We start from the raw sequence: 52,591 nt of genomic DNA, 5'->3' as shown, positions 1-52,591 counted from the left end.
TTGGCGTGCTCGGACCACAGGATGTCGACGAGCGGCCGCCCGGCCAGCTCCGGGTGCGCGTGGGTCTGCGCGAAGTGCCCCGGCACCACCCGGGCACCGAGCTTCCACGACCCCGTGTGCGCGACGGACTCGTCGCCGGCGAGCAGCCGCAGGAAGTGCGACTTCCCGGATCCGTTCGAGCCGAGGACGGCCACCCGCTCCCCGTAGAAGATCTCCAGCGAGAACGGCTTCATCAGACCGGTCAGCTCAAGGTTCTCGCAGGTCACGGCCCGCACCCCGGTCCGCCCGCCGCGCAGCCGCATCCGGATGTCCTGCTCGCGCGGCGGCTCCGGCGGCGGCCCCGCCTCCTCGAACTTCCTCAGCCGGGTCTGCGCCGCCGCGTACCGGGACGCCATCTCGTGGCTGACCGCGGCCGCCTGCCGAAGGTTGAGCACCAGCTTCTTCAGCTGCGCGTGCTTCTCGTCCCAGCGCCGCTTGAGCTCCTCGAAGCGGGCGAACCGCTCGCGCCGGGCCTCGTGGAAGGTGTCGAAGCCGCCGCCGTGCACCCAGACGTCCGATCCGGCCGGGCCGGGCTCGACCGCGATGATCTTCTGGGCGCCCCGGGAGAGCAGCTCCCGGTCGTGGGAGATGAAGAGCACGGTCTTACGGGTCTCCCGCAGCCGCTCCTCGAGCCACCGCTTGCCGGGCACGTCGAGGTAGTTGTCCGGCTCGTCCAGGAGGAGCACCTCGTCGGGGCCGCGCAGCAGCGACTCCAGGACGAGCCGCTTCTGCTCGCCGCCGGAGAGCGTGCGGACCTCCCGGAACTGCGCCTTCTCGTACGGGACGCCGAGCGCCGCCATGGTGCAGATGTCCCAGAGGGTCTCGGCCTCGTACCCCTGCACCTCGGCCCAGTCGCTGAGGGCCTGCGCGTACTTCATCTGCGCGGCCTCGTCGTCGACGGTCATGATCAGGTGCTCGGCCTCGTCGACGGCCTTGGCGGCCTCCCGGATCCGGGGCTGGGCCACCGAGACCAGCAGGTCGCGGACGGTGGACGCGTCCCGTACGGAGCCGACGAACTGCGGCATGACACCGAGGCCGCCGCTGACCGTGACGGTGCCGCCGTGCGGCTGGAGCTCTCCGGAGATCATCCGGAGGAGTGTGGTCTTGCCGGCGCCGTTGGCCCCGACGAGGGCGACCACGGCGCCCTCTCCGACCCGGAAGGAGGCGTCCCCGAGGAGGACCCTCCCGTCGGGAAGGTAGTACTCCAGATGCGCGGCCTCGACATGTCCCATGGGATGCATTGTCACCGCCCGCGTCGGCCCCGCCCAACCGGTTTAGGATGCGCGGCATGAGCTTTGGGGGACCGCAGTGGCCGCAGGAGCCGCAGCAGCAGGGGCAGCAGGGGTACGGACAGCAGCCCGGGTACGGACAGCCGCAGGGCTACGGACAGCAGGGACAGGGGCCGGGGCAGGGGCAGCAGGGCCACGGGCAGCAGCAGGGGTACGGGTACCCCCAGCCGCAGCAGCCGGCGCAGCCGAACCCCTTCCCGGGCGCTCAGGGCAGCGGTGAGACGCCCGACTGGGGCGCCCTGGCCGACGCCTCGGCCTCGCGCGGCCGCCGCAAGCGCCTCTTCATGATCGTCGGCGGCGTCGTGGCCGCGGTGGCCGTGGGCGCGATCGTCGCGACCGCCGTCGTGAGCACCAACAAGAAGAACGACGAGGCCAAGAACGGCCCGGTCCCCACCGGCACGGTCTCCCCCACGGGCACGCCCACCCCCGAGCCGACCTTCTCGTCGGTGGCGCCGCCGCCCCCGCCGAACCCGAAGGACTACATCTCGGACCCGAAGAAGGACAAGGCCCCGCTCACCGCCGAGGGCCTCTTCCCGGGCAAGAAGATGACCATGAACAACCGCGCCTACAAGAAGGGCGCGACCTCCTCCACCACCAACTGCGCGGCCGTCACCCAGGGCGGCCTCGGCAGCGTCCTGAAGCGGAACGGCTGCCAGCGGGTGATCCGCGCCACCTATGTGAAGGACGGCGTGGCGGTCACCGTCGGCGTCGCCGTCTTCCCCTCGGAGGCGGCGGCCCAGAAGGCGAAGGACCAGGCCAGCGGCGGCATCGCGCCCCTGACGGGCGCGGGCGTGGGTGATTTCTGCCACGCCACTGTCTGCCTGCGCCGCTCGAACGCGATCGGCCGGTACGCGTACTTCACCCAGGCCGGGTTCGGCAACGGCAAGAAGGTCACCAAGGCCGACAAGCCCGTCTTCCAGGCCAGCGACGACCTCGGCACCTTCGCCTTCAACCAGATCTACGCCCGGGGCCGCGCCCAGGCCTCAGCAGCAGCCGGTGCTCCCGGGGAGTGACCGCTTGTTGCGGGCCTCCCTGCTGCGGGCGGCGAGCAGCTCGTCCGCCGGGTAGCCGACCTCTTCGAGGGTGAGTCCGTGCGGCCGCACGACGTGGACGGCCGAGTCCCGGACGCCGGCGGCGAGCACCTTGCCGGGCCAGTCGACCGGCCGGTGGCCGTCGCCGACGAAGAGCAGGGCGCCGACGAGCGAGCGGACCATGTTGTGGCAGAAGGCGTCCGCCTTGACGGTCGCCTCCATGACCCCGTCGTCCCGCCGCTCCCAGCGCAGCACCTGGAGCGTGCGGATGGTCGTGGCGCCCTCGCGCTTCTTGCAGTACGCGGCGAAGTCGTGCTCGCCGACGAGCGCGGTGGCGGCCTCGTTCATGGCGTCCATGTCGAGGGCCCAGTCGTGCCACAGCACGTGGCCGCGGAGCAGCGGGTCGACCCCGCCGGGGTTGTCGGTGACGCGGTAGGCGTAGCGGCGCCAGACGGCGGAGAACCGCGCGTTGAAGCCCGCGGGGGCCTCTTCCACCTTCCACACCCGGACGTCGTGGGAGAGCCGCCCGGCGAGCCGCCTCAGCAGCTTGTCCCGGTGCTCGCCCCACACCTCCACGGGCAGGTCGACATGGGCGACCTGGCCGCGCGCGTGGACCCCGGCGTCGGTCCGGCCGGCGACGGTCAGTTCGTACGTCTCCGTGGACCGGGTCACGGTCCGCAGGGCGTCCTCGATATCCCCCTGTACGGTCCGCCGCCCATGGGCCTGCTTCGCCCAGCCGGAGAAGTCCTTGCCGTCGTACGAAAGGTCGAGCCGAACTCGTACGAACCCGTCCTGCACGTCATCGCTCACGCGGAGATCCTCTCAAACACACGGGAACGGGCCCGCACCCCAGGGGGTACGGGCCCGCTCACGAGAAACGGAAGAACGCTTACGCGTCCTTCGACTCCTCGGCCGGAGCCTCGGCGGCCGCGTCGGCCTCCTTGACGGCGCGCACGGTGGCGGCCTCGGCCTCGGCGACGGTCGCCTTCTTGGCGATCTCGCCCTCGACCAGCTCGATCACGGCCATCGGGGCGTTGTCGCCACGACGGTTGCCGATCTTGGTGATGCGGGTGTAGCCACCGGGGCGCTCCGAGTAACGCGGGGCGATCTCGGTGAAGAGGGTGTGGACGATGCCCTTGTCGGTGATCGTCTGCAGCACCAGGCGACGGTTGTGGATGTCGCCCTTCTTCGCCTTGGTGATCAGGCGCTCGGCGACCGGACGCAGGCGACGGGCCTTGGCCTCGGTCGTGGTGATGCGGCCGTGCTCGAAGAGCGACTTCGCCAGGTTGGCGAGGAGCAGCTTCTCGTGCGCGGCGGAACCGCCGAGGCGGGCACCCTTCGCGGGACGCGGCATGGTGTTTCTCCTTGTGATCTGCACCGGCCGTATGAGGTACCGATGTCAGTGTCCGAGCGGGCGGTCACCCGTCGGAGATCCAGGCCCCCTAGGGGGCCTGGAAGGGGTGCGGGGAGGAGTCGATTTCCGGCTCCGCCGGGCGTGCGCGATCAAGCACAGCGCACCCGCACCCGGGTACGGACCGTGAGGCCCGAGCTCTTAGTACTGCTCGGTCTCGACGAAGCCGGCGTCCGCGTCGTCGTCGGCGCCGAAGGCGTCCGCGGCGGCGGTCGGGTCGAATCCGGGCGGCGAGTCCTTCAGCGCGAGGCCCATACCGGCCAGCTTCGCCTTGACCTCGTCGATCGACTTCGCACCGAAGTTGCGGATGTCGAGCAGGTCGGCCTCGGAGCGGGCGACGAGCTCACCCACGGAGTGGATGCCCTCACGCTTGAGGCAGTTGTACGAGCGAACGGTGAGCTCGAGCTCCTCGATCGGCAGCGCGAGGTCGGCGGCGAGGGCGGCGTCCGTCGGGGACGGGCCCATGTCGATGCCCTCGGCGTCGATGTTGAGCTCGCGCGCCAGACCGAACAGCTCGACCAGGGTCTTGCCGGCGGACGCCATGGCGTCACGCGGGCGCATGGCCTGCTTGGTCTCGACGTCGACGATGAGCTTGTCGAAGTCGGTGCGCTGCTCGACTCGGGTCGCCTCGACCTTGTAGGTGACCTTGAGGACCGGCGAGTAGATCGAGTCGACCGGGATGCGGCCGATCTCCTGACCCACCTGCTTGTTCTGGACGGCGGAGACGTAGCCGCGACCGCGCTCGACGGTCAGCTCCATCTCCAGCTTGCCCTTGCCGTTGAGCGTGGCGAGGACGAGGTCGGGGTTGTGCACCTCGACACCGGCCGGGGGCGCGATGTCGGCGGCGGTGACCAGACCCGGGCCCTGCTTGCGCAGGTACATCACGACCGGCTCGTCGTGCTCCGAGGAGACGACCAGCTGCTTGATGTTGAGGATGAGGTCGGTGACGTCCTCCTTGACGCCCGGCACGGTGGTGAACTCGTGCAGGACACCGTCGATGCGGATGCTGGTGACAGCGGCACCCGGGATCGAGGAGAGGAGGGTACGGCGGAGGGAGTTGCCGAGGGTGTAGCCGAAGCCCGGCTCCAGCGGCTCGATGACGAACCGGGAGCGGAACTCGTCGACGACCTCTTCGGTCAGCGACGGACGCTGAGCGATCAGCATGTCTGTGATTCCTTCAGTCGTGGACGCCCACTATTTGACGTCCTCGGAGTACTACAAGGGTACGGGCGGCACGTCCCGAAAGGGGACGCACCGCCCGAAAAGTCCTGCTCAAGCAGCCCGTGCGTCAGACGCGGCGGCGCTTGGGGGGACGGCAGCCGTTGTGCGGCGTGGGGGTGACGTCCTGGATCGAACCGACCTCGAGGCCCGTGGCCTGGAGGGAGCGGATCGCGGTCTCACGGCCGGAGCCGGGACCCTTGACGAAGACGTCGACCTTGCGCATGCCGTGCTCCTGCGCGCGGCGGGCGGCCGACTCGGCGGCCATCTGCGCGGCGAAGGGGGTGGACTTGCGCGAGCCCTTGAAGCCGACGTGGCCGGCGGAGGCCCAGGAGATCACGTTGCCCGAGGGGTCCGTGATCGAGACGATCGTGTTGTTGAACGTGCTCTTGATGTGCGCGTGGCCGTGAGCGACGTTCTTCTTTTCCTTGCGGCGCACCTTCTTGGCAGCGCCCTGACGACCCTTGGGGGGCATCTATATCTCCTACGGGAGGTGGTCGGTCCTACAGCGAAGACCGCTTGGTCAAGCGTCCGCTGAGGACTACTTCTTGCCCGGCTTCTTCTTGCCGGCGATGGCGCGACGCGGGCCCTTGCGGGTACGAGCGTTCGTGCTGGTGCGCTGGCCGCGGACGGGCAGGCCACGACGGTGGCGCAGGCCCTGGTAGCAGCCGATCTCGACCTTGCGGCGGATGTCGGCGGCGATCTCGCGACGGAGGTCACCCTCGGTCTGGAGGTTGGCGTCCACGTACTCGCGGATCTTGACGAGGTCTTCCTCGGCAAGCTCGCGGACACGGGTGGACGGGTTCACGCCGGTCGCGGCGAGAATCTCCTCGGACCGGGTACGCCCGATGCCGAAGACGTAGGTGAGTGCGACCACCACACGCTTTTCGCGCGGGATGTCAACACCGGAAACGCGTGCCATTCAATGGCTCCTGTGTTCTCGGGGGTCTGCTGCAGAACCGTTCCCGGCTGCCGTATGAGGTACAGGTCGGGTCCCCGGCCCCCGCCGGAGGTGCCGTCAGCCGTGGATCACGGCCCGACGGGCTCTGCGTATGTACGTATTGCTATGCGTCGCGCGAAGAACTGCGAAGTTGCAGGTCGGTCGGCGTGCGTCAGCCCTGGCGCTGCTTGTGGCGCAGGTTGTCGCAGATGACCATGACCCGGCCGTGACGGCGGATCACCTTGCACTTGTCGCAGATCTTCTTGACGCTCGGCTTGACCTTCATGGGATGTGAGGTTCTCCGGGTCAGTGCCACCACCCGCGCGCGAAGGCGGGGTGCGGGCAAGATCTACTTGTACCGGTAGACGATCCGGCCACGCGTCAGGTCGTACGGAGAGAGCTCCACGACGACCCGGTCGTCCGGGAGGATTCGGATGTAGTGCATCCGCATCTTGCCGGAGATGTGCGCGAGGACCTTGTGACCGTTCTGGAGTTCCACCTTGAACATGGCGTTCGGGAGGGACTCGATCACGGTGCCCTCGATTTCGATGGCACCTTGCTTCTTGGCCACGCTTCGCCTTTCGAATCGGCTACCTTGATCGACTCTCGCCGCCGCATGCAGGCACACGGGTACACGAGAGCCGACGCATCAGTCTACGTCAGGCCCCTGGAAAAGACGAATCGGGAAGTCTGCCCACGGTAGAAGATCCCCAATCCGCAGCGGGACGACGCTTGTGAGGCGCCCCCGGGCGGGCGGGGCCCCCACCGCGGTCACGCGCCCGGCCGGACCCGGGCCCCGGACCTACGCCAGCGGATCCGGCGCAGCCGTCACGCCCAGCTCCGCCGGCTTCGCCTTGCCGCCGACCCATCCCCGCCGCAACCCTCGCGGGCTCGGCGCCCGGGGGCACCTCACAAGCTTCGGCCCGCTGCAGCGGACTCCGTCCGCCGGGCGGGACCCCGCACCACCGTCACACGCCCGACCGGACCCCGGCCCCGGACCTACGCCAGAGGATCCGGCGCAGCCGTCACGCCCAGCTCCGCCAGCTTCGCCTTGCCGCCGTCGACCGCCGTGAGGACCAGGGGGCCCTCCTCGGTCAGGGCGATCGAGTGCTCCCAGTGGGAGGACCAGGTGCCGTCGGTCGTGATGACCGTCCAGTCGTCCTTCAGGACCTCCGTCTGCGGGGTGCCCAGGGAGACCATCGGCTCGATCGCCAGGCAGAAGCCGGGGACCAGCTTCGGGCCCTTGCCGCGCTTGCGGGAGACGTAGTTCAGCAGGTGCGGGTCCATGTGCATCTCGGTGCCGATGCCGTGGCCGCCGTAGTCCTCGATGATCCCGTACCGGCCGAGGCTGTGGTCGCCGACCGCCGGCCGCGGCTGCCGCTTGATGTACGTCTCGATCGCCTTCGAGATGTCCACCAGCCGGTTGCCGAGCTTCATGGCCGCGATGCCCGCCCACATCGACTCCTCGGTGACCCGGGAGAGCTCGACGAGCTCGGGCGCGTGACCGGTGCCGACGAAGGCCGTGTAGGCCGCGTCACCGTGCCAGCCGTCCACGATCGCGCCGCAGTCGATGGAGATGATGTCGCCGTCCTTGAGGACGGTCTTGTCGTCGGGGATGCCGTGGACGACGACCTCGTTCACCGAGGTGCAGATCGTCGCGGGGAACCCGCCGTACCCGAGGAAGTTCGACTTCGCCCCGTGGTCGGCGATGACCTTGCGCGCGACCTCGTCCAGGTCCTTCGTCGTGGCGCCCGGCACGGCCGCCTCGCGGGTCGCCGCGTGGATGGCGGCGACGACCAGCCCCGCCTCGCGCATCTTCGCGATCTGCTCGGGGGTCTTGATCTGGACCATCGTGGCCGCGGCCTTTCCTTCGAGTACGGGGAACAGAACAACGATACGGCCGCGGCGCCCCTGAGGGGCACCGCGGCCGTATCGGACGAACCGGGGTTACTTCTTGAGCGCGGCCATCGCCTTCGCGGTGACCTCGTCCACCTTGCCGAGCGCGGAGATCGTCACGACCAGGTTCTGCGCCCGGTAGTAGTCGATGATCGGCTCGGTCTGCGTGTGGTAGACCTCCAGGCGCCGGCGGACGGTCTCCTCGGAGTCGTCCGGACGCTGGTAGAGCTCGCCGCCGCAGACGTCGCAGACGCCGTCGGTCTTCGGCTTGTTGTACTCGGCGTGGAAGACGTGCGCACTGTCGTTGCGGCAGATGCGGCGACCCGCGATCCGCTTCACGACCTCGTCCTCGGGGACCTCGAGGTCCAGGACCGCGTCGAGCTGCATGTCCTCGGCCTTCAGGACGACGTCCAGGGCCTCGGCCTGCGCCACGTTGCGGGGGAACCCGTCGAGCAGGAAACCGTTGACGGCGTCCGGCTTCTCCATCCGGTCCTTGGCCATCCCGATGGTCACCTCGTCGGGTACAAGGTCGCCGGCGTCCATGAACGCCTTGGCCTTGAGACCCAGCTCCGTGCCCTGAGAGATGTTGGCACGGAACAGGTCACCCGTGGAGATGTGCGGAATGTCCAGGTTCTTGGCAAGGAACGCAGCCTGCGTGCCCTTACCCGCACCGGGCGGTCCGACGAGGACGATTCGCATCAGCGGAGGAACCCTTCGTAATTGCGCTGCTGGAGCTGGCTCTCGATCTGCTTCACGGTCTCCAGCCCCACACCCACGATGATGAGGATGCTCGTCCCACCGAAGGGGAAGTTGGCATTGGCGCCACCGAAGCCTGCCAACGCCATCGTCGGCACAAGAGCGATCAGACCCAAGTACAGCGAGCCCGGCCAAGTGATCCGGTTGAGCACGTAGCTCAGGTACTCGGCAGTAGGTCGACCAGCCCGGATACCCGGGATGAAGCCACCATACTTCTTCATGTTGTCCGCGACTTCCTCGGGGTTGAACGAGATCGCCACGTAGAAGAAGGCGAAGAACACGATCAGGAGGAAGTACGCGGCGATGTAGTAGGGGTGGTCACCCTTGACGAAGTGGGCTTCGATCCAGGTCTTCCACCCTGCGGTGGAGTTCGAGAACTGGGCGATCAAGGCCGGGATGTAGAGCAGCGACGACGCGAAGATGACAGGAATCACACCCGCCTGGTTCACCTTCAACGGGATGTAAGTGGACGTTCCGCCGTAGGAGCGCCGGCCGATCATCCGCTTCGCGTACTGCACCGGGATGCGTCGCTGGGCCTGCTCGACGAAGACCACGAGGGCCACCATCACGAAGCCGATGAGGATGACGACGCCGAACTCGATCCAGCCCTGGGCGAGCTTGCCGCTCTTCTTGATGGCCCACAGCGCGCCCGGGAAGCCGGCCGCGATCGAGATGAACATCAGGATCGACATGCCGTTGCCGATGCCGCGGTCGGTGATCAGCTCACCGAGCCACATGACGATGCAGGTGCCCGCGGTCATCGTGATGACCATGGTGGCGATGGTGAAGATCGACTGGTCCGGCACGACCTGGTCGGCGACGATGCAGCCGCTGAAGAGCGCACCGCTCTTGGCGGTCGCGACGAGACCGGTGCCCTGGAGGATGGCGAGCGCCACGGTCAGGTACCGGGTGTACTGCGTGATCTTGGCAGTGCCGGACTGACCCTCCTTCTTGAGGGCTTCGAGGCGGGGGATCACGACGGTCAGCAGCTGCAGGATGATGCTCGCCGTGATGTACGGCATGATGCCGAGCGCGAAGATGGTGATCTGCAGCAGCGCCCCGCCACTGAACATGTTGACCAGGCCGAACAGGCTGTTGTTGCCCTCGCTGGCCTGCTTGACACACTGCTGGACGGCCTCGTAGCTGACACCGGGGACCGGGATGTGGGCCCCGAGGCGGTACAGCACGATGATGGCGAGCGTGAAGAGCAGCTTCTTGCGCAGGTCGGGCGTCTTGAACGCCCGGGCGAACGCGGTGAGCACGGTGCCTCCTGCGACCCCCGCGCTATGCGTCAAGGGTGACGGTCTTGAGGTTCGACGATTGGGTATCGGTCATCAATTCCGTGCGGGCATACCGCACGGAGCCTAGACAGTGCACGCCACCTTACCGGCGACCGTGCCCCCCTAGGAACGACCAATCGGGGATGCCCCTTTTGAGAGGCATCCCCGATCGGATGTTCAAGCCATCGAGTCGTCTTAGACGAGCTCGGTGACGGTGCCGCCGGCAGCGGCGATCTTCTCCTTGGCGGAGCCGGAGACGGCGTCGACCGTCACCTGCAGCGCCACGGTGATCTCGCCAGTGCCGAGCACCTTGACGAGCTGGTTCTTGCGAACCGCACCCTTGGCGACCAGATCGGCCACCGTGACCTCGCCACCCTGCGGGTAGAGCGCGGTGAGCTTGTCCAGGTTCACGACCTGGTACTCGGTGCGGAACGGGTTCTTGAAGCCCTTGAGCTTCGGCAGACGCATGTGGAGGGGCATCTGCCCACCCTCGAAGCGCTGCGGAACCTGGTAACGGGCCTTGGTGCCCTTGGTACCACGACCGGCCGTCTTACCCTTCGACGCCTCACCACGACCGACACGGGTCTTCGCGGTCTTGGCGCCGGGGGCGGGACGGAGGTTGTGGGCCTTCAGCGGGTTGGTCTCCGCCATGTCAGTCAACCTCCTCGACCGTCACGAGGTGGCGGACGGTGTGAACCATTCCGCGGAACTCGGGGCGGTCCTCCTTGACAACCACGTCGTTGACCTTCTTGAGGCCGAGCGAACGCAGGGTGTCGCGGTGGTTCTGCTTGCTGCCGATGTACGACTTCGTCTGCGTGACCTTGAGGCGAGCCATTACGCACCCGCCCCAGCACGCGCACGGAGAAGAGCCGCGGGGGCGACGTCCTCGAGGGGCAGACCACGGCGAGCCGCGATCTCCTCGGGACGCTGCAGGCCCTTGAGGGCCGCCACGGTCGCGTGCACGATGTTGATCGCGTTGGACGAGCCAAGCGACTTCGACAGGATGTCGTGAACGCCGGCGCACTCCAGAACGGCACGCACCGGGCCACCGGCGATAACACCGGTACCGGGGGAAGCCGGCTTCAGGAGCACGACGCCGGCGGCACGCTCGCCCGTGATCGGGTGAGGGATGGTGCCCTGGATGCGGGGAACCTTGAAGAAGTTCTTCTTGGCTTCCTCGACGCCCTTGGCGATGGCCGCGGGAACTTCCTTGGCCTTGCCGTAACCGACACCTACGGTGCCGTCACCGTCACCCACCACGACGAGCGCGGTGAAGCTGAAGCGACGACCACCCTTGACAACCTTGGCGACGCGGTTGATCGCGACAACGCGCTCAACGTACGCGGTCTTCTCGGCGGCAGCGCCACCGTCGCGGCCCTTCCGGTCCCGCCGCTCGCCGCCACCGGCACCGCTTCCGCGGCGCTGGGGTCCAGCCATTGGATTACCTCTCTCTGTTACGTCCGTTAGTCCCGGAACCGGGGCTTAGAACTTCAGCCCGGCTTCGCGGGCGGCGTCAGCCAGAGCGGCAATGCGCCCGGCGTACCTGTTGCCACCACGGTCGAACACGACGGTCTCGACGCCGGCAGCCTTGGCGCGCTCGGCGACGAGAGCGCCGACCTGCTTGGCCTGCGCGGACTTGTCACCCTCGCCACCGCGGATCGACGCGTCCAGGTTCGACGCGGACGCAAGGGTGTGACCCTTGAGGTCGTCGATGACCTGAGCGGTGATACCGCGGTTCGAACGCGTCACGACGAGGCGCGGACGCTCCGCCGTACCCGACACGTTCTTGCGGATGCGGATGTGGCGGCGGGCCTTGGCGGCACGCTTGTAAGCGTCGCCCTTGGCGATCTTCACACCGTATGCCATGGCTTACTTACCAGCCTTTCCGACCTTGCGGCGGATGACCTCGCCGGCGTACTTGACGCCCTTGGCCTTGTACGGGTCGGGCTTCCGCAGCTTGCGGATGTTCGCCGCGACCTCGCCGACCTTCTGCTTGTCGATGCCCTCGACCGAGAACTTGGTCGGCGACTCGACCTTGAACGAGATGCCTTCCGGCGCCTCGATCAGGATCGGGTGGCTGTAGCCGAGCTGGAACTCCAGAGCGGAGCCCTTCGCGGCCACGCGGTAACCGACACCGCTGATCTCGAGCGCCTTCACGTAACCCTGGGTCACACCGGTGATCATGTTGGCCACCAGCGTGCGGGACAGGCCGTGAAGGGCCTTGTTCTGACGCTCGTCGTTCGGACGGTTGACGTTGAGCACGCCATCCTCGCCCTTAACGATCTCGATCGGAGCGGCGACGGTGTGGCTCAGGGTGCCCTTGGAACCCTTCACCGTGACCGTGCGGCCATCGATGGTGACGTCCACGCCGGCGGGAACCTGGATAGGCAGCTTGCCAATACGCGACATTAGCTATTCCTCCGTTCCCGACTACCAGACGTAGGCGAGGACTTCCCCACCTACGCCCTTCTTGCCTGCCTGCTGGCCGGTCAGGAGACCGTGGGACGTGGAGATGATCGCCACGCCCAGGCCGCCGAGGACCTTCGGCAGGTTGGTGGACTTCGCGTAAACCCGGAGACCGGGCTTCGAGATCCGCTTGATGCCCGCGATGGAGCGCTCACGGTTCGGACCGAACTTGAGCTCGAGGACGAGGTTCTTGCCGACCTCGGCGTCCTCGACCTTCCAGCCCGTGATGAAGCCCTCCTGCTGGAGGATTTCCGCGATGTGAGACTTGATCTTGCTGTGCGGCATCGTCACGGAGTCGTGGTATGCCGAGTTCGCGTTACGCAGACGAGTCAGCATGTCCGCGATCGGATCAGTCATGGTCATGAATTGGCCTTCGGCCTCTCTCGCCGTGGTTTCCGGTGCGCCATCCCTCTCCCCACACAGGGGCGGGACGGGTGCGGCGCGGGGACCTACGGCGTAGTAAGTCGTAAGGGCGGCGAACGCCCAACCCTCCTAGCCTAAGCCATGGAGGGGTGGGCATCCGCCATACCCAATGCTTACCGAGAGACTCCGGTCATCCCAACTAAGGGATTACCAGGAGCTCTTGGTCACGCCCGGCAGCTCGCCACGGTGAGCCATCTCACGGAGGCACACGCGGCACAGGCCGAACTTGCGGTACACGGAGTGGGGACGACCACAACGCTGGCAGCGCGTGTAGCCACGCACGCCGAACTTGGGCTTGCGGGCAGCCTTCGCGATGAGAGCCTTCTTCGCCATCTCGCTTACGCCTCCTTGAAGGGGAAGCCGAGGTGACGCAGAAGGGCACGGCCCTCGTCGTCGTTGGTCGCCGTGGTCACCACGGTGATGTCCATACCCCGGACACGGTCGATCTTGTCCTGGTCGATCTCGTGGAACATGACCTGCTCCGTGAGACCGAAGGTGTAGTTGCCACGCCCGTCGAACTGCTTGGGGGACAGACCACGGAAGTCGCGGATGCGCGGAAGCGCGAGCGACAGGGTGCGGTCCAGGAACTCCCACATGCGGTCGCCACGGAGGGTGACGTGCGCACCGATCGGCTGGCCCTCACGCAGCTTGAACTGCGCGATGGACTTGCGGGCCTTGGTGACGGCCGGCTTCTGACCGGTGATGGTGGTCAGGTCACGGACGGCACCGTCCATGAGCTTCGAGTCACGGGCGGCGTCGCCGACACCCATGTTGACCACGATCTTCACGAGGCCGGGAATCTGCATGACGTTCTCGTAGGAGAACTCCTCACGCAGCTTGCCCGCGATCTCCTCGCGGTACTTCGTCTTGAGACGCGGAGTGGTGGTAGCCATCAGATGTCCTCACCCGTCCGCTTGGCAACGCGGATCTTGTTGCCCTCGTCGTCGAAGCGGTAACCGACACGCGTGACGACCTTCTTGCCGTCCTTCTCCACGACCAGCTGGACGTTGGAGACGTGGACCGGAGCCTCGGTCGTGACGATGCCACCGGCCTGCGACGGGCCGGCCTTGGTGTGCTTCTTGACCCGGTTGACACCCTCGACGAGGACGCGGTTCTCGCGGGGGAAGGCCGTGATGACCTTGCCCTGCTTGCCCTTGTCCTTACCGGTGATGACCTGGACCAGGTCGCCCTTCTTGATCTTCATGCTTACAGCACCTCCGGCGCGAGCGAGATGATCTTCATGAACTTCTTCTCGCGCAGCTCACGGCCGACCGGGCCGAAGATACGGGTGCCACGAGGGTCGCCGTCGTTCTTGAGAATGACAGCGGCGTTCTCGTCGAAGCGGATGTACGAGCCGTCCTGGCGGCGGCGCTCCTTGACGGTGCGAACGATGACCGCCTTGACGACGTCACCCTTCTTCACGTTGCCACCGGGGATCGCGTCCTTGACGGTGGCGACGATGACGTCACCGATGCCCGCGTAGCGGCGACCCGAGCCACCGAGAACACGGATGCAAAGGATCTCCTTGGCACCAGTGTTGTCGGCGACACGCAGTCGCGACTCCTGCTGGATCACGTCTATCTCCTGATTGTCTGCCGGTTCCCGGCCGGGGCACCGAAGTGCCCCGGCCGAGCCTGGCGGAACGAACTTGAAGGGTTACCCCTACAAGAATTACTTGGCCTTCTCGAGGATCTCGACGACGCGCCAGTGCTTCGTCGACGACAGCTTCCGGGTCTCCATCAGGAGGACGCGGTCACCGATGCCGGCAGCGTTCTGCTCGTCGTGAGCCTTGAGCTTGTTCGTACGGCGGATGACCTTGCCGTACAGCGCGTGCTTGACGCGGTCCTCGACAGCGACGACGACGGTCTTGTCCATCTTGTCGCTGACGACCAGGCCCTCGCGGACCTTGCGAGCGTTGCGCTCGGTCTTCTCAGTCACGTTGCTCTCGCTCATCAGGCGTTCTCCACCGTCTCGATGCCCAGCTCACGCTCACGCATCAGGGTGTAGATCCGGGCGATGTCCTTACGGACGGACTTGAGCCGGCCGTGGTTCTCGAGCTGGCCCGTCGCCGCCTGGAAGCGGAGGTTGAACAGCTCTTCCTTGGCCTCGCGGAGCTTGTTGAGAAGCTCCTCGTTGCCCAGCTCGCGCAGCTCGGACGCCTTGGTACCGGCCGACATCACAGCTCACCTGCTTCGCGCTTCACGATCTTGCACTTCATCGGCAGCTTGTGGGCCGCACGGGTCAGGGCCTCGCGCGCGATCTTCTCGTTCGGGTAGGACAGTTCGAACATCACCCGACCCGGCTTGACGTTCGCGATCCACCACTCCGGAGAACCCTTACCGGAACCCATGCGGGTCTCGGCAGGCTTCTTCGTCAGCGGGCGGTCCGGGTAGATGTTGATCCAGACCTTGCCGCCACGCTTGATGTGGCGGGTCATCGCGATACGGGCCGCCTCGATCTGGCGGTTGGTCACGTACGCCGGCGTGAGGGCCTGAATGCCGTACTCGCCGAACGCAACCTGCGTACCACCCTTGCTCGCACCCGAGCGCTTGGGGTGGTGCTGCTTGCGGTGCTTGACCCTACGGGGGATCAGCATTTCGGTCAGGCCTCCGTTCCGGTGCTCTCAGCCGGAGCGGCAGCGGCGGCGGGAGCGTCGGCCTTGGGGGCCTCGGCAGCCGGCGCGGACTGCTGCTGCGGCTTGCGGCCGCGGCCGCCACGCTCGCCACCACGGCCACCACGGCTGGCCGGGCGGTCGCCAGCGCCGGCACCACGGGCCGGGCGGTTGCCCGCACGCGCCGCGGCGTTCTCGGCGCGGACCTCGGCGATGTTCTTGACGTCGCCCTTGTAGATCCAGACCTTCACGCCGATGCGGCCGAAGGTGGTCTTGGCCTCGAAGAAGCCGTAGTCGACGTTCGCGCGGAGCGTGTGCAGGGGCACACGGCCCTCGCGGTAGAACTCCGAGCGGGACATCTCGGCGCCGCCGAGACGACCGCCGCACTGGATCTTGATGCCCTTGGCGCCGGCCTTCATCGTGCCCTGCATGCTCTTACGCATGGCGCGACGGAAGGAGACGCGGGAGGAGAGCTGCTCGGCAACGGCCTGGGCGACCAGCTGAGCGTCCATCTCGGGGTTCTTGACCTCGAGGATGTTCAGCTGGACCTGCTTGCCCGTGAGCTTCTCGAGGTCACCGCGGATGCGGTCGGCCTCGGCGCCACGGCGGCCGATGACGATGCCGGGACGCGCGGTGTGGATGTCCACCCGCACGCGGTCACGGGTGCGCTCGATCTCAACCTTCGAGATGCCGGCGCGCTCCATGCCGGACGTCATCATCCGACGGATGGCGACGTCTTCCTTGACGTAGTCCTTGTACAGCTTGTCGGCGTACCAGCGGGACTTGAAGTCCGTGGTGATGCCGAGCCGGAACCCATGCGGGTTAACCTTCTGGCCCATTACCGGGTTCCTTCCTTGCTGCTGACGACCACGGTGATGTGGCTGGTCCGCTTACGGATCCGGTAGGCACGGCCCTGAGCACGCGGACGGAACCGCTTCAGGGTCGGGCCCTCATCCACGTACGCCTCGCTGATGACCAGCGAAGAGGCGTCGGTGTGGTCGTAGTTGTGCGCGGCGTTGGCAATGGCGCTGTCAAGCACCTTGCCAACCGGCACGCTCGCGGCCTGCGGGGCGAAACGCAGGACCGCCTGAGCCTCCGTGGCATCCATGCCACGGATAAGGTCCACCACGCGGCGGGCCTTCATGGGCGTGACGCGGATGTACCGCGCCTGGGCCCTGGCTTCCATGGTTGTCCTTCCAGTGTCTGTCATGGTCATTCCACCCCGCTACTAGCGGCGCTTCGACTTCCGGTCGTCCTTCACGTGACCCCGGAAGGTGCGCGTCGGCGAGAACTCGCCGAGCTTGTGGCCGACCATCGACTCGGTGACAAACACCGGAATGTGGGTCTTGCCGTTGTGCACCGCGATCGTGTGGCCGAGCATGGCCGGGATGATCATCGAGCGACGGGACCAGGTCTTGATGACGTTCTTGGTACCGGCTTCGTTCTGGGCGTCCACCTTCTTGACGAGGTGGCCGTCGACGAAGGGTCCCTTCTTGAGACTGCGCGGCATCTAAACCCGCTCCTAGCGCTTCTTGTTCGTCTTGCGGCGGCGGACGATGTACTTGCTCGAAGCCTTCTTCGGCGAGCGAGTACGACCCTCCTTCTGACCCCACGGGGAGACCGGGTGGCGACCACCGGAGGTCTTGCCCTCACCACCACCGTGCGGGTGGTCGACCGGGTTCATCGCCACACCGCGGACGGTCGGGCGAACGCCAAGCCAGCGCTTACGGCCGGCCTTGCCCCAGTTGATGTTCGACTGCTCGGCGTTGCCGACCTCGCCGATGGTGGCGCGGCAGCGGGCGTCGACGAGACGGATCTCACCGGACGGCATACGAAGGTGGGCCATCGTGCCCTCCTTCGCCAGCAGCTGCACGGAGGCACCAGCGGAGCGCGCGAACTTGGCGCCGCCACCGGGACGGAGCTCGATCGCGTGGATCGTGGTACCGACCGGGATGTTGCGGAGCGCCAGGTTGTTGCCGGGCTTGATGTCAGCGCCGGGGCCGTTCTCGACGCGGTCACCCTGCGTCAGACCCTTGGGGGCGATGATGTAGCGCTTCTCGCCGTCCAGGTAGTGGAGCAGCGCGATGCGCGCGGTGCGGTTGGGGTCGTACTCGATGTGAGCGACCTTGGCCGGCACGCCGTCCTTGTCGTGACGACGGAAGTCGATCACACGGTAGGCGCGCTTGTGTCCACCACCCTGGTGGCGAACGGTGATCCGACCGGTGTTGTTACGGCCGCCCTTGCTGTGCAGGGGGCGAACCAGCGACTTCTCCGGCGTGGACCGCGTGATCTCGACGAAGTCGGCTACGGAGGAGCCACGACGGCCCGGCGTAGTCGGCTTGTACTTGCGGATTCCCATTTCTCAGTCCTCGTCCGATTCCGGACGATCCAGACCGCCCTTAGGCGGTCGGACCGCCGAAGATGTCGATACGGTTGCCCTCAGCAAGGGTCACGATGGCGCGCTTGGTGTCCTTGCGCTTGCCGAAACCGGCCTTGGTGCGCTTGCGCTTACCCTGGCGGTTGATCGTGTTGACCCCGGTGACCTTGACCGAGAAGACCGCCTCGACGGCCTGCTTGATCTGGGTCTTGTTGGAGCCAGGCGCGACGATGAACGTGTACTTGTTCTCGTCCAGCAGGGCGTAGCTCTTCTCCGACACGACCGGCTTGATCAGAATGTCGCGCGGGTCCGAGAAGGTCTTGCTGGTGACGACGGCCTCAGTCATCAGGCGTCGCTCCCTTCGGTCTCAGCGGTCTGGGGGCCAGACACGAAGGACTCGAGGGCGGCCTGGGTGAAGACCACGTCGTCGGAGACGATCACGTCGTACGTGTTGAGCTGGCCCGGCTCCAGGATGTGCACCTGGGGCAGGTTACGAGCGGACAGCCACGCGGCCTCGTCGGAGCGCTCGGCGACCAGGAGCAGGTTCTTGCGCTCCGAGATCTTGCCGAACAGCGTCTTGGCGGCCTTGGTGGAGATGCCACCCTCGACCACGCCGGTGACGACGTGGATGCGGGAGTGGTTCGCGCGGTCCGAGAGGGCACCGCGGAGGGCGGCGGCCTTCATCTTCTTCGGCGTCCGCTGCGAGTAGTCACGCGGCTGCGGGCCGTGCACGACGCCACCACCGGCGAACTGCGGGGCGCGGGTCGAACCCTGACGGGCGCGGCCGGTGCCCTTCTGGCGGTACGGCTTCTTGCCACCACCGCGGACTTCGCCACGGGTCTTGGTCTTGTGCGTGCCCTGACGGGCCGCGGCCAGCTGCGCGACGACGACCTGGTGGATCAGCGGGACGCTGACCTTGGCGCCGAAGATCTCCTCGGGGAGCTCGACGGTCCCGGCCTTGTCGCCTGCCGGCGAAAGGATGTCAATGGTGCTCATCGGTTCCTCAAACCCCCTTGGCCGCAGTGCGGACCAGGACGAGGCCACCGTTGGGGCCGGGGACGGCGCCCTTGATGAGCAGCAGACCCTTCTCGGCGTCAACGGCGTGGACGGTCAGGTTCTGGGTGGTCACACGCTCGTTGCCCATGCGACCGGCCATGCGCATGCCCTTGAAGACACGGCCCGGGGTGGCACAGCCACCGATCGAACCGGGCTTGCGGTGGACGCGGTGGGCACCGTGCGAGGCCTTGCCACCACGGAAGTTGTGGCGCTTCATGACACCGGCGAAGCCCTTGCCCTTGCTCTTACCGGTGACGTCGACCTTCACGCCGGCCTCGAAGACCTCGGCGGTGATCTCCTGGCCGAGCGTGTACTCGGAGGCGTCAGCGGTGCGGAGCTCCACCAGGTGGCGGCGCGGGGTGACGTCGGCCTTGGCGAAGTGGCCCTTGAGGGGCTTGTTCACCTTGCGCGGGTCGATCTCGCCGAAGGCGATCTGGACCGACTCGTAGCCGTCGACGTCGTTCGTACGCACCTGGGTCACGACATTCGGGCCGGCCTTGACGACGGTCACCGGGACGACCCGGTTGTTCTCGTCCCAGACCTGCGTCATGCCGAGCTTCTCGCCCAGGATGCCCTTGATGTTCTTAGCCATCTGCGCGCCCTCAGAGCTTGATCTCGATGTCGACACCGGCCGGCAGGTCGAGACGCATGAGCGAGTCAACCGTCTTCGGCGTGGGGTCGAGGATGTCGATGAGGCGCTTGTGCGTGCGCATCTCGAAGTGCTCGCGCGAGTCCTTGTACTTGTGCGGCGACTTGATGACGCAGTACACGTTCTTCTCAGTGGGCAGCGGCACCGGGCCCGCGACCGACGCACCAGTGCGGGTCACCGTCTCGACGATCTTCTTCGCCGAGGAGTCGATGACCTCGTGGTCGTAGGCCTTGAGCCGGATGCGGATCTTCTGTCCCGCCATGGCTACTAGTAGTCCTTTGTCTCGTAAACGCTCTGGAACCAGGTCGGCTGTACCAACTGCGGAGCGTCACCCTCCTCCGACCCACGCGGTCGGGCGTGTCGCGCTCCCTCTACGCAGAAATCCCTGAGGATTTCCCAACCAAGGGGGCGCGGTCGCCATGACCGCAGGCCGGGGGCGGCTGCACTATCTCCACTGACCCACCGGGCGCCTGGTCGGCACCCCGCTGACGCTTCCCAGAAGATTCCCGTACGTCCGCTCCTGAAAAGGAGCGACGAGTACTGTGGGACTCGCTTCCGGTCCTCCCGACGGGAGGCGCGCAGCATCGGCACTCAACCGAGCAACCCCGACAGTCTGCCATACGCGGCCATCCGGCCGCCAATCGGGATCGAAGACTGTACCCCACGTCACGTACGGCCATGCGCCGGGGCGCATGCGCCTACCGCGCGCGCCCTCTCTTCCCCGTCATCCCAAGCGCCGGGCCCGCTCCGTCAGATGACGCCGTTCGGGCGCGCTGGTGGTGTGCCGGGCCGCCTCGCGGTAGGCGCCGGCCGCGCCCTCCTCGTCGCCGAGGAGTTCGAGGAGATGCGCGCGGGTCGCGAGGAGCCGGTGGTTCCGGGCGAGCCGCCGGTCCGCCGCGAGACCGTCCAGAAGCTCCAGACCGGCCTCCGGGCCGTGGACCATGGCGACCGCGACCGCGCGGTTGAGGGTGACCATCGGGTTCGGCCCGGTGCGCTCCAGGAGCTCGTACAGGGCGAGGATCTGCGGCCAGTCCGTGGCCTCGGCGGACGCGGCCTCGTCGTGCACGGCCGCGATCGCAGCCTGGAGCTGGTACGGGCCGACCCGGCCCTGCGGCAGGGTGCGGCTGATCAGCTCCACGCCCTCGGCGATCAGCCCGCCGTCCCAGCTCCCCCGGTCCTGCTCCGCGAGCGGTACGAGTTCCCCGTGCGGGCCCGTGCGGGCCGGGCGGCGGGCGTCGGTCAACAGCATCAGGGCGAGCAGCCCGGCCGTCTCGGTGTCCTCGGGGACGAGTCGGTGCAGCATCCGGGCGAGCCGGATCGCCTCCGTGGACAGCTCGGGTGCGGTGAGCGCGTCGCCGCCGCTGGCCGTGTAGCCCTCGTTGAAGACGAGGTAGAGCACGTGCCGCACCTCGGCGAGTCGGACCGTGCGGTCCTCCCCCTCGGGCAGGGCGAAGGACCAACCGCCGTCCCTGATCGCCTGCTTGGCCCGGCTGATCCGCTGGGCCATGGTCGCCTCGGGCACGAGGAAGGCGGCCGCGATCTGCGCGGTGGTGAGGCCGCCGACGGCACGCAGGGTGAGCGCGATCCGGCTGGGCGGCGACAGGTCCGGGTGGCAGCAGAGGAAGAGCAGGGACAGCGAGTCGTCCCGGTCGGTCCGCGGGACGTCGTCCGCCGCGTACGCGAGGAGCGCGGAGTCCGGGGTGGCGAGGGCGACGGCGTCCTCCCTGCGCCGGCGCGCGACCTCGCCGCGCACCAGGTCGATGAACCGGCGGGTGGCGACGGTCAGCAGCCAGCCGCGCGGGTGGTCGGGCACCCCGTCCTGGGGCCACTGCCGCGCGGCCGCGATCAGGGCCTCCTGGACGGCGTCCTCGCAGAGGTCGAAGGTGCCGTACCGCCGGACGAGCGCGCCCAGGACCTGCGGCGCGCATTCCCGCAGCAGGTCCTCGATCTCGTGGGAGCCGGTCACACGTCCGCCGCGGACTCGTGCAGGACGGGCCACAGCTCGACGGGGTCGACGTCCGCGAAGGGCATGTCGGCGGCGATCTCCTGGGCCCGCTCCAGGCTCTCGCAGTCGAGCAGGTAGAAGCTGGCGAGGTACTCCTTCGTCTCCAGGTAGGGGCCGTCGGTGACCGCGGGGGCCCCGCCCACGCGCCGGACGAGCTGGGCGGCGGCCGCGTCGGCGAGGCCGTACGCGCCGATCAGCTCGCCGCTCTCCCGGTACCTGCGGTTGAAGGCCTCCTGCCGGGCGATCGCCTCGGGCCAGGCCTCGGCCGGGAAGGCGTCCCACTTGGCCTGGTTGCCGTAGATCATCGCGACGTACTTCATCTCGGGTGTCCTCCCCGTCCCGCCCGCCCCGGTGGCGCGCCGTCACCCTTCGGTCGGAACCAGGATCATCCTCTCGACATCGCTCCGCACACTTCCGGAGATCTCTTTCGCGGAGATCCTTCCCACCGGCGCCACCGGCGCACAACCCCGGCGCTCGCATATCCGTCTTCCCGTGGACCGATCGAGCGAAGGGCCCTGCCGTGCACACTCCACCCCGTCGGCGGACGCTCCTCGCCGCCGCCCTCGCGGTCACCGCGACGGCCGCCGGGTGTTCCGTACCGGAGCCGCGCCGGACCGCGCCGACCGCCGATCCGGCGCCCGGCAGGCCGATCGACTCCGCGCGGACCCGGCGGGCGCTGCTCATGCAGTTCTCCGCGCACCCGGACGACGACCTGTACTTCATGAACCCGGACACACAGCGGCTGCTCGACGCGGGCGTCCCGCTCGTCTCCGTGTACGTGACGGCGGGCGAGCACACCGGACGGAACCGGATCGCGGGGATGCCCGAGACCTCCCCGGACCGGGCGGCCTACTCCTCCGCCCGCCACCAGGGCCTGCGCCAGTCGTACGCGGTGGCGCTCGGCCTCCCGGCGTTCACGCCGTGGCGGCGGGAGGTGCTGACGCTCCCCGGCGGGCGGCGGGCCGAGTCCGACACGCTCACGCACGGCACGCGCAGGGTCGAGCTGGTCTTCCTCAACCTGCCGATGCACACGAACCGCCGCTACATGGCCCTGCCCGCCCTCTGGCACGACCGGGCCCTGGAGCTGCGGACCCATCTGTCGGCCGGCTCGCCCGTCACCCGCGCCGACAGCTACGACTACGACCAGCTGATCGACGTCCTCGTCGGGCTGCTCCGCCGCCACCGGCCCACGGTCGTGCACACCCTGGACCCGGACCCCGACATCCAGCTCGGCGACGAGGCCACCCGGCAGCGCGACTCCGAGCAGCCGGGCTACTCGGACCACGGGGACCACACGGCGGTCGCCTCCTTCACCTGGGCCGCGCTGTGCCGCTGGGTCTCCGACGCGGTCCGGGACGGCGCCCCGATACCGGCGTTCACGACCACCGCCTTCCGCGGCTACTACAACCGGCACTGGCCCAAGAACCTCCCGCCCGCGGTCCTCGACGAGAAGGCGGCCCGGCTCGTCCCGTACGGCGGGAACCCCGCCTGGCAGTGCGGGAACCCCGCGGGCTGCGGCGACTACGGCGTCGGCGGCGACCGGCCGCTGACCAACCGCAAGGGCTGGGTGCGCTCCACCCACCACCGCTGGCCGGGAGCGGGCCCTGCGCTCGCCGCGGAGCCGGACGGCCGGCTCTCCGCGTACGGGGTGCTCGGGCTGCGCGCGGTCCGCTGGCGCGAGTCCGCGCCGGGCGTCTGGGGCGAGCCGGTGGACCTGGGCGGCGGCCCGCTCGCCCCGGCGCTCGGCTCGGCGGTGCTCGCCGACGGCCGGGTACTGCTGTTCGGGGTGCGGTTCGCCGCGCTCGACGGGCACGGCGGGGCCGACCGGCGCGAGCTGGTGCTCCTGGAGCAGCGCTCCCCCGGCGGCGGGTTCCTGGCCTGGCGGGGCCTGGGGAGCCCGGAGCGCGGGGACGACCGGGGGCGCCGGATCGGTGCCCCGGTGGCGGTCGCGGCCCCCGACGGCCGGGTCCACCTCTTCGTACGGAACGCGGACAAGGGCGTCTCGACGCGGGTGCGGGCTGCGGACGGGTCCTGGTCCCCGTGGCGGCCGCTGCCCGGCGACGCGGAGATCCAGGACGGGCTGGCCGTCTCGCTCGACGCGGCCGGCCGGGTGCACCTCTACGCGGCGGGGCGGGAGTCCGTACGCCACTGGGTGGACGGGGTCCCGCGGAAGGCTCGCCTGCCGCTCTCCGGGTCCACGGTCGCGAGCGCGGGCGGCGAGCTGTACCACCGGGCGCCGGCGGCCGCGCGGCTCCTCGGGCCGGACGGCGACGCCGGTCTCGACGGGTACGGGGGCGTGGTCGCCGCGCGGTCGGCGGCCCTCGGGACCGTACTGCTCGGCACGGACGTGAAGGGCCGGGTGGCGCTCAGGGCCGGCGGCCGGCTCCGTACGCGGCGGCGGCCGGCGGTGGCGACGGCGCTCCACCTGGGCGCCCGCGGGGCGACCGTGGTGGGCCTGGGCCCGGACGGCCATCCGTGGAGCTGGCGACCGTAGGGGCTGTCTTCCGCATCAGGCCGGAGACGGCCGAGGACCTCCGGACATGCGAGAAGGCCCCGCACCTTTCGGTGCGGGGCCTTCCCTGACTGCTCAGCAGCTCGTACGAGCTACCAGGTCAGTTCAAGATCAGGCGTTGATCTTGACGACCTGGCCGGCGCCGACGGTCCGGCCACCCTCACGGATGGCGAACTTGAGGCCCTCCTCCATGGCGATGGGCTGGATCAGCTCAACGCTCATGGCGGTGTTGTCGCCCGGCATGACCATCTCGGTGCCCTCGGGGAGGGTCACGACGCCGGTCACGTCCGTGGTACGGAAGTAGAACTGCGGGCGGTAGTTGTTGAAGAACGGGGTGTGACGGCCACCCTCGTCCTTCGACAGGATGTAGGCCTGGGCCTCGAAGCTGGTGTGCGGCGTGACCGAACCCGGCTTGATGATGACCTGGCCGCGCTCGACATCCTCGCGCTTGATGCCACGGAGGAGCAGACCGACGTTCTCACCGGCCTGGCCCTCGTCGAGCAGCTTGCGGAACATCTCGATACCGGTGACCGTGGTGGTGGTCTTCTCGGTCTTGATGCCGATGATGTCGACGGTCTCGTTGACCTTGAGGATGCCGCGCTCGATACGACCGGTGACGACGGTGCCACGACCGGTGATCGTGAAGACGTCCTCGATCGGCATCAGGAACGGCTTGTCGACGTCACGCTCGGGCTGCGGGATGGACTCGTCCACCGCGTGCATGAGGCCGAGGAGCTTCTCGCCCCACTCCTTGTCGCCCTCGAGCGCCTTGAGCGCCGAGACGCGGACGACCGGCAGGTCGTCGCCCGGGAACTCGTACTCGGAGAGGAGCTCACGGACCTCGAGCTCGACGAGCTCCAGGATCTCCTCGTCGTCCACCATGTCGGCCTTGTTCAGGGCGACGACGATGTACGGAACGCCGACCTGGCGGGCCAGGAGCACGTGCTCCTTGGTCTGCGGCATCGGGCCGTCGGTGGCGGCGACCACGAGGATGGCGCCGTCCATCTGCGCGGCACCCGTGATCATGTTCTTGATGTAGTCAGCGTGACCGGGGCAGTCGACGTGCGCGTAGTGACGCGACTCCGTCTGGTACTCGACGTGCGCGATCGAGATGGTGATACCGCGCTGGCGCTCCTCGGGAGCCTTGTCGATCTGGTCGAAGGCCGAGGCCTCGTTCAGGTCCGGGTACGCGTCGTGCAGCACCTTGGTAATGGCGGCCGTGAGGGTCGTCTTACCGTGGTCGATGTGACCGATGGTACCGATGTTGACGTGCGGCTTAGTCCGCTCGAACTTTGCCTTCGCCACTGAATCCTCCTGCGGAGTGGTTCTGTACGCCTTGCTTCATCGGCGCCAGGTGATCTTTGCTGGGATGCCAGTCGCCGGGGGTCGGTCCTCGGGGTTCCGGGGCGAAACCCCGGCGACTGGTGTCAAGCCTAAAGCGTGAACTCGGGAGAGTTACTCGCCCTTGGCCTTCGCGATGATCTCCTCGGCGACGTTCCGCGGAACCTCGGCGTAGGAGTCGAACTGCATCGAGTAGCTTGCGCGACCCGAGGTCTTGCTGCGGAGGTCTCCGACGTAGCCGAACATCTCCGAGAGGGGCACGAGGCCCTTCACGACGCGAGCGCCGCTGCGCTCCTCCATGGCCTGAATCTGGCCACGGCGGGAGTTGATGTCACCGATGACCTCGCCCATGTAGTCCTCGGGCGTGGTGACCTCGACGGACATCATCGGCTCGAGGATGACCGGCGAAGCCTTGCGCGCGGCCTCCTTGAAGGCCTGCGAACCGGCGATCTTGAACGCGAGCTCGGAGGAGTCGACCTCGTGGTAGCCACCGTCGAGAAGGATGACGCGGACGCCAGTCATCTCGTAGCCGGCCAGGATGCCGAACTGCATGGCCTCCTGCGCACCCGCGTCGACCGAAGGGATGTACTCCTTCGGGATGCGGCCACCGGTGACCTTGTTCACGAACTCGTACGAGGCGTCGCCGCCCTCGATGGGCTCGATCGCGATCTGCACCTTGGCGAACTGACCGGTACCACCGGTCTGCTTCTTGTGGGTGTAGTCAAGTCGCTCGACGGCCTTGCGGATCGTCTCGCGGTACGCGACCTGCGGCTTGCCGACGTTCGCCTCGACCTTGAACTCGCGACGCATGCGGTCGACGAGGATGTCGAGGTGAAGCTCGCCCATACCACCGATGATGGTCTGGCCGGTCTCCTCGTCCGAGTGCACCTGGAAGGAGGGGTCCTCCTCCGCGAGACGCTGGATGGCGACACCCAGCTTCTCCTGGTCACCCTTGGACTTGGGCTCGATGGCGACCTGAATGACCGGCGCCGGGAAGTCCATGGACTCCAGGATGACCGGGTTCTTCTCGTCGCACAGCGTCTCACCGGTGGTGGTCTGCTTGAGGCCCATGACGGCGACGATGTCGCCGGCGCCCACCGAGTCGATCTCCTCACGCTTGTTCGCGTGCATGCGGTAGATCTTGCCGATGCGCTCCTTCTTGCCCTTGACGGAGTTCAGCACCGCGGTGCCGGCCTCCAGGCGACCGGAGTAGATCCGGACGAAGGTGAGCTTGCCGAGGTGCGGGTCGCTCGCGATCTTGAACGCGAGGGCCGACAGCGGCTCGTCGTCGGACGGCTTGCGCCTGACGATCTCCTCCGGGTCCTTCACGCCGTGGCCCTCGATGGCCTCGACGTCCAGGGGGGAGGGGAGGTAGCGCACGACCGCGTCGAGCAGGGGCTGGACGCCCTTGTTCTTGAACGCGGTGCCACAGAAGACGGGGGTGACCGTCTTCTCGCCGCCACCCTTGCCGGAGGCAATGGTGATGCGACGGACGGCAGCGTAGAGCTGCTCCTCGGTGGGCTCGACGCCCTCGAGGAAGAGCTCCATGAGCTCCTCGTCGTTCTCGGCGACGGTCTCGACCAGCTTGGCGCGCCATTCCTCGGCGAGCTCGGTGTGCGAGGCCGGGATGTCGACGACGTCGTACATCTCGCCCTTGCTGGCCTCGGCGGACCAGACGAGGGCCTTCATGCGGACGAGGTCGACAACGCCCTGGAAGTCCATCTCGGCACCGATGGGGAGCTGCATGACGATCGGGACGGCGCCGAGGCGGTCCACGATCATGTCGACGCAGCGAAGGAACTCGGCGCCCGTACGGTCGAGCTTGTTGACGAAGCAGATACGCGGCACGCCGTAGCGGTCCGCCTGACGCCAGACAGTCTCGGACTGGGGCTCGACGCCGGCCACACCGTCGAACACGGTGACAGCACCGTCGAGCACGCGCAGCGAACGCTCCACCTCGACGGTGAAGTCGACGTGGCCCGGCGTGTCGATGATGTTGATCGTGTGATCGACATTCTCGAGCGGCCAGTGGCAGGTCGTCGCGGCAGACGTGATCGTGATGCCGCGCTCCTGCTCCTGCTCCATCCAGTCCATCGTGGCAGCGCCGTCGTGGACTTCACCGATCTTGTACGAGACACCGGTGTAGAACAGGATCCGCTCGGTGGTGGTCGTCTTGCCCGCGTCGATGTGAGCCATGATGCCGATGTTGCGCACCTTGGCAAGGTCAAGCGAAGTGGTAGCCATATCGGCTCAGTCTTCTCTCGGTCTCGATGTGGGTTGCGACTACCAGCGGTAGTGCGCGAAGGCCTTGTTGGACTCGGCCATCTTGTGCGTGTCCTCGCGCTTCTTGACCGCAGCTCCGAGGCCGTTCGAGGCGTCGAGGAGCTCGTTCATGAGGCGCTCGGTCATCGTCTTCTCGCGACGGGCGCGGGAGTAACCGACGAGCCAGCGGAGGGCCAGCGTGGACGCGCGGCCCGGCTTGACCTCGATCGGCACCTGGTAGGTGGCGCCACCGACACGGCGGGACTTGACCTCGAGGGCCGGCTTGACGTTCTCGAGAGCGCGCTTCAGCGTGATGACCGGGTCCTGGCCGGTCTTCTCACGAAGACCCTCCATGGCGCCGTACACGATGCGCTCGGCGGTGGAACGCTTGCCGTCCAGCAGGATCTTGTTGATCAGCGAGGTGACAAGAGGAGAGCTGTAGACCGGGTCGATGATGACCGGGCGCTTCGGGGCGGGGCCCTTACGAGGCATTCTTACTTCTCCTTCTTGGCGCCGTAGCGGCTGCGAGCCTGCTTACGGTTCTTGACGCCCTGCGTGTCGAGGGAACCGCGGATGATCTTGTAGCGAACACCCGGCAGGTCCTTCACACGGCCACCGCGCACGAGCACGATCGAGTGCTCCTGCAGGTTGTGACCCTCACCCGGGATGTAGGCCGTGACCTCGATGCCCGAGGTCAGACGCACACGCGCGACCTTACGGAGGGCCGAGTTCGGCTTCTTCGGGGTGGTCGTGAACACACGCGTGCAGACGCCGCGACGCTGAGGGGAACCCTCGAGTGCGGGCGTCTTGTTCTTCTCGACCTTGTCCTGCCGGCCCTTACGGACCAGCTGCTGGATCGTAGGCACTACTTCTCCGGTTTCTGTGTGCCGTCGGTAAAACTAACCTGGAACATTCGCCGACCCACGCGGTCGGGTGTGTCGGATCGCGCGGACCTCCGCCAGAGGCGGAAAAAGCGCGGATCACGGTGGCCGATATATGACTCGCCGTGCGGTTGAGGACACGCACGGGAGCCCAGGCACACCCCAGGCACAAGGCATGAGCGTACCTACCGCATGGACTCCGGTCAAAACAAATGGCCACGCACGCCCGGTCCCGGCCGGAGCGGGCCGGGACCGGGCCGGGTGGGCCGGTCGGTCCCGGTCAGTCCCGGGCGGTACGGCGGGGCTCGGGGGCCTCGCCGGCGCCCGTCTCCTCGGCGTCGGGCTCCAGGAACTGGTTCACGACCTTGACGAAGACGCCCATGCGCTCGTCGGGCACGCCCAGCCAGCGGGCGAAGTCCTCCATCGAGGGCTGCCAGTCGCTCGGCGGCAGCAGATCCGCCGCCATCGGGAGCTCCTCCGGGGTCACGCGGCCGGACCGGATGAGCATGTCGCGGACGGAGACGCCGAGCAGCGGGGCGATCCGGCGCATGGTCTCCAGGTCGGGCATGCTCTGCCGCTGCAGCAGGCGCGTGACGGCGGCGCGGTGGACACCGGCCTCGTCCGCGATCCGGGACTTGCCGCCGCCGCGCGGGCTGTCGATGTCATAGCCGCGCTGTCTCATCAGGCCTTCGACCCAGCCTGCGAACTCGTCGAGCCCTTGAGTGCTCATGTGTACCGCTCCTCGCTCCCCCACCCTCCGGATCCCATACCTTAGCGTGCTTGCGCGCACGGAATTACGTGCTTTCGGGCACGCAATCGTGTCGAATCGGTGAAGGGTGCACCACGGGACCCTCGAATCTTGTTGCGCGCTCGCACGCAACGTGCAAGTCTGGCTCGCCGCCGCACTCGTCGGCCCCCTGAGCCCCAGGAGCCCCATCGGCCCCATGGACGGCCCCGGCGGGCCCCGGACCGTGGAGAACCTCTTGTTCCATCCCGACCCGTCCCCCTGGCAGGCCTCCGCCGCGTGCGCCGGCCTCTCCCCGTCCGTCGTCTTCGCCCGCCGCGCCAAGGAGGCGGCCCCGGCCCTGCGGGCCTGCGCCGACTGCCCCGTGCGGAGCGAGTGCGAGGCGGCGGTGGCCCCGGCCGAGAGCTACTTCGACGGCGTCTGCGCGGGCCGCCTCTGGCGCAACGGCCGCCCGGCGGACGCCCGGCGCGTCGCGAAGGCGCTCGCCCCTGCGGGGAGCAGCCGCCGTGGCTGACCGCACCGACATCGAGCCCGTGCTCCGGGACATCGCGCTCTGGACCGCCTCCCTCGTACGGCAGTTCCCCGAGCTCGCCGAGGAGCTCGCGCCCGGCCGGCGCGGGCCCGCCGGGACCGCCCCCGCCCCCTCCCCCGCCGGCCGCGACGAGCTGATCCGCGAGGAGCGCCGGGAGGCACTGCTGCTCGAACAGCGGCACGGGCTCGCCGTCCCCGGCCACGGGGCCGCCCCGATCCGGCTGCACGTCTCCGACGCCATCCGTGACATCACCGACGGGGTGGTGGAGCTGGAGGAGGCGGTGTGCGCCCGGCTCGCGCTGCCCCGCCCGCCCCGCGCCGGGGTGATCGACCGGCTCCGGCGGCTGGTGGGTCTGCTCGACCCGATCGCGGCCCACCCGGACCTGGCCCGGCACGTGCGGGACGAGATCCGCCGCATGGCCCGGCGGTGCGCCCGGACGCTGGGCGACGCGGAGGCGATCGTGCGGGTCTCGGGCCGCTGCCCCTGGTGCGACTCGGTGTCGCTGCGGGCGTTCCCGGACCGTCGCGCGGTGCTGTGCGTGAACCCCGCCTGTGTCTGCACGGACGAGGTCTGCGGCTGCCAGGACGACCCGGCCTACCGGCACCTGTGGCCGGAGGACCGCTGGGGGGAGCTCACGGAGGCGTCGGGGACCCCCACCGACGAGATCGAAGCGGCGATGGACGACCCGAAGGAGACCGCATGCTGAGTTCGCCCGCCCTGCCCACGCTGGTCCCCGGCCCGCTGGCCGCCGAGGAGGCGGGGGTGGCGCCCGCGACGATCCGCAAGTGGGTCCAGCTGGGTCATCTGCGGGCCGCGGGCCGGGCGGGCCGGGCGCAGCTCTTCCGCCTGGAGGACGTCTTCGCGGCGGAGCGACTGGCCCGCCGCCGGCCCCGCCTCCGCACCGCCTGACCGCCTGCCCCGTACGACGAAGCGCCCCGCGTCCCTTCCGGACGCGGGGCGCTTCGTCATGCCGCCAGGAAGCGGCGGAGGGAGTCGGTGAGGACGTCGGCGAAGCGGTCGCGGGTCTCCTCGGGGAGGCGGTCGAGGGAGAGGTACGGGTTGAGGTCCTCCAGCTCGACGAGGAGCAGCCCGCCGTCGGGGGCGCGGCAGGCGTCGACGCGCTGGATGCCGTGGTCGAGGGTGTTCCAGTCGATGAAGAGGCGCGCGAAGTCGAGGTCGGCGGCGGTCGGTTCGTACGGCTCCAGGACCCAGCGGCGCTCGGGGTCGGGGGCGTACAGGGCGTACTGGAAGAGGTCGTCGACGAAGTAGAAGGAGACCTCGTACCGGAAGTCGACGCGCGGCTGGACGAGGATCTCGCCGTAGGTGAGGCCGGCGAGGTCCTCGTACGGAAGGAAGCGCAGGCCTATGGAGTCGGCCCCGGCCTTGGGCTTGACCGCGTACCGCTCGGCCTCCGGCAGGCGGTGGAGGTCCTCGGGCCGGTCGGCGGTGGGGATGACGGGGAGTCCGGCGGCGGTGAGGTCGAGGAGGTACTGCTTGCCCGCCATGTCGCCGCGGCCGTGGAGGGGGTTGTAGACGCGGGTGCCGAGGGCGCGGGCCCGCTCGCGGAAGGCCTCGTACTCCTTCTGGTACGCGAGGACGGGGCCGCTGTTGCGGACGACGACGGCGTCGAAGGCGTCCATGAGGGCGGCGGCGTCGAGCGGGTGACAGAGCGCCAGGTCGAAGGCGTCGCGCAGCCGGGCGGTGAGGTGGATGTCCTCGTCGCAGTAGCGGCGGCCCCGGGCCGGGTAGGCGAGGTCGGTGACGTAGAGCAGGCGGGGGCGGGCGGACACGGGCGACTCCTCGTTCGGGCGGGGGCGGACCAACGTATCGGGGACGCGTGGCGAGGCGTCGACAGGGCCGAGCAGAACCCGGCCGCACCGGACGCGCGGCGAGGCGTCGACGGGGCCGAGCGGAACCCGGCCGCACCGGACGCGCGGCGAGGCGTCGACGGGGCCGAGCGGAACCCGGCCGCACCGGACGCGCGGCGGGACCGGGCGGGGGACCAGGACGCGGCCCGGCGCCGGTGCGGCGCTGATCCGGCACCGGTTCGCCGCGGGTCCCGTGCCGTCCTGCGCAAGGGCGCGGCCGCACCGAGCCAGATCGGATCACGAACTAGTTGCGTGCGCGCACGCTCTCTGTCACAGTTGGTGCAGCGGCGGAGCTGCGCCCGCGAGACGGGCCGCAGCCTCCGCCGTTCGCCGTCCGGGAGCGCTCCGCGCCCCCGCCCCCCCGCACCGCGTCGAGCGCCCCGGACGGCCGCACGGGCCTCCCGCCCGCCGGGACGGCCCCCGCACCGCCCGTCCCGCTCCCCTTCTCCCGAGGAGAACCGTCATGACCACTCCCCCGAGTGCGTTCCCGGACGTCGAGAAGCTGGTCGTCGACGTCCTCAAGGCCGACCCGGCACTGGCCGGCGTCACGGTCGCCGCCCAGGCGCCGGCCGGCTTCGACGGCACGCAGAACGCCGTCCTGGTCAACCGCCGCGGCGGCGCCTGGATCGGCGACCTGCACGTCGACAAGCCGCTGATCGAGTTCGAGGTGTACGGGCCGACCAAGACCGCGGCCCACGTCCTCGCCAACGCCGCCCGCAAGGCGCTGCTCGCCACCATCGGCAAGCAGCTCGGCGCCAACTTCGTCAGCGACGTCGAGGAGCAGGACGGGCCCCGCTGGATGCCCGACTACCTCTACCGGGGCGCCAACCGCTACCTCTGCGTCATCCAGCTCTCGCTGAACGTCTTCTAGACACCCAGCGACCCACAGACCAGGCCTCGCCGTCCGGCGGGGCCTTTGCCGTACCCGGAACCGGATTCCGGCGACCGGCAGCCCTCATCACCCAAGGAGAAGACCCACCATGGCAGGAAACAACTCCGCCGAGATCCGCGTCGCAGGCATCGGCAAGCTCTACGTCGCCGACGCCGGCACCTCCCTCCCGGCCACCTTCGGCACGGACTCCGCCGCCGACTGGTCCGGCGCGGGCTGGAAGGACCTCGGCTTCACCTCCGGCGACGGCGTCACGTTCTCGAAGAAGGACAAGCTGGAGGCCATCGACTCGTGGCAGTCGGTCTCCCCGGTCCACTACATCTACTCGAGCCGTGACCTGTCGCTGAAGTTCTCGATGCTCCAGTTCAACGAGGACACGATGCCGTTCTTCATGGGCGGCGACGCCGTGAAGGCGGAGCCGACCCCGGCGGTCGACACGTACCGCTACGAGATCGCCGAGCGTCCGTTCGCGGACGTGCGTGCCCTCGGCCTGGAGTTCACCGACGTCAAGGCCGGTGGCACGACCGCGGTGAAGTACCGCTTCATCATCCCGCGCGGTCAGGTCACCGCCACCGACGACATCAAGCTGGCCCGCAAGGCGGCGTCCCAGCTGGGCGTCACCTTCACCGCCATGTCGAAGGGCGACGGCAAGCCGCTGGCGACCTTCCTCATGAAGGACAGCCAGTACTCCGCGACCGTCTGATCCTTCTCCACCCGGGGCGGGACGGCACACCGCCGTCCCGCCCCGCCCCTCTCCTCTTCACTCACTCGAACAAGGAGTACGCATCACCATGGCCCGTTTCGACGTCAACGCCGCCCGCGCCCAGCGCCTGGAGGCCCACGGCCGCACCTGGTCCTTCGAGCTGGACGGCGAGTCCTACACGCTTCCCACCGAGCTCTCCCGCAAGACCGCGAAGGCGCTGCGGAAGCTCGACGACAACGACGTGGACGGCCTGCTCGAACTCCTGATGGGTGAGGAGCAGTACGTCCGCTTCGAGGAGCACGACCTCACGATGCAGGACATCGCCGCCATCCTGGAGGCCTACGGCAAGGAGACCGGGCTCGGCCTGGGGGAAGACTGAGCCTCGTCGAGTTCGTCGACGAACACGCCGAGGCCCTCGAAGCGGACCTGCTCCGCTACTACGCCACCGATCTCCTCGACTGGTACCGGGGCGAGCTCTCCACCCGGCGCCTGATGGTCCTGGTCAAGAACCTGCCGTCGGACAGCGCGGTGCAGCGCGAGCTCCACGGCGAGGCGGCGGAGTGGTCGCTCTCCGACCATCTCCTCGCCGCGGCCGTGGACCATCTGGCCGCCGCCAACTGGATGTTCCAGTGCGTCAACACGGGTGAGGACGACGAGACCCCCGATCCGCCGAAGCCCGTTCCCCGTCCCGGTGTCACGGACGAGGACGACGACGAGCGGGGCGGGGAACCGACGGAGGAGGGTGCCGGTCCGGCCGTCTCCCCCTCGGCCCTCGCCCGCTTCTTCGGCTGACGCCACGTCCGCCGAAGAAGCCTCCTCCCCCATGGCCCCCGGCGCCCGCTCCCGTCAGGAAGCGGGCTCCGGGGGCGCTTCCCGTGCTCGCTCGGACAGGTCCTCCTCAAGGGACCTGGCGCGTTCGGAGAGCCGGCGGCCGCGCCGCTCCGGGGTCCCCCCCGCCTGGCCGGGCACGCCGCTGAGCGGCGGCACGATCGGGCGGCCGCCCTTGCCGCGGACGACCTTCCGCACCGGCTGGGCGTTCCTGCGGGGGCGGCCCTCCTGAGCGGTCGCCCGACCGTCCGGCTCGGGCTCCGCCCCGGGTTCCGGGTCGAGCGCGGGTTCGGGTCCGGACGCGTGCTCCGGCTCGGGTTCGTACACGGACACGGGCACCGGCTTGGGCCCGGACACAGGCGCGGGCACGGACACCGGCCCGGTCCCAGGCGTGGGGACGGGCACCGGCGTGGGCGCGGGCTCCGGCTCGTACTCCTGCTCCGGGCGCTGTTCGAACAGCTCGCGCTCCCGGCGGACGCGCTCCTCGGCCTTGACCACCGCGGCCGGGGGTTCCATGAGCCGGGCGAAGGGCAGCGCGATGACGCGGGCCCCGTCCGGGTGGGCGGCGTCCGTGCGCCGCTGCGGGCGCCGTATTCCACGCGCGTCACCCTGACCCTGCGCGTAGGCGTCGGCCACGCGCTTCTCGTACTCCCTGCGGATGCGCGGAAGTTCGTCGGAGACGGCCTCGGCCCAGCCGGCGGTGAACGCGGCGGCCTCACGGCGGTCCACCTCGGCGCGGGGCAGCACGACGAGGTCCTCCGGGGCGTACCCGGCAACGTGGACGAGTTCGGCGAGGCGCGCGAAGAGATGGGGCAGATCAGGGTGGGATTCGAGCCAGTCGACGACCTGCTCGCGCCGGTTACCGCCCGGCTCCGTGTCCATGCGCAGCACTGCCTTCCGACCCCCTGGGGTCCCCACGCGCCCCTCGCGCCCCCCGGCTCCCCGAATGAGTCAGGTCCAGGGAACGCGTCTTCCAGAGTACCCCGGTCGAACACAAGCTCTGTTCGAGGTCCAAACCCCAGGGAAAGCCCGCAGGAAGACACACCGTCAGGCGTTTCCCGCTCGACAAACATCGAACAGTTGTTCCACACTCTGTTCGCACAGCAGTTCGAACACGTGGTGCCCCCGCTCCTCACTCCGCGGCGCCGCCACGCACGCACGGGCAAGCAACCGGAAGGCAGGCGTCCATGACTCAGCAGGCCGAGGCATCGCGACCGCACATCCCGCTCCAGGACCGCCTCCGCCAGCTCCTCGACGGACCCGTCGCCCTCGACAAGAGAGCGTTGCTCGGCACGCTGTACGCCGAGGTCAGCCGCTACGAGACGCTCGCGTACACGGCGGGCTGGAACGACGCCCTCGACTCGGTGCGGCGCAGCTCCCGCCGGGACGACGCCTAGCCGCCCGAACCGCCCGCCCCACGCACGAGCCCCTGTCGAAGCCCTACGCCGGCAGGGGCTTTTCGGCGCTTGGCCGTCACCGGCCGGAAGCGGAGCAACCATGCCAAGAACGATCGACGACCTCTCCAACGAAATCTTCGCGCTCAGGAACGCGCTGCTCGAGGGCACCGTCACCCACGGGTACAAGGTTCCCAATGAGAAGGACGACAAGAAGCTCGACGACAAGACGGCGCTCGTCTCCCAGCTCAAGCAGTCCCTCATAGGCGACTCCCCCAAGATCCTCACGGAGGAAGCCGCGGCGCCGTGGGTCAAGCAGATCGGCGACATCCACGAGGAGGCCACGAAGGCCCCCCTGACGGAGTGGCTCGAAGCCGCCGGACTCGACGGTGTCGCCGCCGGCGTCGAGAAGATCTACGAGGGGAAGAACTTCGGGACCATCTGGCCGTACTTCGCGTCGGCCTTCGTCGGCCTCGCCATCCCCGCGCTCGGCCTCCTGCTGGCGGCACGGTCGACCGACATCGTCCGGAACATCTCGGAGAGGTTCCTCGGCCGGATCCCCGCCGTCAACGAGAACGGCGGATGGAGTCTCCAGAACCGCCAGGCCGTCGAGCAGCGCGAACGCCGCGTCTTCAACGGCGGCACCAGCCTCGCCGACATCCCGGCGACCGCGAACTTCGACAACCTGCGAACCCAGCTCCAGCAGCTGAACCCGCACCTGGAGAAGTTCAACGACGAGGCACCCAAGTTCACCACGGAGTTCCACAAGCTGCCGAAGGCGAGCGCCGTCACCAAGGCGGCGGACGCCGTCGACAAGATCAAGAACGCCATGACCGGCCTCGACACCGACAAGATCACCGCACTCGCCAAGGCCCTCGGCAAGCTCACCGGCGCCGTGAAGCACCACGACCCCAAGAAGGTGCCGGACCCCCGCAAGCTCGACAAGCTGAACGCGGCCATGGCAGCCGCCGACCCCGCCAAGATCAGGGAAGTCGCCACGGCGACCGGCAAACTCGCGAGCGCCCAGCGGCACTTCGACCCGAAGAAGCTACCCAAGGCCGGCAGCCTGTCGTCGGCGGCCAGGTCCGCCGAGCGGCTCGCCGACGCGGGCCGGGACGTGGCCCAGGCCTTCAACAACCTCAAGCTCAAGGCCCAGGAGGCCGCCCAGGCCATGGCCTGACCCCCTACCCCTCGAAAGGAGGTAACCCATGTCTCTCACCAGCTCCATGAAGAAGGCGTCCGACTCCCTGCGCAACCTCAAGACGCAGGCCACCGGCGCCGCCGGCGACATCAAGAAGGTCGGGGACGCCGGCAACGGCGCGTCCGGCCAGCTGAAGAACCTCAAGAGCAGCGCAGACGCTTCGAACGGCCAGCTCAAGAACCTGAAGACCGCCTCGGACAACGCCGAGAAGGCGATGACCAAGGCCGGCAAGACCGGCGAGACCGCCGGGACCAAGCTCGGCAAGTACGAGTCCGGCGCCGGCAAGGCGTCCAAGGGTCAGGACAAGCTCAACAAGTCGATGAAGGGCAACCTGCTCGCCCGGCTCGTCGAGCTCTTCATGCCGCTCATCGAAAAAGTCGTCGAGATGGCGATGCAGTCGAAGACGATGCAGAAGGTCATCAAGAAGGCGTTCGACGCGATCAAGGTCGTGATCAGCGCCGTCATGAAGGCCGTCGGCCCGATCATGAAGCAGGCCGGCGCCCTGATCAAGAAGGTCTGGGACGGCATCAAGAAGGCCATCACCGTCGTCGTCAAGGCCGTCGCCACCGTCATCAAGACCTACGTCAACATCTGGAAGACGATCATCACCACGGTGATGAAGGCCATCAAGGCCGTCATCGGCGCCGTCTGGAGCGGCATCAAGGCCGTGATCACCCCGGTGGTCAACTGGATCAAGGAGACGATCCCGCACGCCTTCCAGGCCGTGAAGGACAAGATGTCGTCCATCTGGGGCGCCCTCAGCGGCATCGCGTCCCGGGCGTTCGACGGCATCAAGAGCGCCGTCTCCGGCCCGATCAACGCCGTCATCGGCCTGATCAACCGCATGATCAACGCGGTCAACGGGGTCCATGTCAGCGTCCCCGGCTGGGTGCCGCTCGTCGGCGGCAAGACCTTCGGCGTGCACATCCCGACCATCCCGATGCTCGCCACCGGTGGTGTCGTCATGCCCCGCACCGGCGGTGTCCCGGCGATCATCGCCGAGGCCGGCGAGGCCGAGGCCGTCCTCCCGCTCTCCAAGCTGGACCGGCTGCTCGCCCTCACCGCCCGCCGCGCCCGCATGACGGCGCAGCTTCAGGGCGGCGGCGGTGGTGCCGGGCTGCACATCGAGCACTACCACGCGGCCCGTAACAGCGACCCGCAGTCCACGGCGGACGCGCTGATGTACCTGGCGAAGGCACGCGGATGAGTGCCGCCGCCGCTTTCCGCAACCCGTTCCAGGGCGCCCAACCGGTCCTGAGCAGTCTGCGGCGGGGCCTCGGGGACGCGGCCGGCGCGCTGAAGCGGATCAAGGACGACGCACAGCGGGCGTCCGGCAGCATGGACAGGTTCGCCGCAGGGCTCCGTACGGCCGGCAACACCGTGCGCTCCCTCAGAACCAGCGCGTCAGGCGCGGCCGGCACCGTCCGCCGGATCCAGCAGTCCAAGGCGGCGAACGGGTTCAAGAAGCTGGGCACCGCGGCGGGCAAGGCGGGAACCGTCGCCGGGATGTTCGGCGGCCCGGCCCTCGGCATGCTCCTGGAGATGCTGATCCCGCTGCTGCCCTTCGTCGACACCGTCACCAAGCTGATGGACACCTACGGCACGGTGATGGAGATCGCCTCCGTCGCCATGACCGGCGTCAACCTGGCCATGAAGAGCAGCCCGCTGGGCTTCATCGCCGGCATCCTCCTCCCGGTCGCCGCCTGGCTCATCGAGTACGCGGTGAACACCGAGACCGGGCAGCGAATCATCAAGCAGGTCATGCAGCAGGCCCTCAAGGGCTTCCAGGCCGTCTTCACGTTCCTCCAGCCGGTCCTCAAGCTCATCGGCACGCTGGTCATGAACTACTTCAAGGCGTACCTGACCGTCTTCACCACGGCGCTGAAGATCATCGGGGACGCCGTCAACGGCTTCTCCCACGTCCGGTCCATCGTCACCTCCGCCGTCAACGCCCTGCGCGGCATCGCCTCCAGCAGCATCGGGGCGATCAAGAACGTCCTCCATCCGCTCCTGTCCCTCTTCACCGACAAGATCCCCGGCTTCTTCAGCCACGCCAAGGAGGCCGTGGGCAACGCCCTGCACGGCATGGGCGAGCTCATCAAGGGCGCGCTGACCGCGGTGATCGGCGTCGTCAAGGGCCCGATCAACGGCCTCATCGCCTTCGCCAACTGGATCATCGACGGGCTCGACAAGCTGAGCTTCGACTTCCTGGGCAAGCACTTCGGCATCGACATCCCGAAGATCCCGATGCTCGCCGAGGGCGGTGTCGTCTTCCCCGGCGCCGACAGCGCGCCGCGCATCGACCCGCTCACCGTGCTCGAGAGCCGGCGCGTCCCGGCCCTCACCGAGACTCCCCGGCAGCCCCACCGCATCGCGGAGTTCCACGAGGATCCGGGCGCCGGCCCGCGGTCGACCGCCGAGGACCTGCTCTTCCTCGTCGGCGCCCACCGCTGAAGCCCTTCTCACCCGACAGCCCCTCAGAAGTGAGGTGACGGCCCCCATGGCCGAGACCACAACCACATACGCCGGAAACAGCCTCACCGCCGACCTCGCGCCCGGCTCACTGATCACCCAGGACGGGCAGATCCAGTGGGCCGGGCTTCTCATCGGCCCCGGCACGCCCTTCAACGTCGACCGGTCCGGTCTCCAGGGCTGGGAGGACCTGCCCGAGTTCGACTCCTCCGACGCCGACCGGCCCACCTCGCACGGCGCCTGGCCCGGCTCCCGGTACGCCAAGCCGCGCAAGATCAGCGGCACGATCGTGCTGATGCCGGAGTACGACGCCGCGGCGGAGGCCATCCGCGCCCTGCGCCAGTCGCTCGCCCTGCTCGACGAGGAGCGCTGGCTCACCGTCCGGCTGCACGGCGAACTCCTCGCCGTACGCGCCCGGATCGCCCAGCGCGTGGTCCCCGCGGACCAGGGTTTCGCCACCCAGGGCAGCTCCAGGATGTCGATCCAGTGGCTCGCCTCCGACCCCCGCCGCTACACCGTCTACGAGCAGTCCGCCTCCACCACCCCGCCGCAGCCCGAGTCGGGCCTGACCTGGCCGCTGACCTGGCCGCTCGACTGGGGTCAGGCCAAGTCCACCGGTGACGCCGTCGCCGAGAACACCGGTTCCGCCGCCACGCACCCGGTGATCGTCTTCAGCGGCCCCTGCTCCATGCCGACCGTCACGGAACGGGTCTCCAAGCGCCGGCTGCGGTACGCGATCGACCTGGCCGCCGGCGACGAGCTCGTCGTCGACACCGCCAACGGCACCGTGATGCTCAACAACACCGCCTCCCGCCGCCACACCGCGATGGCCGACTCCAGCCCCGAGGAGCTGTTCCTCCTCGAACCGGGCCGCACGGAGCTGGCGTTCCGGCCCGACTCGGCCACCCCCGACGCGCTGATGACGGTCCGCTGGCGCAACGCCGAGTGGTGACCGCCGCATAGGACCGCCCCCTTCCCGACCCGCACAGAAGAGGTGAACCCATGACCGTACGGGCCGCCTGGCTCCAGACCAACGGGCAGACCCGCGAGGACACCCGGATAGCCCTGTCCGCGCTGCTCACCCCCAGCAGCGGGAGCGCCACCTCGCCCCCGCTGCGCTCGCGGCCCGGCATCGTGCCGGGCGGCTTCGCCCTGACCGGCTCCTCCGCGATGCAGTGCACCATCGGCACCGGCCGGGCCGTCATCCAGGGCTACGAGACCGCCCAGGGCGCGTACATGATCGCGGTGACCGCCCCCGAGACGTTCACCATCGCCGACGGCGACCCGCAGTACGCCCGGATCGACGTCATCGAGCTGGCCGTCCTCGACGACGCCTACGACAAGAGCGGCGCCACCGACGCCGTGATCCGGCTGATCAAGGGCACGCCCTCGGCCACCCCCCAGATCCCGGCCTCGGGCCCCGGCAGCTCCTTCCAGCTCTACACGGTCGCCGTCCCGGCCGGCACGTCCGCCGGCACCGGCGGCATCGCCTGGACCTCCGGCGCCGTCACCACCAAGCACTATCCGATGACGGCGCTCGGCGGGATCATGCCCACCAGCGGTTTCAACGGCGTGTACGCCGGCCAGTACCGCGACGTCTCGGGCCAGTTGCAGCGCTGGGACGGCACTGCCTGGGTCCCGTACCCGAAGGCGCTCGGCGGCATCGCCCCGAACGGGACGGCGACGACCGGCAGCTACGTCGGCCAGTACCGCGACAACGCCGGCGTCCTCCAGCGCTGGGACGGCTCGGCCTGGCAGTACGCCGAGGGCAAGGCGACGATCCTGTTCAGCGCCTCGCAGACGGCGATGCAGAGCGTGCCGCAGAACGCCTGGACGCCGATCACCCTGAACTACGTCGACATCGACGACTTCAACGGCTGGAACGGCACCGACAGCTTCGTCGTCCCGCGCACCGGCTGGTGGCGGGTCGGCGCCAACATCAACTGGTACGGCGACTCCACCAGCGGCATACGCGGCGCCCGCCTCCTCGTCGGCGGCGTCGGCTACGCCCGGATGACCTGGATGGCCGCGGCGTCCACGGGCACCACGAGCGTCGGCGGCGACGGCCTGGTCAAGCTCACCGCCGGCAACGTGCTCCAGCTCGCGGGCTACCACAACGCCACGGCCGCGGTCCGCACCCTCGGCGGCTCCGGCTACTACACGACCCTCTCCGCCCAGTGGATCCGGTCCTGAACCGCCTTCCCCGTACACCCCATTGGAGAACCCCATGAACCTGCGCAGCAGCTGGGTCGCCGAGACCGGCCAGACCCGCGAGGACACCCGCCTCACCCAGACCCCGACCACCATGATCAACCCCGTCCAGGTGCGCTCCGGCATCCTGCCGGGCTCCTACAGCGGCCAGTGGCGGCTCTCCGGCTTCTGGATGACCGGCGCCTCCGCGATGACGGCGACCGTCTCCGAGGGCCGCGCCGTCATCCAGGGCGACATCTCGCAGGGCGTCTACCCGGTGACCCTGCCGGCCTCCGAGCCGGTCACCTTCACCGCCGGCAACGCCACCTACGGCCGGATCGACCTGGTCGTCCTCAAGGTCTACGACAAGCTCTACGACGGCGGCACCCGCAACGAGGCCGTGATCGAGGTCGTCCAGGGCGTGCCGGAGGCCAGCCCGAAGGCCCCGGCCACCCCGGCGCGCAGCCTCCCGCTGTACGAGGTGACGGTGCCCGCGAACGCCAGCGCGGGCAACGGCGGCATCCCGTGGAACACCTCCCTGAAGGACCTGCGCACCCCGGTCGTCGCGGCCGGCGGCATCCTCCCGGTCGAGGGCCCGGTGCTGCCGGGCGCCCACCCGGGCGCGTACCAGGACGCCCCGAACAACCAGCTGCAGCGATGGGACGGCGGCAAGTGGGTCGCCTACCCGGAGGCGATCGGCGGCATCGTGCCGAGCTCGGCGTCCACCCTGCCGGGCAGCTACGTCGGCCAGTACCGGGACGGCGCGGGCGGCCGGATCGAGCGCTGGAACGGCTCGGCGTGGGCGCCCGCCGTCCCGGGGCCGTACTTCACCGACTCGCTGGCCTCCAGCTACACCACCTCGACGACCTGGGTGAACACGCTCACCAACCGAGATGTCGTGTCCCTCTCCTTCGTCGCCCCGGCCTCCCGGCAGGTCCTGCTCTCCTACGGCTCGCGGATCCAGCTCGTCGGCACGGGGTCCGGGGTCGGCTTCATGGGCGTGAAGGTCACCACGGGCGCGACCGTCCACAGCGACGTGAACGACTCGAACGCGGTGGTCGCCGCCTCCCCCGGCAACGTCTCCATGGCCACCGTCCAGCGCCTCCAGAACCTCACGGCGGGCGCCACGTACACGGTCACCGCCTACTACCGGGGCACCAACACCGCGCTGCAGACCTGGTTCAACAACACGTACCTCCAGGTCACCCCGCAGCACTGAGCCCAGGCCACCCGCCCGCCGCCGCACGACAGGAGTCCACCCATGCCCGTACGCTCCGGATGGCTGACGCCCACCGGCCAGACCCGCCAGCACACCCGCATCACCAACATCGGCGCCACCACCCCCGTCAACCCGCTCGGCGTCCGGTCCGGCATCCTGCCCGGCACCTTCGACGGCAAGTACCGGGTCGGCGGCCTGTGGATGAGCTCCACCGGCCCGATGACGGCCACCGTCTACCAGGGCAAGGCCATCGTCCAGGGCGGCATCGCCGACGGCGCCTACCCGGTCGCCCTCGACGCGGACACCACCATCACCTTCGCCGACGGCGACCCGCTCAACGACCGCATCGACCTCGTCGTGGTCCGCGTCTACGACAACGACGTGGACGCCCTCGGCAAGTACGAGGCCGGCATCGAGATCGTCAAGGGCACCCCGGCGGCCGCCCCCGCCGCCCCGGCCGCCCCCGCCCGCTCCCTGCCCCTGTTCACGGTGAAGGTGAAGAAGGGCGCCTCCGCCGGCACCGGCGGCATCGACTGGGCGGGCGGTGCCTCCACCGACCTGCGCACCACGATCGTCTCGTCCGGCGGCATCCTGCCCGTCTACAACAACGCCGGCGTGCCCGGCGCCTACCCGGGCCAGTACCAGGACAACGACAACGCCCACTTCCTCCAGCGCTGGGACGGCACCGCCTGGGTCGCCTACCCCAAGGAGATCGGCGGCATCGCGCCCAGCGGCACGGTCACCACCGGCAGCTACAGCGGCCAGTACCGGGACTACAACGGCGGCCAGCTCCAGCGCTGGAACGGCAGCGCCTGGGTGGTCTACCAGCCGCCCGTCGAGGTCGAGACCACCAATACCGGTGCGGTCGCCCTCACCAACTGGTCGATGGTGGCGTTCTCCGGCCGCAGGACCAAGAGCGGCCTGTGCACCATCACCGTCACCGTCACCCGCACCGGCGCCCAGGTCAACGTCGACAGCTCCGGCAACATCGCCGACGAGCAGCTGTGCACCATCCCGGCCGGCTGGCGTCCGGCCACGGACTTCGAGGCCACGGCCTGCGACGGGTACGGCGACGGCGCCGCCAACGTCCGCGCCGACGGACGCGTCGACCTGCGGACCTGGTCCTACAACGGCACCCTCGCCGCCGGGCGGAACATCCGCGTCTCCGCCACCTACGTCCTGTAAGGGGGCCCACCGATGGCAATCGACACGCCCTACCGGGCGATCTTCTGCGACCTGCTCACCGACCAGACGCTGGACATCCTCCCCCTGCGGGACGTCTCGTTCGACGACTACATCGGCAAGGCGGGCTCGCTCTCCGGCACGATCCCCATCCCCGACAAGGACATCGCCGACCGCGTCAAGAAGGTCCGGGAGGGCCGCACCGCGGTCTACCTGGAGCGCGGCGGCGACCTGTGGTGGGGCGGCATCGTCTGGACCAGCACCCTGCAGTCCAGCGGCCGCGGGGTGCTGACCCTCGGCATCCAGGCCGCCACGTTCGACTCGTACGCCGGACGCCGCCGCATCCGCACCGACATCACGTACGACGTCCCCACCGACCAGGTGGAGATCGCGCGCCGGCTGTGGCGCGAGCTCGACCTCCAGACCTACCCCGGCGCCCCCGAGGGCGAGGAACCGCGCCGCCTCGGGATCACCTTCGGCGACGAGATCCCCAAGTTCCAGAAGACGGCCTCGTGGCGGAAGGGCGACGAGACGGTCTACCTGGAGGCGCTCGACCAGCTCGCCGCCACGGAGAACGGCTTCGAGCACCAGATCCTGGTCTACCGCGACCCGGTCACCGGGCGGCGGATCCGGCAGCTCCGCCTCGGCGAACCCAAGATCGTCACCGGCGCGACCGACCTGGTCTTCGACCGGCCCGGCGTCATCCTGTCGTACTCCTTCCCGTACGACGCCACCCGCGGCGGCACCACCGCGCTGGCCCGCGGCGCGTCCACCAACGCCAACGCCGCGGCCGAGTCCCGGCCGATCTTCTCCACCCAGCAGTACGCCAGCGACCTGCTCGTGGACGGCTGGCCGCTGATCGACCTGTCCTCGGACCACAACGAGATCACCGACCCGCTCGCGCTCGACTCGGTGGCCGCCACCGAGCTCAAGGAGGCGCGCGGCGCCGTGGTGATCCCCTCGATCAGCATCCACCTCGGCGGGATCGTCCCGCCGGCGCTCCTCGGCCGCGTCGCCCGCATCCGGATCACCGACGAGTGGTACGCGCAGGGCCTCGACGCCCGCTACCGCATCATCGGCACCAAGATCACTCCGCCGGAGCGCGGCCGCCCCGACACCGCCGAGCTCTACCTTGAGGAGGCCTGATGCCCCAGCTGCCCGAGGACATCATCGACCGGCTCAACCAGATGGAACGCCGGCTCAAGGCCCTGTCCACGGCCGTGAACACCCGTCCCGCCGTCAACGAGTTCCGGCCCCCGGCGGGCACCAGCGTCACCATCACCCGGCCGCTGTTCCGGATCTTCGACGGCTACAGCCACGAGATCTTCGCGGACGACATCATGACCGGCGGTCTCGCCCGGCCCTGGCTGCAGCTCATGCCGCCGCTGGCCAGCGACCCGGCCAAGTGGCCCTCCACCACCGCCCCCGCCTTCACGACCATCGCCCGCTGCTCCAACCCCATCTGGCAGCCGAAGATGCGGCTCGCCATCAACACGGCGGCGTCGAGCGGCGGCACCGGCCAGGTGCGTGTCCTCGTCGACAACGTGCAGTTCGGGCCCACGGTCACCGCGGGCACCACGTACGACTACCTCGGCCTGCTGCCCGGCGACATGAAGACCCGGTTCGGCCAGACGATGAACATCGAGATCCAGGCCCTGGCCGGCGCGGGCACGGTCTACGCCCAGCCCGTCCTCATCCACGGCGCCCAGACCTGACCGAAGAGCACAAGGACCACGAGGAGCACCCCTTGAACATCGACCCCACCCAGCCCTGGGGCGTGGCCATCGACTACGCGGGCCGCGCCACCGTCACCGAGGCCGGCCACACCCTCAACGTACGGGTCTACGACAACAGCATGGGCTACACCCTCCAGCGGGACCCGGTGACCGGGCAGTACCCGTCGGTGTACGTCACCGCCGAGGTCACCGAGAGGGGCACGGGGGACGCCACCCTGCGCGGCTCCGGCCTGGTCATCGTGGACGCGCGGGACGGCGTCCCGGCCGTCCCCGACCAGACGGCGGCCCAGCGGGCCGTGACGGCCGCGCTCGCCGACTTCGAGACCCGGCGGTCCGCCGCCGCCCAGCTGTGCGCGGTATGGGCCCCGCCGGCCCCGGAACCCACCCCGTAGAACCGGTAGACCCGTAGAACTCGCAGGACCCGCAGCACCCCGTACAGCCCGTACGGAAGAACCCGCAGCACCCGCAGCCCGCAGGCCCGCCCGACTCCCCGGCGCGGGTCTTTCTCATGTCCGGAGGACACCAGATGGCCACTCCCCTCACCGCGGACCGGCTCGTCGCCGCGCTCCGCGCCGAAGGCGTCACCGTCGTCGAGCACCCCGGCTGGCGCACCCACAACCGCAACCACGTCGGCGCCTGGGGCCCGGTCACCGGCGTGATCATCCACCACACCGTCTCCGCCGGCACCGCCAACTCCGTCGAGATGTGCTTCGACGGCTACGAGGGCCTGCCGGGCCCGCTCTGCCACGGCGTCATCGCCAAGGACGGCAGCGTCCACCTCGTCGGCAACGGCCGCGCCAACCACGCCGGCGGCGGCGACCCGTCCGTCCTCCAGGCCGTGATCAGCGAGACGTACGGCGACCGGCCGCCCGCCCCGCGCGCCCACCAGGGCAGCCCCGGCGCGGTCGACGGCAACTCCCGCTTCTACGGCTTCGAGTGCGTCAACCTCGGCAACGGCACCGACCCCTGGCCGCCCGCCCAGCTCGACGCGATCGAACGGGTCTCCGCCGCCCTCTGCCGGGCCCACGGCTGGGGCGCCCGCTCCGTCATCGGCCACAAGGAGTGGTCGGACTGGAAGGACGACCCCCGGGGCTTCGCCATGCCGACGATGCGCGACCGCGTCCAGGCCCGGCTGAACAAGGCGCCCGCCAAGCCCGCCACCGACGCCGGCAAGCCGGCCGCCCCCCGCCTCCAGCCCTTCCCGGGCACCTCGTTCTTCCGCAAGGAGACGAGCTCCCCGGTCATCACGGCCATGGGCCGCCGCCTCGTCGCCGAGGGCTGCTCCGCGTACACCGTCGGCCCGAGCCCCCGCTGGGGCGAGGCCGACCGGCTCAGCTACGCGAAGTGGCAGCACAAGCTCGGCTTCCGCGGCTCCGACGCCGACGGCATCCCCGGCGCCGCCTCCTGGAACGCGCTGAAGGTCCCGTACACGAAGTAACCCCCGCACCAGAGGAGACCCCCGATGTCCGATGCCGCCAAGCGCACGGCCCGCACCGTCCTCCAGTCCGCCGTCGGCATCGCCGTCGTGCTCCCCGCCATCGTCGACGCCTCCGGCATCCCCGCGACCCTCCCCTGGGTCGCCGGAGCCCTGGCCGTCGCCGGCGGTCTGGCCCGGGTGATGGCCCTCGACCTCGTCCAGAACCTGCTGCCGTCCTGGCTGCGCAGCACCCAGGGCGGTGCCGATGACCGAGCCTGACCCGAACGACCCCGTCGCCGTCGCCCTCGAACTGGAACGCCTCCGCGGCACCCTGGAGGCCGGCTTCGCCCGGGTCGACGGCTCGCTCGCGCTGCTCGTCCAGCGCAGCGACCAGACCGACAAACAGCTCGCCGACCACGAGGCCCGCCTCGACGACCTGGAGCGGGCCCGCTGGCCACTGACCAGCATCGCCGCCCTGACCGCGAGCGCCGGTGTGCTCGTCGCGGTCTGGGAGCTCGCGGCCCGCTGAGGCCCCCCGACCCGGGCGGCGGGTCCACCCGGACCCACCGCCCGGCCGGTCCCGCCGCCCCGCCCCTTGCCGGGCCCCGGCAGGGAGAAGCCCTCCGAACGACCGGACCACGGCTCTGTCCCCCCGAGCCGTCCGGGCGGACACTGCAGAGGAGCTCGACCGACCGACGAAGGGGGACCGTCATGGCGACGGACGACCGCAATCGACCCATCTCCCCGCATGCCCCGTCCACCGGCCCCGACGCGGGCGTCCGCCTCGACATCCACCTCACCGTCATCGAGTACGGCACGGTGGCCGCCGAGTACGCCGCTGCCGCGACCCATCCCGACGCGCCCCGGGCGATCGTGGACGACTACGCCATCGTGGTCGACGCCCTCGCCCTCGCCCGCCGGGTCCCCGCCGAAGACGTCCCCGCCGTCCTCGCCATCGGCACCCGGGCGCTCCTGCGCGTGCACCGCGCGCTCCTCGGCTAGCCGGCGGCCGCCCACGACGCCGAAGGGCGGCAACCCTCACGGGGTGCCGCCCTTCTTGGCGTTTCTCGCTACCTACTGGTTGTACGGACCGTAGTCGTAGTCCTCCAGCGGAACGGCCTGGCCGGAGCCCGAGCCGAACGGCGAGTAGTCGATGTCGTCGTAGCCGACGGCCGAGTACATCGCGGCCTTGGCCTCCTCGGTCGGCTCGACCCGGATGTTGCGGTAGCGGGACAGACCCGTACCGGCCGGGATGAGCTTACCGATGATGACGTTCTCCTTGAGGCCGATGAGGCTGTCGGACTTGGCGTTGATCGCCGCATCCGTCAGGACTCGGGTCGTCTCCTGGAAGGACGCCGCCGACAGCCACGACTCGGTGGCGAGCGAGGCCTTGGTGATACCCATCAGCTGCGGACGGCCGGAGGCGGGGTGACCGCCCTCGGTGACCACACGACGGTTCTCGGTCTCGAACTTCGACCGCTCGACCAGCTCGCCCGGCAGGAGCTCCGCGTCGCCGGACTCGATGATCGTCACGCGGCGCAGCATCTGCCGGATGATGATCTCGATGTGCTTGTCGTGGATCGACACGCCCTGCGAGTTGTAGACCTTCTGGACTTCGCCGACCAGGTGGACCTGGACCGCGCGCTGACCGAGGATCCGGAGCACGTCGTGCGGGTTGGTGGCACCCACGGTGAGCTTCTGGCCCACCTCGACGTGGTCGCCCTCGCCCACGAGCAGACGGGCACGCTTCGAGATCGGGAACGCCGTCTCGTCGGTGCCGTCGTCCGGGGTGACGACGATCTTCTTGGTCTTCTCGGTCTCCTCGATGCGGACGCGACCGGCCGCCTCGGAGATCGGGGCGACACCCTTGGGCTGCCGCGCCTCGAAGAGCTCGACGACACGGGGCAGACCCTGGGTGATGTCGTCACCGGCCACACCACCGGTGTGGAAGGTACGCATCGTCAGCTGGGTACCGGGCTCACCGATGGACTGGGCGGCGATGATGCCGACCGCCTCACCGATGTCGACCAGCTTGCCGGTGGCGAGCGAACGGCCGTAGCAGAACGCACAGGTACCGACGGCGGACTCACAGGTCAGGACCGAGCGGGTCTTGACCTCCTCGACGCCCGCGTTGACCAGGGCGTCGATGAGCACGTCACCCAGGTCGACGTTGGCCGGCGCGATGACCTTGCCGTCGACGACGACGTCCTCGGCGAGCATCCGCGCGTACACGGAGGTCTCGACGTCGTCCGTCTTCCGCAGGACACCGGCCTCGTCCTTGGCCGCGATCCGCAGCTTCAGACCGCGCTCGGTGCCACAGTCCTCCTCGCGGATGATCACGTCCTGCGAGACGTCCACCAGACGACGGGTCAGGTAACCCGAGTCGGCGGTACGCAGGGCGGTGTCGGCGAGACCCTTACGGGCACCGTGCGTGGAGATGAAGTACTCGAGGACGGTGAGGCCCTCACGGAACGACGCCTTGATGGGACGCGGGATCGTCTCGTTCTTGGCGTTGGACACCAGACCACGCATACCGGCGATCTGACGCATCTGCATCATGTTTCCTCGGGCACCCGAGTCAACCATCATGAAGATGGGGTTCGTCCGCGGGAAGTTCGCGTTCATCGCCTCGGCGACCTCGTTGGTCGCCTTGGTCCAGATCGCGATGAGCTCCTGCGTGCGCTCTTCCTTGGTGATCAGACCGCGCTCGTACTGCTTCTGGACCTTCTCGTCCTGCGCCTCGTAGCCCTTGACGATCTCCTTCTTCGCCTCGGGAACGACGACGTCGGAGATGGCCACGGTGACACCGGAACGGGTCGCCCAGTAGAAGCCCGCCGCCTTCAGGTTGTCGAGCGTCGCCGCCACGATGACCTTGGGGTAGCGCTCGGCGAGGTCGTTGACGATCTCGGAGAGCTGCTTCTTGCCGACGGAGTAGTCGACGAACGGGTAGTCCTCGGGCAGCAGCTCGTTGAAGAGCGCGCGGCCCAGGGTCGTCCGCAGACGGAACGTGTCGCCCTGCTGCCACTCCGGCTCGCCCTCCTCGGCGACCGGGGGAACCCAGCCACGGGGAGCGACGGTGCCGACGGGGAAGCGGATCTCGATCTCCGACTGGAGCGCGAGCTCGCCGGCGTCGAACGCCATGATCGCCTCGGCCGTGGAGCCGAACGCGCGGCCCTCGCCCTTGGTGTCACGGAGCTCACCGTCGGTGGTCAGGAAGAACAGACCGAGGACCATGTCCTGGGTCGGCATCGTGACCGGACGGCCGTCGGCCGGCTTCAGGATGTTGTTCGAGGACAGCATCAGGATGCGGGCCTCGGCCTGCGCCTCCGCGGAGAGCGGCAGGTGCACGGCCATCTGGTCACCGTCGAAGTCCGCGTTGAACGCGGTGCAGACGAGCGGGTGGATCTGGATGGCCTTGCCCTCGACCAGCTGCGGCTCGAAGGCCTGGATGCCGAGGCGGTGCAGCGTGGGCGCACGGTTCAGCAGAACCGGGTGCTCGGCGATGACCTCTTCGAGGACGTCGTACACGACCGTGCGGCCGCGCTCGACCATCCGCTTGGCGCTCTTGATGTTCTGCGCGTGGTTCAGGTCGACCAGGCGCTTCATCACGAACGGCTTGAAGAGCTCCAGCGCCATGGCCTTGGGAAGACCGCACTGGTGCAGCTTCAGCTGCGGACCGACGACGATGACGGAACGCGCGGAGTAGTCCACACGCTTGCCGAGCAGGTTCTGACGGAAACGACCCTGCTTACCCTTCAGCATGTCGCTGAGGGACTTCAGCGGACGGTTGCCGGGGCCCGTGACCGGGCGACCACGACGGCCGTTGTCGAAGAGGGCGTCGACCGCCTCCTGGAGCATCCGCTTCTCGTTGTTCACGATGATCTCGGGGGCACCGAGGTCGAGCAGACGCTTCAGACGGTTGTTGCGGTTGATCACGCGGCGGTACAGGTCGTTCAGGTCGGAGGTCGCGAAGCGGCCACCGTCCAGCTGCACCATCGGACGCAGGTCCGGCGGGATGACCGGCACGCAGTCGAGAACCATGCCCTTGGGGCTGTTCGCGGTCTGCAGGAACGCGGAGACGACCTTGAGGCGCTTGAGCGCACGGGTCTTCTTCTGGCCCTTGCCGGTACGGATGATCTCGCGGAGGCGCTCGGCCTCCTCCTCCAGGTCGAAGGACTCCAGGCGCTTCTGCAGCGCCGCGGCACCCATCGAACCGTCGAAGTACGTGCCGAAGCGGTCACGCAGCTCGCGGTAGAGGAGCTCGTCGCCCTCCAGGTCCTGGACCTTGAGGTTCTTGAAGCGCGACCAGACCTCGTCCAGACGGTCGATCTCGCGCTGCGCACGGTCGCGCAGCTGCTTCATCTCGCGCTCGGCACCCTCGCGCACCTTGCGGCGCACGTCGGCCTTGGCGCCCTCGGCCTCGAGCTCGCCGAGGTCGTTCTCGAGCTTCTTGGCGCGGGCCTCCAGGTCGGAGTCGCGACGGTTCTCGATCTGCTGGCGCTCGACGGAGACGTGCGCCTCCAGCGAGGGCAGGTCACGCGTACGACGCTCGTCGTCGACGTACGTGATCATGTACGCCGCGAAGTAGATGACCTTCTCGAGGTCCTTCGGGGCGAGGTCGAGCAGGTAGCCAAGACGCGACGGAACGCCCTTGAAGTACCAGATGTGGGTGACCGGGGCGGCGAGCTCGATGTGGCCCATCCGCTCACGGCGCACCTTCGCGCGGGTGACCTCGACGCCACACCGCTCACAGATGATGCCCTTGAAGCGGACACGCTTGTACTTGCCGCAGTAGCACTCCCAGTCCCGGGTCGGACCGAAGATCTTCTCGCAGAAGAGTCCGTCCTTCTCGGGCTTGAGCGTGCGGTAGTTGATGGTCTCCGGCTTCTTGACCTCGCCGTGGCTCCACTGACGGATGTCGTCAGCGGTGGCCAGACCGATCCGGAGCTCGTCGAAGAAGTTGACGTCGAGCACTATGCGTCAATCCCTCTCAGGGTTGTAAGGCTTTGGGGTCTGATACGGGGGTCCTGGGGCCGGCGGGGGGACCATTGCTGGTCCCCCTGCCGGACTCCCGTCAGACCTCTTCGACGCTGCTCGGCTCGCGCCGGGACAGGTCGATGCCGAGCTCCTCCGCTGCGCGGAAGACGTCCTCGTCGGTGTCGCGCATCTCGATGGACATGCCGTCCGAGGACAGCACCTCCACGTTGAGGCACAGGGACTGCATCTCCTTGATGAGCACCTTGAAGGACTCGGGGATGCCGGGCTCAGGGATGTTCTCGCCCTTGACGATGGCCTCGTAGACCTTCACGCGGCCGGTCACGTCGTCGGACTTGATCGTCAGCAGCTCCTGGAGGGCGTAAGCGGCGCCGTACGCCTCCAGCGCCCACACCTCCATCTCACCGAAGCGCTGGCCACCGAACTGGGCCTTACCACCCAGCGGCTGCTGGGTGATCATCGAGTACGGGCCGGTCGAACGCGCGTGGAGCTTGTCGTCGACCAGGTGGTGGAGCTTGAGGATGTACATGTACCCGACCGAGATCGGGTCCGGGAACGGCTCGCCGGAGCGGCCGTCGAACAGCCTCGCCTTACCGGTCGGGAGCACCATGCGCTCGCCGTCGCGGTTCGGGATGGTGTGGTTCAGCAGACCCGCGAGCTCGTCCTCACGCGCACCGTCGAAGACCGGGGTGGCGACGTTGGTGCCGGGGGCGACCTGGTCGGCGCCGATCGCCTGGAGGCGCTGCGCCCACTCGTCCGCGAGACCGGAGACGTCCC

Annotated in this window: 67 protein-coding genes (2 of these 67 running past the window's edge); 24 read left to right on the top strand and 43 right to left on the bottom strand. The window is 69.1% G+C overall.

Translation table 11 applies throughout. The features are described 5' to 3' along the window. On the bottom strand, positions 1 to 1,271 hold the 5' portion of the coding sequence (locus ACN9M0_RS22120; RefSeq protein WP_366036419.1) for an ABC-F family ATP-binding cassette domain-containing protein. 352 nt of this gene lie to the left of the window's left edge; 1,271 of the gene's 1,623 nt are visible here — the first part of the coding sequence; it begins with the start codon at positions 1,269 to 1,271; the stop codon falls past the left edge of the window. Positions 1,272 to 1,327: 56 nt separating this feature from the next. On the opposite strand from ACN9M0_RS22120, the gene ACN9M0_RS22115 reads away from it, so the two are divergent. Next, the gene (locus ACN9M0_RS22115; RefSeq protein ID WP_399695843.1) at positions 1,328 to 2,341 is read left to right on the top strand and encodes a hypothetical protein; all 1,014 of its coding nucleotides are present in this window, start codon (positions 1,328 to 1,330) and stop codon (positions 2,339 to 2,341) included. Here ACN9M0_RS22115 and truA read toward each other — a convergent pair. The 33 genes from truA to ACN9M0_RS21950 all read right to left on the bottom strand — a co-directional run bounded on the left by truA (position 2,312) and on the right by ACN9M0_RS21950 (position 21,767). Beyond that, positions 2,312 to 3,169, bottom strand: a complete 858-nt coding sequence (gene truA, locus ACN9M0_RS22110) for a tRNA pseudouridine(38-40) synthase TruA (protein WP_366036421.1) — start codon at positions 3,167 to 3,169, stop codon at positions 2,312 to 2,314. The genes ACN9M0_RS22115 and truA overlap by 30 nt on opposite strands. Positions 3,170 to 3,248: 79 nt before the next feature. Then, positions 3,249 to 3,713, bottom strand: a complete 465-nt coding sequence (rplQ, locus tag ACN9M0_RS22105) for a 50S ribosomal protein L17 (protein ID WP_015035596.1) — start codon at positions 3,711 to 3,713, stop codon at positions 3,249 to 3,251. A gap of 198 nt (positions 3,714 to 3,911) precedes the next feature. Beyond that, the gene (locus tag ACN9M0_RS22100; protein ID WP_003966937.1) at positions 3,912 to 4,934 is read right to left on the bottom strand and encodes a DNA-directed RNA polymerase subunit alpha; all 1,023 of its coding nucleotides are present in this window, start codon (positions 4,932 to 4,934) and stop codon (positions 3,912 to 3,914) included. A gap of 124 nt (positions 4,935 to 5,058) precedes the next feature. Then, complete coding sequence (rpsK, locus tag ACN9M0_RS22095; RefSeq protein ID WP_003956432.1) at positions 5,059 to 5,463, bottom strand: 30S ribosomal protein S11; 405 nt, start codon at positions 5,461 to 5,463, stop codon at positions 5,059 to 5,061. Between the two features lie 66 nt (positions 5,464 to 5,529). After that, positions 5,530 to 5,910 (bottom strand): 30S ribosomal protein S13, encoded by a 381-nt coding sequence (rpsM, locus tag ACN9M0_RS22090; RefSeq protein WP_030214048.1) that lies wholly within the window; start codon positions 5,908 to 5,910, stop codon positions 5,530 to 5,532. A gap of 190 nt (positions 5,911 to 6,100) precedes the next feature. Then, complete coding sequence (rpmJ, locus tag ACN9M0_RS22085; RefSeq protein WP_003956441.1) at positions 6,101 to 6,214, bottom strand: 50S ribosomal protein L36; 114 nt, start codon at positions 6,212 to 6,214, stop codon at positions 6,101 to 6,103. Positions 6,215 to 6,277: 63 nt separating this feature from the next. Further along, on the bottom strand, positions 6,278 to 6,499 hold the full coding sequence (infA, locus tag ACN9M0_RS22080) for a translation initiation factor IF-1 (RefSeq protein WP_003956442.1): 222 nt from the start codon (positions 6,497 to 6,499) through the stop codon (positions 6,278 to 6,280). Positions 6,500 to 6,927: 428 nt separating this feature from the next. Beyond that, positions 6,928 to 7,779, bottom strand: coding sequence for a type I methionyl aminopeptidase (map, locus tag ACN9M0_RS22075; protein WP_366036422.1), 852 nt, complete (start codon positions 7,777 to 7,779; stop codon positions 6,928 to 6,930). 96 nt (positions 7,780 to 7,875) lie between these two features. Next, on the bottom strand, positions 7,876 to 8,523 hold the full coding sequence (locus tag ACN9M0_RS22070; protein WP_366036423.1) for an adenylate kinase: 648 nt from the start codon (positions 8,521 to 8,523) through the stop codon (positions 7,876 to 7,878). Beyond that, a complete protein-coding gene (gene secY, locus ACN9M0_RS22065; RefSeq protein WP_366036424.1) occupies positions 8,523 to 9,842 on the bottom strand; it encodes a preprotein translocase subunit SecY in 1,320 nt (439 codons plus the stop codon). Before secY ends, ACN9M0_RS22070 begins: the two co-directional genes overlap by 1 nt. 213 nt (positions 9,843 to 10,055) lie before the next feature. After that, positions 10,056 to 10,511: a 50S ribosomal protein L15 gene (gene rplO / locus ACN9M0_RS22060; protein WP_030318646.1), complete on the bottom strand. Its 456-nt coding sequence runs from the start codon at positions 10,509 to 10,511 to the stop codon at positions 10,056 to 10,058. A gap of 1 nt (position 10,512) precedes the next feature. Then, positions 10,513 to 10,695 (bottom strand): 50S ribosomal protein L30, encoded by a 183-nt coding sequence (gene rpmD, locus ACN9M0_RS22055; RefSeq protein WP_015035589.1) that lies wholly within the window; start codon positions 10,693 to 10,695, stop codon positions 10,513 to 10,515. Next, on the bottom strand, positions 10,695 to 11,297 hold the full coding sequence (rpsE, locus tag ACN9M0_RS22050; RefSeq protein WP_030214033.1) for a 30S ribosomal protein S5: 603 nt from the start codon (positions 11,295 to 11,297) through the stop codon (positions 10,695 to 10,697). The genes rpmD and rpsE overlap by 1 nt, the downstream gene beginning before the upstream one ends. A gap of 45 nt (positions 11,298 to 11,342) precedes the next feature. Next, the gene (rplR, locus tag ACN9M0_RS22045) at positions 11,343 to 11,726 is read right to left on the bottom strand and encodes a 50S ribosomal protein L18 (RefSeq protein ID WP_351793016.1); all 384 of its coding nucleotides are present in this window, start codon (positions 11,724 to 11,726) and stop codon (positions 11,343 to 11,345) included. Between the two features lie 3 nt (positions 11,727 to 11,729). After that, positions 11,730 to 12,269 carry a 50S ribosomal protein L6 gene (gene rplF, locus ACN9M0_RS22040; RefSeq protein ID WP_073810162.1) on the bottom strand — a complete coding sequence of 180 codons (540 nt, stop codon included), beginning with the start codon at positions 12,267 to 12,269 and terminating at the stop codon, positions 11,730 to 11,732. A gap of 21 nt (positions 12,270 to 12,290) precedes the next feature. After that, on the bottom strand, positions 12,291 to 12,689 hold the full coding sequence (gene rpsH, locus ACN9M0_RS22035) for a 30S ribosomal protein S8 (RefSeq protein WP_015035585.1): 399 nt from the start codon (positions 12,687 to 12,689) through the stop codon (positions 12,291 to 12,293). Positions 12,690 to 12,896: 207 nt separating this feature from the next. Continuing rightward, complete coding sequence (locus ACN9M0_RS22030; protein ID WP_003948630.1) at positions 12,897 to 13,082, bottom strand: type Z 30S ribosomal protein S14; 186 nt, start codon at positions 13,080 to 13,082, stop codon at positions 12,897 to 12,899. Between the two features lie 5 nt (positions 13,083 to 13,087). After that, positions 13,088 to 13,645: a 50S ribosomal protein L5 gene (gene rplE / locus ACN9M0_RS22025; protein ID WP_351793114.1), complete on the bottom strand. Its 558-nt coding sequence runs from the start codon at positions 13,643 to 13,645 to the stop codon at positions 13,088 to 13,090. Continuing rightward, positions 13,642 to 13,953 (bottom strand): 50S ribosomal protein L24, encoded by a 312-nt coding sequence (gene rplX, locus ACN9M0_RS22020; RefSeq protein WP_015035583.1) that lies wholly within the window; start codon positions 13,951 to 13,953, stop codon positions 13,642 to 13,644. Before rplX ends, rplE begins: the two co-directional genes overlap by 4 nt. A 2-nt stretch (positions 13,954 to 13,955) precedes the next feature. After that, positions 13,956 to 14,324: a 50S ribosomal protein L14 gene (rplN, locus tag ACN9M0_RS22015; RefSeq protein WP_003956455.1), complete on the bottom strand. Its 369-nt coding sequence runs from the start codon at positions 14,322 to 14,324 to the stop codon at positions 13,956 to 13,958. Positions 14,325 to 14,420: 96 nt separating this feature from the next. After that, positions 14,421 to 14,702, bottom strand: coding sequence for a 30S ribosomal protein S17 (rpsQ, locus tag ACN9M0_RS22010; RefSeq protein ID WP_024755411.1), 282 nt, complete (start codon positions 14,700 to 14,702; stop codon positions 14,421 to 14,423). Continuing rightward, positions 14,702 to 14,926 (bottom strand): 50S ribosomal protein L29, encoded by a 225-nt coding sequence (rpmC, locus tag ACN9M0_RS22005; RefSeq protein ID WP_017239580.1) that lies wholly within the window; start codon positions 14,924 to 14,926, stop codon positions 14,702 to 14,704. Before rpmC ends, rpsQ begins: the two co-directional genes overlap by 1 nt. Next, on the bottom strand, positions 14,926 to 15,345 hold the full coding sequence (gene rplP / locus ACN9M0_RS22000) for a 50S ribosomal protein L16 (RefSeq protein WP_017239579.1): 420 nt from the start codon (positions 15,343 to 15,345) through the stop codon (positions 14,926 to 14,928). The genes rpmC and rplP overlap by 1 nt, the downstream gene beginning before the upstream one ends. 5 nt (positions 15,346 to 15,350) lie before the next feature. Then, positions 15,351 to 16,199, bottom strand: a complete 849-nt coding sequence (rpsC, locus tag ACN9M0_RS21995; RefSeq protein WP_426404081.1) for a 30S ribosomal protein S3 — start codon at positions 16,197 to 16,199, stop codon at positions 15,351 to 15,353. Continuing rightward, positions 16,199 to 16,546: a 50S ribosomal protein L22 gene (rplV, locus tag ACN9M0_RS21990; RefSeq protein ID WP_004571827.1), complete on the bottom strand. Its 348-nt coding sequence runs from the start codon at positions 16,544 to 16,546 to the stop codon at positions 16,199 to 16,201. Before rplV ends, rpsC begins: the two co-directional genes overlap by 1 nt. Positions 16,547 to 16,588: 42 nt before the next feature. Beyond that, positions 16,589 to 16,870, bottom strand: a complete 282-nt coding sequence (rpsS, locus tag ACN9M0_RS21985) for a 30S ribosomal protein S19 (protein ID WP_015035577.1) — start codon at positions 16,868 to 16,870, stop codon at positions 16,589 to 16,591. 12 nt (positions 16,871 to 16,882) lie between these two features. After that, positions 16,883 to 17,719, bottom strand: coding sequence for a 50S ribosomal protein L2 (gene rplB / locus ACN9M0_RS21980; RefSeq protein ID WP_017239576.1), 837 nt, complete (start codon positions 17,717 to 17,719; stop codon positions 16,883 to 16,885). Between the two features lie 40 nt (positions 17,720 to 17,759). Continuing rightward, on the bottom strand, positions 17,760 to 18,083 hold the full coding sequence (rplW, locus tag ACN9M0_RS21975; RefSeq protein WP_015035575.1) for a 50S ribosomal protein L23: 324 nt from the start codon (positions 18,081 to 18,083) through the stop codon (positions 17,760 to 17,762). Further along, positions 18,083 to 18,733, bottom strand: coding sequence for a 50S ribosomal protein L4 (gene rplD, locus ACN9M0_RS21970; protein WP_366036425.1), 651 nt, complete (start codon positions 18,731 to 18,733; stop codon positions 18,083 to 18,085). Before rplD ends, rplW begins: the two co-directional genes overlap by 1 nt. A gap of 7 nt (positions 18,734 to 18,740) precedes the next feature. Next, a complete protein-coding gene (gene rplC, locus ACN9M0_RS21965; protein WP_361847362.1) occupies positions 18,741 to 19,385 on the bottom strand; it encodes a 50S ribosomal protein L3 in 645 nt (214 codons plus the stop codon). Positions 19,386 to 19,395: 10 nt separating this feature from the next. Beyond that, positions 19,396 to 19,704: a 30S ribosomal protein S10 gene (gene rpsJ, locus ACN9M0_RS21960; protein WP_003948644.1), complete on the bottom strand. Its 309-nt coding sequence runs from the start codon at positions 19,702 to 19,704 to the stop codon at positions 19,396 to 19,398. Positions 19,705 to 20,166: 462 nt separating this feature from the next. Beyond that, complete coding sequence (locus ACN9M0_RS21955) at positions 20,167 to 21,408, bottom strand: RNA polymerase sigma factor (protein WP_366036426.1); 1,242 nt, start codon at positions 21,406 to 21,408, stop codon at positions 20,167 to 20,169. After that, on the bottom strand, positions 21,405 to 21,767 hold the full coding sequence (locus tag ACN9M0_RS21950; RefSeq protein WP_366036427.1) for a YciI family protein: 363 nt from the start codon (positions 21,765 to 21,767) through the stop codon (positions 21,405 to 21,407). The genes ACN9M0_RS21955 and ACN9M0_RS21950 overlap by 4 nt, the downstream gene beginning before the upstream one ends. 200 nt (positions 21,768 to 21,967) lie before the next feature. Here ACN9M0_RS21950 and ACN9M0_RS21945 point away from each other — a divergent pair, with 200 nt between their 5' ends. Then, positions 21,968 to 23,941 carry a PIG-L family deacetylase gene (locus ACN9M0_RS21945; RefSeq protein ID WP_426404080.1) on the top strand — a complete coding sequence of 658 codons (1,974 nt, stop codon included), beginning with the start codon at positions 21,968 to 21,970 and terminating at the stop codon, positions 23,939 to 23,941. Between the two features lie 129 nt (positions 23,942 to 24,070). Here the strand turns inward: ACN9M0_RS21945 and tuf are convergent, their stop codons facing one another. From tuf to ACN9M0_RS21920, 5 genes are all read right to left on the bottom strand, one after another. Next, on the bottom strand, positions 24,071 to 25,264 hold the full coding sequence (gene tuf, locus ACN9M0_RS21940; RefSeq protein WP_073910658.1) for an elongation factor Tu: 1,194 nt from the start codon (positions 25,262 to 25,264) through the stop codon (positions 24,071 to 24,073). A gap of 150 nt (positions 25,265 to 25,414) precedes the next feature. Beyond that, a complete protein-coding gene (gene fusA / locus ACN9M0_RS21935; protein WP_366036429.1) occupies positions 25,415 to 27,544 on the bottom strand; it encodes an elongation factor G in 2,130 nt (709 codons plus the stop codon). Positions 27,545 to 27,583: 39 nt separating this feature from the next. Continuing rightward, positions 27,584 to 28,054: a 30S ribosomal protein S7 gene (rpsG, locus tag ACN9M0_RS21930; protein ID WP_015035567.1), complete on the bottom strand. Its 471-nt coding sequence runs from the start codon at positions 28,052 to 28,054 to the stop codon at positions 27,584 to 27,586. 2 nt (positions 28,055 to 28,056) lie between these two features. Next, complete coding sequence (gene rpsL / locus ACN9M0_RS21925) at positions 28,057 to 28,428, bottom strand: 30S ribosomal protein S12 (protein WP_003948652.1); 372 nt, start codon at positions 28,426 to 28,428, stop codon at positions 28,057 to 28,059. Between the two features lie 295 nt (positions 28,429 to 28,723). Then, positions 28,724 to 29,173: a helix-turn-helix transcriptional regulator gene (locus tag ACN9M0_RS21920; protein ID WP_366036430.1), complete on the bottom strand. Its 450-nt coding sequence runs from the start codon at positions 29,171 to 29,173 to the stop codon at positions 28,724 to 28,726. 214 nt (positions 29,174 to 29,387) lie between these two features. Between ACN9M0_RS21920 and ACN9M0_RS21915 the strand changes: the two genes are divergently transcribed. The 3 genes from ACN9M0_RS21915 to ACN9M0_RS21905 are packed head-to-tail and all read left to right on the top strand — an operon-like array spanning position 29,388 to position 30,629. After that, positions 29,388 to 29,702, top strand: coding sequence for a WhiB family transcriptional regulator (locus tag ACN9M0_RS21915; protein ID WP_426404079.1), 315 nt, complete (start codon positions 29,388 to 29,390; stop codon positions 29,700 to 29,702). Then, entirely contained in the window at positions 29,695 to 30,426 is a 732-nt protein-coding gene (locus ACN9M0_RS21910; RefSeq protein ID WP_399695841.1) for a hypothetical protein, read from the top strand. Before ACN9M0_RS21915 ends, ACN9M0_RS21910 begins: the two co-directional genes overlap by 8 nt. Further along, positions 30,420 to 30,629 carry a hypothetical protein gene (locus ACN9M0_RS21905; RefSeq protein ID WP_366036433.1) on the top strand — a complete coding sequence of 70 codons (210 nt, stop codon included), beginning with the start codon at positions 30,420 to 30,422 and terminating at the stop codon, positions 30,627 to 30,629. The genes ACN9M0_RS21910 and ACN9M0_RS21905 overlap by 7 nt, the downstream gene beginning before the upstream one ends. Before the next feature lie 56 nt (positions 30,630 to 30,685). On the opposite strand, the gene ACN9M0_RS21900 is transcribed toward ACN9M0_RS21905, so the two are convergent. Next, positions 30,686 to 31,510: a hypothetical protein gene (locus tag ACN9M0_RS21900; RefSeq protein WP_399695840.1), complete on the bottom strand. Its 825-nt coding sequence runs from the start codon at positions 31,508 to 31,510 to the stop codon at positions 30,686 to 30,688. Positions 31,511 to 32,051: 541 nt separating this feature from the next. Between ACN9M0_RS21900 and ACN9M0_RS21895 the strand changes: the two genes are divergently transcribed. The 4 genes from ACN9M0_RS21895 to ACN9M0_RS21880 all read left to right on the top strand — a co-directional run bounded on the left by ACN9M0_RS21895 (position 32,052) and on the right by ACN9M0_RS21880 (position 33,972). Further along, positions 32,052 to 32,459, top strand: coding sequence for a hypothetical protein (locus ACN9M0_RS21895; RefSeq protein WP_030687843.1), 408 nt, complete (start codon positions 32,052 to 32,054; stop codon positions 32,457 to 32,459). A gap of 109 nt (positions 32,460 to 32,568) precedes the next feature. Next, positions 32,569 to 33,180: a phage tail protein gene (locus ACN9M0_RS21890; RefSeq protein WP_366036435.1), complete on the top strand. Its 612-nt coding sequence runs from the start codon at positions 32,569 to 32,571 to the stop codon at positions 33,178 to 33,180. A gap of 88 nt (positions 33,181 to 33,268) precedes the next feature. After that, entirely contained in the window at positions 33,269 to 33,559 is a 291-nt protein-coding gene (locus tag ACN9M0_RS21885; protein ID WP_030687847.1) for a hypothetical protein, read from the top strand. Positions 33,560 to 33,672: 113 nt separating this feature from the next. Beyond that, on the top strand, positions 33,673 to 33,972 hold the full coding sequence (locus tag ACN9M0_RS21880) for a hypothetical protein (protein ID WP_366036436.1): 300 nt from the start codon (positions 33,673 to 33,675) through the stop codon (positions 33,970 to 33,972). Positions 33,973 to 34,026: 54 nt separating this feature from the next. Here ACN9M0_RS21880 and ACN9M0_RS21875 read toward each other — a convergent pair whose 3' ends face one another. Continuing rightward, the gene (locus tag ACN9M0_RS21875) at positions 34,027 to 34,890 is read right to left on the bottom strand and encodes a hypothetical protein (RefSeq protein ID WP_366036437.1); all 864 of its coding nucleotides are present in this window, start codon (positions 34,888 to 34,890) and stop codon (positions 34,027 to 34,029) included. A gap of 305 nt (positions 34,891 to 35,195) precedes the next feature. On the opposite strand from ACN9M0_RS21875, the gene ACN9M0_RS21870 reads away from it, so the two are divergent. The 15 genes from ACN9M0_RS21870 to ACN9M0_RS21800 all read left to right on the top strand — a co-directional run bounded on the left by ACN9M0_RS21870 (position 35,196) and on the right by ACN9M0_RS21800 (position 47,821). Continuing rightward, positions 35,196 to 35,405, top strand: a complete 210-nt coding sequence (locus tag ACN9M0_RS21870) for a hypothetical protein (protein WP_366036438.1) — start codon at positions 35,196 to 35,198, stop codon at positions 35,403 to 35,405. Positions 35,406 to 35,505: 100 nt separating this feature from the next. Further along, complete coding sequence (locus ACN9M0_RS21865; RefSeq protein ID WP_366036439.1) at positions 35,506 to 36,582, top strand: hypothetical protein; 1,077 nt, start codon at positions 35,506 to 35,508, stop codon at positions 36,580 to 36,582. Positions 36,583 to 36,610: 28 nt separating this feature from the next. Beyond that, positions 36,611 to 37,810: a phage tail protein gene (locus ACN9M0_RS21860; RefSeq protein WP_399695839.1), complete on the top strand. Its 1,200-nt coding sequence runs from the start codon at positions 36,611 to 36,613 to the stop codon at positions 37,808 to 37,810. Further along, positions 37,807 to 39,057: a tape-measure protein gene (locus ACN9M0_RS21855; protein WP_399695838.1), complete on the top strand. Its 1,251-nt coding sequence runs from the start codon at positions 37,807 to 37,809 to the stop codon at positions 39,055 to 39,057. The genes ACN9M0_RS21860 and ACN9M0_RS21855 overlap by 4 nt, the downstream gene beginning before the upstream one ends. A 46-nt stretch (positions 39,058 to 39,103) precedes the next feature. After that, positions 39,104 to 40,027: a phage distal tail protein gene (locus tag ACN9M0_RS21850; RefSeq protein ID WP_366036442.1), complete on the top strand. Its 924-nt coding sequence runs from the start codon at positions 39,104 to 39,106 to the stop codon at positions 40,025 to 40,027. Positions 40,028 to 40,077: 50 nt separating this feature from the next. Next, entirely contained in the window at positions 40,078 to 41,268 is a 1,191-nt protein-coding gene (locus tag ACN9M0_RS21845; protein WP_426404078.1) for a hypothetical protein, read from the top strand. Positions 41,269 to 41,302: 34 nt separating this feature from the next. Further along, positions 41,303 to 42,484 carry a hypothetical protein gene (locus ACN9M0_RS21840; protein WP_366036444.1) on the top strand — a complete coding sequence of 394 codons (1,182 nt, stop codon included), beginning with the start codon at positions 41,303 to 41,305 and terminating at the stop codon, positions 42,482 to 42,484. 42 nt (positions 42,485 to 42,526) lie between these two features. Next, the gene (locus ACN9M0_RS21835; RefSeq protein WP_366036445.1) at positions 42,527 to 43,669 is read left to right on the top strand and encodes a hypothetical protein; all 1,143 of its coding nucleotides are present in this window, start codon (positions 42,527 to 42,529) and stop codon (positions 43,667 to 43,669) included. A 12-nt stretch (positions 43,670 to 43,681) separates the two neighbouring features. Then, positions 43,682 to 44,812, top strand: coding sequence for a hypothetical protein (locus ACN9M0_RS21830; protein ID WP_366036446.1), 1,131 nt, complete (start codon positions 43,682 to 43,684; stop codon positions 44,810 to 44,812). Further along, complete coding sequence (locus ACN9M0_RS21825; protein WP_366036447.1) at positions 44,812 to 45,381, top strand: hypothetical protein; 570 nt, start codon at positions 44,812 to 44,814, stop codon at positions 45,379 to 45,381. The genes ACN9M0_RS21830 and ACN9M0_RS21825 overlap by 1 nt, the downstream gene beginning before the upstream one ends. A 32-nt stretch (positions 45,382 to 45,413) precedes the next feature. Further along, positions 45,414 to 45,794, top strand: coding sequence for an ATP-binding protein (locus ACN9M0_RS21820; protein ID WP_366036448.1), 381 nt, complete (start codon positions 45,414 to 45,416; stop codon positions 45,792 to 45,794). A 134-nt stretch (positions 45,795 to 45,928) separates the two neighbouring features. Further along, complete coding sequence (locus ACN9M0_RS21815; protein WP_366036449.1) at positions 45,929 to 46,840, top strand: peptidoglycan-binding protein; 912 nt, start codon at positions 45,929 to 45,931, stop codon at positions 46,838 to 46,840. 24 nt (positions 46,841 to 46,864) lie between these two features. Continuing rightward, complete coding sequence (locus tag ACN9M0_RS21810) at positions 46,865 to 47,098, top strand: hypothetical protein (RefSeq protein ID WP_366036450.1); 234 nt, start codon at positions 46,865 to 46,867, stop codon at positions 47,096 to 47,098. Next, positions 47,085 to 47,348: a hypothetical protein gene (locus tag ACN9M0_RS21805; protein WP_366036451.1), complete on the top strand. Its 264-nt coding sequence runs from the start codon at positions 47,085 to 47,087 to the stop codon at positions 47,346 to 47,348. Before ACN9M0_RS21810 ends, ACN9M0_RS21805 begins: the two co-directional genes overlap by 14 nt. Before the next feature lie 182 nt (positions 47,349 to 47,530). Then, positions 47,531 to 47,821 (top strand): hypothetical protein, encoded by a 291-nt coding sequence (locus tag ACN9M0_RS21800; RefSeq protein WP_366036452.1) that lies wholly within the window; start codon positions 47,531 to 47,533, stop codon positions 47,819 to 47,821. Between the two features lie 72 nt (positions 47,822 to 47,893). Here ACN9M0_RS21800 and ACN9M0_RS21795 read toward each other — a convergent pair whose 3' ends face one another. Both ACN9M0_RS21795 and rpoB read right to left on the bottom strand, forming a co-directional pair. After that, entirely contained in the window at positions 47,894 to 51,793 is a 3,900-nt protein-coding gene (locus ACN9M0_RS21795; RefSeq protein ID WP_366036453.1) for a DNA-directed RNA polymerase subunit beta', read from the bottom strand. 100 nt (positions 51,794 to 51,893) lie between these two features. Beyond that, on the bottom strand, positions 51,894 to 52,591 hold the final stretch of the coding sequence (rpoB, locus tag ACN9M0_RS21790) for a DNA-directed RNA polymerase subunit beta (RefSeq protein WP_366036454.1). It continues 2,785 nt past the right edge of the window; 698 of the gene's 3,483 nt are visible here — the last part of the coding sequence; its start codon lies off the right edge, out of view — the gene reads right to left on this strand; its stop codon occupies positions 51,894 to 51,896.

The organism is Streptomyces sp. R-07, assembly GCF_049913175.1.
In the GTDB taxonomy this organism is placed as follows: domain Bacteria; phylum Actinomycetota; class Actinomycetes; order Streptomycetales; family Streptomycetaceae; genus Streptomyces.
Note: the sequence above shows the minus strand (reverse complement) of the source record. Positions and strands in the feature narration are given on the sequence as shown.

What these genes read in the sequence shown, in the direction of transcription:
- ACN9M0_RS22115 (WP_399695843.1), top strand. Translation starts at nt 1,328, where the DNA reads ATGAGCTTTGGGGGACCGCAGTGGCCGCAGGAGCCGCAGCAGCAGGGG.
- rplQ (WP_015035596.1), bottom strand. Translation starts at nt 3,713, where the DNA reads ATGCCGCGTCCCGCGAAGGGTGCCCGCCTCGGCGGTTCCGCCGCGCAC.
- ACN9M0_RS22100 (WP_003966937.1), bottom strand. Translation starts at nt 4,934, where the DNA reads ATGCTGATCGCTCAGCGTCCGTCGCTGACCGAAGAGGTCGTCGACGAG.
- rpsK (WP_003956432.1), bottom strand. Translation starts at nt 5,463, where the DNA reads ATGCCCCCCAAGGGTCGTCAGGGCGCTGCCAAGAAGGTGCGCCGCAAG.
- rpsM (WP_030214048.1), bottom strand. Translation starts at nt 5,910, where the DNA reads ATGGCACGCGTTTCCGGTGTTGACATCCCGCGCGAAAAGCGTGTGGTG.
- rpmJ (WP_003956441.1), bottom strand. Translation starts at nt 6,214, where the DNA reads ATGAAGGTCAAGCCGAGCGTCAAGAAGATCTGCGACAAGTGCAAGGTG.
- map (WP_366036422.1), bottom strand. Translation starts at nt 7,779, where the DNA reads ATGGTCCAGATCAAGACCCCCGAGCAGATCGCGAAGATGCGCGAGGCG.
- ACN9M0_RS22070 (WP_366036423.1), bottom strand. Translation starts at nt 8,523, where the DNA reads ATGCGAATCGTCCTCGTCGGACCGCCCGGTGCGGGTAAGGGCACGCAG.
- rplO (WP_030318646.1), bottom strand. Translation starts at nt 10,511, where the DNA reads ATGGCGGAGACCAACCCGCTGAAGGCCCACAACCTCCGTCCCGCCCCC.
- rpmD (WP_015035589.1), bottom strand. Translation starts at nt 10,695, where the DNA reads ATGGCTCGCCTCAAGGTCACGCAGACGAAGTCGTACATCGGCAGCAAG.
- rpsE (WP_030214033.1), bottom strand. Translation starts at nt 11,297, where the DNA reads ATGGCTGGACCCCAGCGCCGCGGAAGCGGTGCCGGTGGCGGCGAGCGG.
- rplR (WP_351793016.1), bottom strand. Translation starts at nt 11,726, where the DNA reads ATGGCATACGGTGTGAAGATCGCCAAGGGCGACGCTTACAAGCGTGCC.
- rplF (WP_073810162.1), bottom strand. Translation starts at nt 12,269, where the DNA reads ATGTCGCGTATTGGCAAGCTGCCTATCCAGGTTCCCGCCGGCGTGGAC.
- rpsH (WP_015035585.1), bottom strand. Translation starts at nt 12,689, where the DNA reads ATGACCATGACTGATCCGATCGCGGACATGCTGACTCGTCTGCGTAAC.
- ACN9M0_RS22030 (WP_003948630.1), bottom strand. Translation starts at nt 13,082, where the DNA reads ATGGCGAAGAAGGCTCTCATCGCGAAGGCTGCCCGCAAGCCCAAGTTC.
- rplX (WP_015035583.1), bottom strand. Translation starts at nt 13,953, where the DNA reads ATGAAGATCAAGAAGGGCGACCTGGTCCAGGTCATCACCGGTAAGGAC.
- rpsQ (WP_024755411.1), bottom strand. Translation starts at nt 14,702, where the DNA reads ATGAGCGAGAGCAACGTGACTGAGAAGACCGAGCGCAACGCTCGCAAG.
- rpmC (WP_017239580.1), bottom strand. Translation starts at nt 14,926, where the DNA reads ATGTCGGCCGGTACCAAGGCGTCCGAGCTGCGCGAGCTGGGCAACGAG.
- rplP (WP_017239579.1), bottom strand. Translation starts at nt 15,345, where the DNA reads ATGCTGATCCCCCGTAGGGTCAAGCACCGCAAGCAGCACCACCCCAAG.
- rpsC (WP_426404081.1), bottom strand. Translation starts at nt 16,199, where the DNA reads ATGGGCCAGAAGGTTAACCCGCATGGGTTCCGGCTCGGCATCACCACG.
- rplV (WP_004571827.1), bottom strand. Translation starts at nt 16,546, where the DNA reads ATGGAAGCCAGGGCCCAGGCGCGGTACATCCGCGTCACGCCCATGAAG.
- rpsS (WP_015035577.1), bottom strand. Translation starts at nt 16,870, where the DNA reads ATGCCGCGCAGTCTCAAGAAGGGACCCTTCGTCGACGGCCACCTCGTC.
- rplB (WP_017239576.1), bottom strand. Translation starts at nt 17,719, where the DNA reads ATGGGAATCCGCAAGTACAAGCCGACTACGCCGGGCCGTCGTGGCTCC.
- rplW (WP_015035575.1), bottom strand. Translation starts at nt 18,083, where the DNA reads ATGACTGAGGCCGTCGTCACCAGCAAGACCTTCTCGGACCCGCGCGAC.
- rplD (WP_366036425.1), bottom strand. Translation starts at nt 18,733, where the DNA reads ATGAGCACCATTGACATCCTTTCGCCGGCAGGCGACAAGGCCGGGACC.
- rplC (WP_361847362.1), bottom strand. Translation starts at nt 19,385, where the DNA reads ATGGCTAAGAACATCAAGGGCATCCTGGGCGAGAAGCTCGGCATGACG.
- rpsJ (WP_003948644.1), bottom strand. Translation starts at nt 19,704, where the DNA reads ATGGCGGGACAGAAGATCCGCATCCGGCTCAAGGCCTACGACCACGAG.
- ACN9M0_RS21950 (WP_366036427.1), bottom strand. Translation starts at nt 21,767, where the DNA reads ATGAAGTACGTCGCGATGATCTACGGCAACCAGGCCAAGTGGGACGCC.
- fusA (WP_366036429.1), bottom strand. Translation starts at nt 27,544, where the DNA reads ATGGCTACCACTTCGCTTGACCTTGCCAAGGTGCGCAACATCGGCATC.
- rpsG (WP_015035567.1), bottom strand. Translation starts at nt 28,054, where the DNA reads ATGCCTCGTAAGGGCCCCGCCCCGAAGCGCCCGGTCATCATCGACCCG.
- ACN9M0_RS21920 (WP_366036430.1), bottom strand. Translation starts at nt 29,173, where the DNA reads ATGAGCACTCAAGGGCTCGACGAGTTCGCAGGCTGGGTCGAAGGCCTG.
- ACN9M0_RS21915 (WP_426404079.1), top strand. Translation starts at nt 29,388, where the DNA reads ATGGACGGCCCCGGCGGGCCCCGGACCGTGGAGAACCTCTTGTTCCAT.
- ACN9M0_RS21905 (WP_366036433.1), top strand. Translation starts at nt 30,420, where the DNA reads ATGCTGAGTTCGCCCGCCCTGCCCACGCTGGTCCCCGGCCCGCTGGCC.
- ACN9M0_RS21895 (WP_030687843.1), top strand. Translation starts at nt 32,052, where the DNA reads ATGACCACTCCCCCGAGTGCGTTCCCGGACGTCGAGAAGCTGGTCGTC.
- ACN9M0_RS21890 (WP_366036435.1), top strand. Translation starts at nt 32,569, where the DNA reads ATGGCAGGAAACAACTCCGCCGAGATCCGCGTCGCAGGCATCGGCAAG.
- ACN9M0_RS21885 (WP_030687847.1), top strand. Translation starts at nt 33,269, where the DNA reads ATGGCCCGTTTCGACGTCAACGCCGCCCGCGCCCAGCGCCTGGAGGCC.
- ACN9M0_RS21880 (WP_366036436.1), top strand. Translation starts at nt 33,673, where the DNA reads ATGGTCCTGGTCAAGAACCTGCCGTCGGACAGCGCGGTGCAGCGCGAG.
- ACN9M0_RS21875 (WP_366036437.1), bottom strand. Translation starts at nt 34,890, where the DNA reads ATGGACACGGAGCCGGGCGGTAACCGGCGCGAGCAGGTCGTCGACTGG.
- ACN9M0_RS21870 (WP_366036438.1), top strand. Translation starts at nt 35,196, where the DNA reads ATGACTCAGCAGGCCGAGGCATCGCGACCGCACATCCCGCTCCAGGAC.
- ACN9M0_RS21865 (WP_366036439.1), top strand. Translation starts at nt 35,506, where the DNA reads ATGCCAAGAACGATCGACGACCTCTCCAACGAAATCTTCGCGCTCAGG.
- ACN9M0_RS21860 (WP_399695839.1), top strand. Translation starts at nt 36,611, where the DNA reads ATGTCTCTCACCAGCTCCATGAAGAAGGCGTCCGACTCCCTGCGCAAC.
- ACN9M0_RS21855 (WP_399695838.1), top strand. Translation starts at nt 37,807, where the DNA reads ATGAGTGCCGCCGCCGCTTTCCGCAACCCGTTCCAGGGCGCCCAACCG.
- ACN9M0_RS21850 (WP_366036442.1), top strand. Translation starts at nt 39,104, where the DNA reads ATGGCCGAGACCACAACCACATACGCCGGAAACAGCCTCACCGCCGAC.
- ACN9M0_RS21845 (WP_426404078.1), top strand. Translation starts at nt 40,078, where the DNA reads ATGACCGTACGGGCCGCCTGGCTCCAGACCAACGGGCAGACCCGCGAG.
- ACN9M0_RS21840 (WP_366036444.1), top strand. Translation starts at nt 41,303, where the DNA reads ATGAACCTGCGCAGCAGCTGGGTCGCCGAGACCGGCCAGACCCGCGAG.
- ACN9M0_RS21835 (WP_366036445.1), top strand. Translation starts at nt 42,527, where the DNA reads ATGCCCGTACGCTCCGGATGGCTGACGCCCACCGGCCAGACCCGCCAG.
- ACN9M0_RS21830 (WP_366036446.1), top strand. Translation starts at nt 43,682, where the DNA reads ATGGCAATCGACACGCCCTACCGGGCGATCTTCTGCGACCTGCTCACC.
- ACN9M0_RS21825 (WP_366036447.1), top strand. Translation starts at nt 44,812, where the DNA reads ATGCCCCAGCTGCCCGAGGACATCATCGACCGGCTCAACCAGATGGAA.
- ACN9M0_RS21815 (WP_366036449.1), top strand. Translation starts at nt 45,929, where the DNA reads ATGGCCACTCCCCTCACCGCGGACCGGCTCGTCGCCGCGCTCCGCGCC.
- ACN9M0_RS21810 (WP_366036450.1), top strand. Translation starts at nt 46,865, where the DNA reads ATGTCCGATGCCGCCAAGCGCACGGCCCGCACCGTCCTCCAGTCCGCC.
- ACN9M0_RS21805 (WP_366036451.1), top strand. Translation starts at nt 47,085, where the DNA reads ATGACCGAGCCTGACCCGAACGACCCCGTCGCCGTCGCCCTCGAACTG.
- ACN9M0_RS21800 (WP_366036452.1), top strand. Translation starts at nt 47,531, where the DNA reads ATGGCGACGGACGACCGCAATCGACCCATCTCCCCGCATGCCCCGTCC.